This is a genomic window from Sphingomonas fucosidasi, from assembly GCF_036663855.1.
In the GTDB taxonomy this organism is placed as follows: Bacteria; Pseudomonadota; Alphaproteobacteria; order Sphingomonadales; family Sphingomonadaceae; genus Sphingomonas; species Sphingomonas faeni_B.
Genome location: NZ_JAXOJR010000015.1, coordinates 1 through 55,883 on the forward strand (window position 1 = coordinate 1; position 55,883 = coordinate 55,883).

Consider the following 55,883-nt stretch of genomic DNA (forward strand, 5'->3'; position numbering starts at 1 on the left):
CCGACAAAAATACCGACACTCGCATAACCTCCCTCGCGGAAGATTTGGAGCATCTGGTTTTCTGCGACCGCGGCAACCAGACCGTGTGGCCGTTCGCTGCGGTGACACCCCTCTAGGGCCACCTCACAAACCCGTCAAATGCTTTTTTACAGTTTGAGGTCAGTTTTTCGGTTTCCAGACCAAAAGCGCCCTCCCGGCCTCCTAGCGGGGGTGGAGGCGCGCAAGCGCAATCCCGGCAAGGTTTTGCGCTCGGCCGATATGACGAATGCGAATGGAGTCGAAGCCGTGGGCAAGTTCTGCGAACCTCGCGCGATGGGCTTCGAGTGCCGCGGTGCGGCAGCGCGCCGTGCCGTTGGCCTGGGTTACGACGAGGGTCGAATCGCCCAGCAGGACAATGTCGCGTTCGCCGTTCTGCCGGGCGACTTCGAGGGCATGAATGGCTGCGAGCCACTCTGCATCGCTGTTCGTGCCGTGGCCGTAGTTGTGCTGGTAATATGGTACGCCCTTATGGACGACGGCACACTCGATCGCGCCCGGGTTCGGGCGACAGCCACCGTCGAAGAACAGCTTGGTGCGTCGGGGGTGCGGCATTACGGCTTCGCCGATGGCCGCTTGCGAGATGCCAGCGCCGCACTGGTCACGAGCAGACCGATGCCCGTGACCGTTGCCCCGCGGCGTACGGCACGTAATCCGCCAAGTGCAAACAGCGACGCGGGGAGGTTTCCATCGGCGCCAGCTATATGCGCGAGTACCAACCGCCCTGCCCCGCCGGATGGTGGTGGGGGTGCCGGTGCAATCGGTGGGCCTTCGATGGCGACGGTATCTGCGACGGTGGCGCCGCGATCGCCCAAAGGTTGCGCTGCGCCGGTCGTCGTATCGTGCTTGGTCTGGTGCTCGAGTTCGGAATTGAGCTCGGCGCCGAGCAGGAACACATAGGCCGACAACCAGAGCCAAGTCAGCAACACGATGACGGCGCTCAGCGATCCGTAAGTCGCGCCGTAATTGCCGAAGCGAGACACATAGACGCCGAAGCCGATCGTGGCGGCCAGCCAGATCAGCGTCGCCGCGAGCGATCCCGGGGTAAGCCACGTCCATTTCGCCTTGTGGCGGTTTGGGCCGAACCGGTACAGGCACGCCGCCGCGGTCACGCCCAGGGCTGCGAGCACCGCATAGCTGACGAGCCGGATCGCGACGAGCAGGACGTGAGGCGCGTTCGGGATCAAGCCGTCGAGCAACGCGAACGCCGCAGTCGACAGCGCCGCGACCAAGGCCAGCATCACCGCGCCGCCGGTGATCGCGAAGGCGAGCAGGTTCAGCGTGATGAATCCGCGGGTTTCGCGTTGTTCATACGCGATATTCAGCGCGGTGACGATCGACGAGGCGCCCTTCGTGCCACCATATAGCGCGATGCCGAGCGCGATAACGAGACCGAAGCCCTTCTTGCCTTCGGACGTGCCGACCACGGTGGTGAGCTGATCGCCGATTACGCGTGCGGCATCGTCGGGCAGGACGTGGAACAGCGCGCGGATGTTGGCGACGACGGTCTCGGTATCGGCGACGAGACCGTAGATCAGCACGATCGACGCCAGCAAAGGCACGATCGCGGCGAACCCGTAAAACGCTGTACCTGCCGCGATGAGGCCGATATTGTCCTCGCCCGCCTCGGTCCAGGTCCGCTTCAGGACCTTCCACCATTCGCGGGCCGACATCGACCACGGGCTGGTGGCCTCATGCTCGGCTCGTAACTCACCTTTGCTCAGCGTCTTGCCCCTCGGTCCCGGTATCCTCCGACCTAACGCGGTGCGCGCGCAAACGTGCCGTCAGAGTTGCCGTAAGGCCTGTGCCGGGCGTGCGCCGAGGATCGGCCACGCGCCTATCAGCCCAATCGCCATCGTCAGCCCCGCCCCGCCAACCAGCGTCACCGCGACCGCCGCATAATCCGGCAGCCACTGGAAGCTGAACAGCTGCGTGACGACATACCACGCCCCGCCGAGCCCGAGCGCGAGCGCCAAGAGCGATAGCACAATGCTTAGGAACGCGTATTCGAGCGCCTGGACCGCGAGCACCTGGCGTCGCGTCGCGCCGAGCGTGCGCAGGATCACGCCGTCATAGGTACGCGCCTCGCGTGCGGCGGCGATCGCACCGATCAGCACGGCGATACCGGCGAGGATCGCGACCGACGCCGCCGCCGTGATCGCGGTCGCCATCTGCGAGACGATCGCGCGGACCTGCCCCAGCACGCCGCGCACCTCGATGACCGACACCGACGGGAAGCGGGGCAGCAACGCGCGCATCACCATCGATTCCTCGCCCGGCACGAGATCGATCGTCGCCGCCAGGTTGTGCGGCGCGTCCTCGACCGCGTTGGGCGAGAACACCATGACGAAGTTGAAGCCGAGCGTATCCCAGCTGATCCGCCGGAACGATGCGATCCGCGCAGTCCGCTCGACCCCGAGCAGGGTATAGGTGAGCGGATCGCCGATCTTGAGGTCGAGCGCCTTCGCCAGACGCTCGTCGATCGAGACCAACGGTGAGCCGCGATAATACCGCGGCCACCAACGGCCGGCGGTCAGCTCGCTCCCCTCGGGCAAGGTCGCGGAATAGGTCAGGCCGCGTTCGCCGCGTAACGCCCACGCCCCTTCGGGCAGCGTCTTCAGGTCGGCGACCCGCGTCGTCCCGTAGCCAGTGATCGTGCCGCGCATCGCCGGCACGGTGCGGATCACCGGGTGGATCGCGATACCCTCGATGGTGCGGCGAAAATCGGCTTCGCGATCGGGCGGGACGTCCAGCGCGAACAAGGCCGGCGCGCGCTGCGGCACGGTGCGCTCGATATTGGCGTCGATGCTCGTGCGGATCGCCGCCAGCAGGACGAACAGGGTCAGTCCCAGGCCGAGTGCGACGATCAGCGTGCCGGTCCTTGCGCCGGGCCGATGAAGACCTGCGATCGCCAAGCGGAGCAGCGGGCGGCGCGATCGGGGCAACAGTGCGGCACTCCGCCGGACGCCCCACCCGAACGCGGCCAGGAGTGCCAGCACGCCGGCCACCGCCGCGAGGAACCCGGCGCTCAGTGCGGGCTGTTCGGCGGTGAGCAACGCGAGCGCGACGATCGCGGCGCCGGCGGCGAGCACCCAAGGCAAGGTCTTGCGCAACGGCACGGGGCGCTCGCCCGGCACGCCGCGCAACAGCCCGGCGGCGGGAATGCGACCGGCCTCGATCAACGGCGGCGCGGTAAAGGCGAGCGCGATCAACATGCCGTAGGCCGCGGCAAGAGCCAAAGGAGCAACCTGGAGCATGAAGCGCGGCGCGACGGGCAGCACGTCCCCCGCCTGCCACACGATCAGCGGCACGGTGAGGACGCCCGCGACGAGGCCGGCGGCGATGCCGATCGCCGCGACGACCGCCACCTGCAGCACGTAGATCCGCCCGATGATCCCCGACGTCGCGCCGAGAACCTTCAATGCGGCGATGCTCCCGCGGCGCGCGGCGAGATAGGAGGACACGCCGTTGCCGACGCCAATCCCGGCAATGACCAGCGCCGACAGCCCGACCAGCAGCAGGAACTGCCCCATGCGGTCGACGAAGCGCTCGGCACCGGGGGCGGCACGATCGCGCGTCTTGGTTTCCCAACCGGCGGTCGCGAACGCCGCCTTGAAGCGGTCGACGGCGACTTTTGGCGAGACACCTTCGGGGAGGCGGACGCGATATTTGCTTTCGTACAGGCTGCCCGGCTGGACCAGCCCGGTCCGCGCGATGCCGGCTAGCGAGACGATCGCGACCGGCCCGAGCGTGAAGCCTTCGCCCAGCCGGTCCGGCTCGCCGGTAACGATGCCGCCGACCGTGAAGGTCGCGGTGCCGAGCTTCAATTGCGCGCCCCGCGCGATCCCGAGACGATCGGCCAGCGCCGGCACGATCAGGACGGTGTTCGCATCGAGCACCTTTGCCGCATCTCCGCGCAAGGCCAGCGTACCGTATAGCGGATAGGCGCGATCGACGCCCTTGAGTTCGATCGGGACGCTGTTGGTGCCGCGCACCGCCATCGCCTGCATGCGCACGGTTTCGGAGACTGTCCCCAGCCGCGCCATCGCAGCACGTTCGGCGGGGGTGGCGGCGCGCTGCGAGGCGGCGAACTCGACGTCGCCGCCGAGGATCGCGCTACCGCGAGACGCCAGTTCAGTGTCGATGGCGCGCGTCAAGCTGCCGATTGCGGCGAGCGCACCGACGCCAAGGAACAGGCACACCAGCAAAAGGCGCAGCCCGCGAAACCGCAGGTCGAGTTCGCGCCGCGCAAGCCGCCACGCCAGCCGCCAGTCGTTCACCGTAACCGGTCCGCGACGATTTGGCCGTCGCCAAGTTCGACGATCCTGTCGCAACGTGCCGCGAGGATGGGGTCGTGCGTGATGACGATCAACGTCGCGCCGGTGGCGGCACGGCGGTCGAACAGCAGGTCCATGATCGCGGCGCCGGTCGTCGCATCGAGGTTGCCGGTCGGTTCGTCGGCGAAGACGATGTCCGGCCTGGGCCCGAGCGCACGGGCGATCGCCACGCGCTGTTGCTCGCCGCCCGACAATTGCGTCGGATAATGGCCGATCCGGTGCGAAAGGCCGACTGCGCCCAGTTCGGCCTCGGCGCGCGCGAACGCGTCGGACATCCCCGCCAGTTCCATCGGCACCGCGACATTCTCGAGCGCGGTCATCGTCGGCAAAAGGTGGAAGGCCTGGAGTACGATCCCGATCCGCCCCCGCCGCGCCCACGACAAAGCGTCCTCGTCGAGCATGCCGAAATCGAGCCCGGCGACTTCCACACGCCCGCCGCTCGCCTGTTCGAGCCCGGACAGGATCGCCATCAGCGACGACTTGCCCGACCCCGACGGCCCGAGCAGCGCGACGCTGGTGCCGCGGGCGATATCGAGATCGATGCCCTTGAGGATCGTCGTCGCGGCGGTGGCAGCGCCGAGTGTCAGCGTGACATCGCGCGCCGAGATCACCATATCGGCGGAAGCAGGTTCGGACATGGAGACCAATATCTTGGAGAAACAGATGCGACGCTGGCCTCTTTATGGGGGCGGACTGGCGCTTCTCCAAGCCGCGCTGTTGAGCGCGTGCGACCGGGCGGCCGAGGCCCCTGCCCCGGCTCCCGCTACGAACGCGGTCACACCTGTCGTGGAAGTGCCCGCCCCGAGTGGACCCGAGCGGCTGATCCTGGCTTTCGGCGATAGTCTATACGCGGGCTATGGGCTCGACCGCGGCCAGAGCCTGCCGGACGCGGTGCAGGCGCGACTGCGGCGAGACGGCATCAACGCGACGATCGTCAACGCCGGCGTATCCGGCGACACGAGCGCGGCGGGGCGGCAACGGTTCGCGTTCGCGCTCGACAACATGGCGCGCAAGCCGGATCTGGTCCTGATCGGACTCGGTGGCAACGACGTGTTGCGGCAGATTTCGCCGGCTGAAACGCGCACGAACATGACCGCGATGCTCGACGAGGCGAAGCGCCGCGGCATCCCGGTCGTGCTGACGGGCATGATGGCACCGCCTAATCTTGGACCGGACTTTTCGTCACAGTTCAACACGATATGGCCCGATCTTGCAAAGCGCTATCATGCGACCCTGTACCCGTTCATTCTCGACGGTGTGATCGGCAATGCGCAGTTGATGCAGGCCGATCATGTCCATCCCAATCGAACCGGCGTGAATAAGATCGCGACCCGCGTCGCACCGGTCGTCGAGAGCGCGCTGAAAAAGGCCGAATGATCGGAAACACTTGGCGCACGGCTCTGGGTTCGAACCGCAGGCAACCGGCGGGCCCATCGTTGGCTCGTCCCGTTTCGCCGCATCCGGTGGCTCGCATTCCCCCTTTCGCGCGCCGCGCGGTTGGTGCAACGCCGACATGAGGGATACCGAGGGCTAGGACACACAGGGCGATGCAATGCAATTAAGCGGTTTGATCGCACGGCTTGGTCGACATCTCGACCTGACCGATGCGGAGCGCGAGGCGATCACGCGAGCCGAGCGCGGCGAGCGGCGGTTGAAGGCCGGCGACATCCTGATGGCGGAAGGCGGCGAGAGCCATGCGCTGTACGTCGTGCGCCAGGGGTGGCTGCATTCCTCGACCAAGTTGATCACCGGCGGCCGGCAGATCCTGCGGTTTCATTATGCCGGCGACCTGATCGGCACGTCGAGCATGGCCTGGTCGCAGGCGGCGGCAACGCTGACCGCGATCTCGGACTGCTGGGTCGTCGAACTGCCGAAGACCGAACTCGGGCTGCTGTTCCGCGCGCAACCGCGGATCGCCGGGCTGCTCTACGCCATCGCTGCCGCCGAGAATGTCGCGATGAGCGACCGGCTGACGACGATCGGGCGGATGGGCGCGAGCGAGCGGCTGTCGACGTTGCTGCTCGACATCATGGCGCGGCTGCGCGTGACGGCGGGGGGTATCGTCGACTCGTTCGACCTGCCGCTGACGCAGACCGACATCGGCGATGCGCTCGGGCTTACCAAGGTGCACGTCAACCGGACGATCAGGGCGCTGGAAAAGTCCGGCGTGATCGAGCGGACCGGGCGGCGGGTGCGGATCGTTGACGAGGCGGGGTTGGTCGCCGCGACCGGCTTTACCGATCGGTATGGCGAGATCGAGACAGCGTGGTTGCCGCCGGCGGCGTGAGAACGGTCGTTTCTTGATCCTCCCCCGCCAGGGGGAGGTGGCTGGCTCTTGCCAGTCGGAGGGGGAGGCAGGCGAAACTGCCGTTCCGTGTCCTCCCCCTCCGTCACCTTCGGCGACACCTCCCCCTGGCGGGGGAGGATGGTATCAAGCTCAGGTGCGGTCGACTACGAACAAGGTTACGCGGTCGTACTTGATGTCGCCGGGGTTGAAGATCGCGTCGGGGACGAACGGGCGATCGATCACCTCGATGTCCTTCAGACCAGCGAGCTTGAACGTGCCGAGCTTGATTTCCTTGGGCGGCTGACCGTCGCGCTCCAGCGTGATCGCGTCGACGAACACGTCGTCATGCTTGGTGTAGAGGATGTGCGGCGCCAGCGTGCAGACCATCCGATTATAGGTCGCGGTGATGCACTGGCGCAGCGCGATCGCCTGCAGCAGCAGCGCATTTGCGTTGGACGGGGCGGACTGGTCTGGGGTAGAGGTCATGTTGTGCATCGCAGCATAAGTTGAGGGTGAGCGGTGCCGTTAGGCCGAACGCGACACGCGCGACAAGGCTTAACTTGACCCCGTAGCCGGTTTACCTGACGGCTTCGACCTCGTCGGTATGAACGTCGAAGCCGACCAGACGCGCCGGACCGAAGCTGGTGGTGAGCGCGGTATCGGTCGCGTCGCGTCCGCGCGCCATCAGAATCCGGCCGATCCGCGGGCGATTGTGGCGCGCATCGAGCGTGTGCCACGTGCCGCTGAGATACACGTCGAACCACGCGGAAAAATCCATCGGTGCGTCGACCGGCGGGATGCCGATATCGCCGAGATAGCCGGTGCAGTAGCGCGCCGGGATGTTCATGCAGCGGCACAGCGTGATGGCGAGGTGCGCAAAGTCGCGGCACACGCCCTGGCGCTCCTGATAGACGTCCCACGCGGTCTTGGTCGACCGCGCGAAATGATAGCCGAACTCGACATGCTCGTGCGCGAAGTCGACGATCGCCTGGACGCGCTGCCAGCCGGCGGGGACGTGGCCGAACAGTGACCACGCGGTTTCGGAAAGGCGGTCGGTCTCGCAATAGCGGCTGCCGAGCAGGTAGATTAGGATCTCGTCGGGCAGATCCTCGACCGCATGCTGGACCGCGTTGGGGAAGACGGGGTCCGGCAGGCCGCTGTCCTCGATCGTGAAGTCGCACGACAGCGTCAGGCCACCCTTGGGAACGGTGAACCGCGAGCAGACATTGCCGAACGCATCGAGATAATCATAGGTCGGCACATCGGGATCGGCGGCGAGCCGATGCGGCGTCACCAGATCCTTGTTGCGCGACGGATGCAGGCTGAGCATCGCCATCATCGGCGTTGCGACGTCGGTTTCGAAACGAATGTCATAGCCGGCTCGGATCAGCATCGATGTCCCCCTTAGATGCCTGGTGTCACGCAGTTCGCGATGATTGATGGTCGTTGGCAGTGCCCTCGGCATCCTCGTCGACGGTGATGTCGACCGACACGCTCATGTCGAGGAAGCTGCCGGGAAAGCCGCTCCAGGTGCCGGAGACCGGCACCGCCTGGTAGATATCGCGCGCGACGGCGACGCGGACGAGGCCGCGATTGCCGACGATGCCGTTGGTCGGATCGAACTCGACCCAGCCCGAGCCGGGCAGATACACGCGCACCCAGGCATGCGTGTTGCCGCCGCCGGTCCGATGCTCCCGACGAGTAGGATTGTAGACATAGCCCGAGACGAACCGTGCCGCGAAACCGAGCGCGCGGACCGCCTCGATCATCAGCATTGCATAGTCGCGGCAGGTGCCCTTGCGCTTAGCGAGCGTCTCGATCGGCGTCTGCGTACCCTTTTCGGGACGCTGGACATAGGTGAACTCGCGCTTGATCGCGGCGGTCATCTCCGACAGCATCGCCAGCGTATCGGTCTTCGCGCCGACCCCGACGAAGCGGCGCGCCCAACTGTCGATCTCGCGCTGCGGATCATGATGCTGGCGCTCGATCGAGCGCAGCAGGTCGGGCATTTCCTCCGACGAGTAGGTGAAAGGATATTGCCGCGCATACCGCTCGATATCGACCCGCTGCAATTCCCCCGGCGTGTGATCGAGGTGGACGGTGCTGTCGATCACGAGGTCCTTCGCCCGCTTGGCGAAGGTGGCGATCGCTACCGAATTGCCGAACACGTCGTGCAGCCAACGCACGTCGGAAGGTTCGGGGCTGATCGTCAGCGTGGCGTCGATCAGGCGCTGGTCGTAGCTTTCGCGCGGCCGGACCATGATCCGATGCTCGCCGAACGCAACCGGTTGGCGATACGAGTATTTGGTTACATGAGAGAGCGTTAGAGATGGCATCGAGGATCCACGTCGCATGAACAGCACTGCCAGCCAAACGCTGCTTGGGACCGAAGATGCCGCACCGGTCACGGTGGTCAACCCCAAAGGCGCGTCATCGTTCCTGCTGATCGGCGATCATGCCGGAAATGCGGTGCCGAAGCGGTTGAAGTCGCTGGGATTGAGCGACGCCGACCTGTCGCGGCACATCGGCTGGGACATCGGCATCGGCGAATTGGGCGCGATGCTGGCGGAGCGGCTCGACGCGGTGTTCGTCCGCCAGACCTATTCGCGGCTGGTGATCGACTGCAACCGGAGCCCAAGCCAGCCGGATCTGATCGCCGAGGTCACCGACGGGACCGTGGTGCCGGGCAATGCCGGGCTCGGGGAGGCCGATCGTGCGGCGCGGTTCGCGGAGATTCATACCCCGTATCAAGGGACCATCGCTGCGGAGATCGCGCGGCGCGATGCGGCGGGGATGACGACGGTGCTGGTCGCGCTGCACAGCTTCACGCCTGCGATGAAAGGCGCGTTGCGCGATCAGGCGCGGCCTTGGCACATCGGCATTCTGCACGACGGCGGCGATACCGCGTTCGCCGATGCGCTACTCGACGTCTTGCGCGACGAGGCCGACCTGGTTGTCGGCGACAACGAACCCTACCGCATGGACCTGATCGACTACACCATCCCGCGCCATGCGTATCCGCAGCAGCGGCCCTATGCGGAGATCGAGGTTCGACAGGACCTGCTTGCCGACCGTGCCGGCTGCGCGGCGTGGGCGGACCGCCTTGCGCGAATATTGCCGGCGGCGGCGGCAGAGACCAGCGCGAGCCGTCGCAATACCTGAAGGCGCGACTAGGGTTCGACGGACAAACCCGCGACGATCGATAGATCGAGCCCCCTCGTACCTGACGAAGGTCAGGACCCAGAGCCAGGCAGCGCTCCGCCCGTAACTCTGGGTCCTGACTTTCGTCAGGATGACGGTCGCAACCGTGGCCATCGGAGCCGACGCCCCGCCCATCCATGTTGCATTGCGGTCACACTGCCTGCGCCATCGTCGCACATGGCAAGATTGTCACTTGATATGATGTATCATCAAATCTACCCGACGAGTCGTACAGGGACGACACCCCGACGACGATAGGGAAATTTCATGAAGACGATGCTGTTCGGCGCCACCGCCCTGGCTGCCCTCCTCGCCTCTCAGGCTCACGCCCAGACGAATGCTGCCGATCCTGCAAAACCCACTCCTGCACCTGCGCCAGTATCGGTCGGCTCGACCAACCAGCGCGACATCATCGTGACCGCACCGCTCCAGACCAGCGAGCGCGACGTGTTGCAGGGTACCACCGTCCTCACCGGCCAGGAACTCACGCGCCAGCTGCGCCCGTCGATCGGCGAGACGCTTGCGCGCCAGCCCGGCGTGTCGGCGTCGTCGTTCGGGCCGAGCGCCTCGCGTCCGATCCTTCGCGGCTTCCAGGGTGATCGCATCCGCGTGCTGACCGACGGGATCGGCTCGATCGACGTGTCTAACACCTCAGTCGACCACGCGGTCATCATCGATCCGCTGCTCGCCGAGCGCATCGAGATCCTCCGCGGACCCAGCGCGCTTCTATATGGCACGTCGGCGGTCGGCGGCGTCGTCAACGTCATCGACACGCGCATCCCGCGGTCGGTGCCCGAGAACGGCTACCGGTTGAACGGGATCGCCAATTATGGCTCGGCAGCGAACGAACGCTCGGGCGGGATGGCCGGCGACGTTGCGGTCGGCCAGCACCTCGTGTTGCATGCGGACGGCTCGTATCTGAAGTCGGGCGACCTGCGGACCGGCGGCTACATCCTGTCGCGCGACGCCCGCGCACAGGCGCTGGCGACCGCCGCACAGCCGATCGATCCGAACGAGGCCGATCCGATCGACTATGCCGCATCGGCGCAGTTGAAGGGCAAGCTCCCTAACACCCAGTCGGAGACCTGGACGGCGGGTGCAGGCGCGTCGATCATCACCGACAATGGCAGCCTCGGCGTGTCGTACAGCCATTACGACAGCCTGTACGGCGTGCCGATCCGCTACGCCACGCAAGCCGGGCAGGAGCAGGAGGCACCGCGCCTCGACGTCGTTCAGAACCGCGTCGACCTGCGCGGCGAGATCGACACCGGCGGTGACGTGCTGAGCAAGATCCGCGTCCGCGTCGGCCAGGCGAGCTATCGCCATTTCGAACTGGAGGAAGACAATTCGGTCGGCACCGCCTTCTACAACAAGGGCCTCGAAGGACGCCTCGAAGTCGTCCAGGCGAACCGCGGCGGCTGGCAGGGCGCATCGGGCGTGCAGTTCTACAACCGGATCTTCAACGTGGCTGGCGACGAGGCCTTCCTGCCGAAGAACGAAACCAACCAGACCGGCCTCTTCACGCTCCAGCAATACGAGTCGGGCAAGTTCCGTGCCGAGGGCGGCGTGCGCTACGAGATCACCGATCTCGCCGCACGCACGCCCGAGGACGATCTGCGTTTCTTCCGCGGCAGCCAGAGCTATCATTCGGTGTCGGGGTCGCTCGGTGCGTCCTACGCACTGACCGACAGCATCCGCGTCGGGTTGAACGCCTCGCGGACCGAGCGTGCGCCGTCGGCCGAGGAATTGTTCGCGAACGGCGCGCATGCCGGCACGCAGGCGTATGAACTCGGCAATCCGGACTTCAAGCTGGAGAAGTCCTGGGGGCTCGAGGGCACGCTGCACGCGCATGGCGACGGCTTCAGCTTCGACGCGTCGGCCTATTACAACTGGTTCTCGAACTATATCTCGGAAAACCAGGTTGCGTTGTCGGTCTGCCAGGCGGCGGCCGATCCCTCGGGCCGCACCGTCGACCTGCCCTGCTTCCAGTATCAGCAGGCCGATGCCCGCTATTACGGGTTCGAGGCGGACGCATCGGTGAAGGTCGCGCAGATCGGCGGCTATGCGGTCAACGCCGACGTGCTGGGCGATTACGTCCATGCCAACATCGTCGACCAGGGCCCGGTCCCGCGCATCCCGCCGATGCGCGTGCTCGGCGGGATCGAGGCGCAGGGCGACCGGCTTAACGGCCGCGTCGAGGTGGAGCACGTGTTCGACCAGAACCGCATCGCCGCGTTCGAGACGAAGACCAACGACTATACGATGGTCAACGCGTCGATCGGGTTCAGCCCGTTCGGCAAGGATTCGAAGACGACGTTGCTGCTGAGCGCGAACAACCTGTTCGACGTGAATGCGCGGCGCGCGACCAGCTTCCTCAAGGACTTCGCCCCGCTCGCCGGCCGCGACTTCCGCGCGACGCTGCGCTTCGGGCTTTGACGTGACGGGGGCCGGCGCGATGCGCTGGCCCCTAGTCGTCGATCCGTTCGAGCCCGTTTGCATAGACACGCTGCTTGGCCGCATACGCAGCAGCCGACATCTTCAGCCCGGCAATCGCTTCCGGCGACAACGCCCGTACCGCTTTCGCCGGTGAACCGACGATCAGGCTGCCGGCCGGAAACACCTTGCCCTCGGTCACCAGAGCATTCGCGCCGATCAGGCAATCGTCACCGATCACCGCGTTGTTGAGGACCGTCGCCCCCATCCCGACCAGCACGTTGCTGCCGATCGTGCAGCCATGGAGGATCGCGTGGTGGCCGATCGTGCAGCCCTCCCCGACGGTCAACGGCGCGCCGGGATCGGAATGCAGCATCGCACCCTCCTGGATATTGGTCCGCGCACCGACGAGGATCGGCGTGTTGTCCGCGCGGATCACCGCCCCGAACCAGACGCCGGCCCCCTCCCCCAGTCGTGCGTCACCGATCACGTCGGCGGACGGCGCTACCCAGACATCGTTGGCTAGCGTTGGTCGTTTACCCTCGATCGCGTAGAGCGGCATCAGGCGGCGTCCCTCTCCTTTGCCCGCGCGCGGAAAGCGTGGAGCAGCGGTTCGGTATAGCCGCTCGGCTGAGCGAGGCCATCGAACACGAGCGCGCGGGCGGCCTGGAATGCGAGGCTCTCGTCCTCATGCCCCGCCATCGGCCGATACAGCGGATCGCCCGCATTCTGCGCATCGACCTTGGCCGCCATCCGCCGCAGCGCCGCGTCCGCATCGTTGGGCGTGGCGATGCCGTGGAGCAGCCAGTTCGCCATGTGCTGCGAACTGATCCGCAGCGTCGCGCGGTCCTCCATCAGGCCGATGTCGTGGATGTCGGGCACCTTCGAACAGCCGACGCCCTGGTCTACCCAGCGCACGACATAGCCGAGAATCCCCTGCGCGTTGTTCTCCAGCTCCTCGCGAACCGCGTCCGGCTGCCAGTTGTGCCCGGTCGCGACCGGGATCGTCAGCAGCACATCGAGCGACACGATCGGCTCGGCCTTGCGCTCCGCCTGTCGCGCGAACACGTCGACGCGGTGGTAGTGCGTCGCGTGCAGCGTCGCGGCGGTCGGCGACGGCACCCACGCCGTGTTCGCCCCGGTCATCGGATGCGCGATCTTCTGCTCGAGCATGTCCGCCATCCGGTCCGGCGCGGCCCACATGCCCTTGCCGATCTGCGCCTTGCCGCTCAGCCCGCAGGCGAGCCCGATCTGCACGTTGCGATCCTCATATGCCTTGATCCACGACGAGGCCTTCATGTCGCCCTTGCGGATCATCGGGCCGGCGCGCATCGAGGTGTGCATCTCGTCGCCGGTGCGGTCGAGGAAGCCGGTGTTGATGAATACGACCCGGTCCTTCACCGCGGCAATGCAGGCGGCGAGATTGGCGGAGGTGCGGCGTTCCTCGTCCATCACGCCGACCTTGATCGTGTGGCGCGCGAGGCCGAGCAGGTCCTCGATCGCGTCGAACAGCCCGTTGGTGAAGGCGGCTTCGTCGGGGCCGTGCATCTTCGGCTTGACGATATAGATCGAACCCGCGCGGCTGTTGCGGATCGGGCCTGTGCCCTTCAGGTCGTGCAAGCCGATCAGCGAGGTGACGATGCCGTCGAGGATACCCTCCGGCGCTTGGCTGCCGTCGGCGAGCAGGATCGCGGGCGTTGTCATCAGGTGACCGACGTTGCGGACGAACATCAGGCTGCGGCCGGGGAGCGTGAACCCGCTGCCGTCGGGAGCGGTATACTGCCGGTCCGGTTCGAGTGCGCGCGTGACCGTGCGGCCACCCTTGTCGAAGCTGGCGGTCAGGTCGCCCTTCATCAGCCCGAGCCAATTGGCGTAGGCGGCGACCTTGTCCTCGGCATCGACCGCAGCGATCGAATCCTCCAGATCGGCGATCGTGCTGAGCGCGGATTCGAGCACGACATCGGCAAGGTTCGCGGGGTCGTCTCGACCAATCGGATGCTGAGGATCGATCACGAGTTCGATGTGCAGGCCGTTGTGACGCAACAGGATATTGTCGGCTGCATACCCGACAAGCTGGCCTGGATCGGCGAGTTCAGGCTTACCACCGGTCCAGTCGGTCCACGATCCGTTCGTCAACGGCACGGCATCGTCGAGGAAGGCCTTCGCGCAGGCAATTACCTGCGCGCCTCGGGCGGCGTCGTAGCCCTTGCCGGACGCCGTGCCCGGAATTGCATCGGTGCCGTAGAGCGCGTCGTACAGGCTTCCCCAGCGCGCATTCGCGGCGTTCAGCAGGAACCGGGCGTTGAGGATCGGCACCACCAACTGTGCGCCGGCGAGCGAGGCGACCTCTGCATCCACGTTGGTCGGCGCGACCGCGAACGGTGCAGGCTCGTCGACCAGATAGCCGATCTCGCGGAGGAACGCTTGGTACTCGGGCTGGTCGATTGGCTTGCCGGCGCTGGCTTCGTGCCACGCGTCGATCTTCGCCTGGAGGTCGTCGCGAACCGTCAGCAACGCGGCATTCTCAGGCGCAAACGTGGCATAGATGTCGGACACGCCTTGCCAGAACCCCACAGCATCGAGCCCCGTACCCGGCAGCGCCTGCGCCTCGATGAAGTCCACCAGCGATGCGGCGATCTTCAGACCCGCCCGATTCTGATAGGTGTCGATCATCACGGCCATGCTGCTCTCCTATGTTCTCGCAGCACAATAGACGCCGGCCACCTTCGCCACTAGACACTATAAACCGAAAGCTGTTGATCGTCTGGAGAACGAATGGATCCTGACATCGTCCTCTTCGCCGAAGTGGTCCGCACTGCCAGCCTCAGCGCGGCGGGGCGTTCGCTCGGCATATCGCCGGCGATGGTGTCGAAACGGATCGCGCGACTGGAGGCACGGCTCGGCGTGCGGTTGCTCAACCGGACGACGCGGCGGCTAGAGCTGACCGCTCGCGGCGCGGCGTATCACCGAGACATGGTGGAGATCCTCGCCGCGATCCGCGATGCCGAGGCGCGCGTGTCCGACCGCGCCGAGACGCCCGCCGGACCGCTCCGGGTCAGCGCTCCCACCTCCTTCGGCCGGCTGCACATCGCGCCGCACCTGAAGCCGTTCCTCGATGCGCACCCTGCGATCGAACTCGACCTCGATCTGTCGGATGGTTTCTCGGATGTGATCGGCGACCGGCTCGACCTCGCGATCCGGATCGCGCCTGCCGTGCCGCCGAGCCTGACCGGCTATCGTCTCGCCGACAGCCGCCGCGTTCTCTGCGCAGCGCCGAGCTACATCGCGCCAAACGACGCGGCCAACCTCACGAAACACCGTCTCCTCGCGGCGAAAGGCCAGATGCCGTGGCGACTGGCCGGGCCGAACGGCGACGTCACGATCGACCGCCCGAGCTACGTCGCGACCAATTCCAGTGAGGTCGTCCGCGAACTGACGCTGGCGGGTGTCGGCATGGCACTGCGCTCGCTTTGGGATGTGAGCGCGGACCTGGCGAGCGGTCGGCTCGTACGGGTCTTGCCGGAGTTGGCCGGGTCTGCGGACGTCGGCATTTATGCGGTGCACGCACGCGGGCCGGTGTCGTCCGGCACCGCCGCGTTGCTCGATTACCTGCGCGGCCTCTGGTCGCCGACACCGCCGTGGGACTCCTGAACGAGGTCGATCGTCACCGCGTCGATCCGTCGCAGCATCGCCACGAACTGCTCGACTTCCTTGGCTGAGAACCCGGCGAAGATCCGCCGCTCCAGATCGAGCGCTTTCGGCGCTACCGACGCGTAGAGCGTGTGCCCGTCCTCGGTCAGCTTCAGCAAATGCGAGCGACGATCCTCCGGGTTCGCGTGCCGCTGCATCAACCCGCGCTCGACCAGAGCGATCGCCGCGCGGCTGACGGTCACCTTGTCCATGCGGGTCTGCTGGCCGATCTGCTGCTGTGTGATCCCGCCCGCTTCGGCCACCACTGTGACCAGCCGCCACTCGGGGATCGTCAGTCCGAACAACGCCTCGTAGGTGTCGGCCACCGCTTCGCTGACGAGGTTCGAGGTGATCGACAGACGATACGGTATAAAATCGTCCAGGACGAGTGCGCGGTCAGTCATGGCGAGATCGTAACGATTGACACCAGTTGTTCAAGGCGCCAGATTGGTAACAACAGATACCAATTTGAGGATCGAGTCATGGACCATATGCCCCAGTCTGATCATATGGACGTAAACCCGATGGGTCTCGACGGGTTCGAGTTCGCCGAGTTCACCTCGCCCGATCCCGACCGGATGGCCGCGCAGTTCGAGCAGTTCGGCTTCGTCGCCGCCTCGACCCACCCGACCAAGGCCGTAACCCGCTACAAGCAGGGCCGCATCAATCTGCTCCTCAACCGCGAGGACGGCGGCCATGCGGCGGCGTTCCGCGCGGATCACGGCCCATCGGCGAGCGGCATGGCGTTCCGCGTTCACGACGCCAAGGAAGCGTTCGACGCGGCCCTCGCACGTGGCGCCAAAGCGGCGGATGCCAGCATGGGCGCGCTCGGCGAGGGCAGCTATGTGCTCGAAGGGATCGGCGGTTCGCTGCTGTATCTCGTCGACAAGCATGGCGCGGCGGGCAGCCTGTACGACGACTGGAACCAGGTTCCGGGGGCGGCCGAAGCCGAAGCCGAGAACAACGTCGGTCTCGACCTGCTCGATCACCTCACGCACAACGTGAAGCGTGGCCAGATGCGGACCTGGGCCGAGTTCTACGGCCAGATCTTCGGCTTCGAGGAGCAGAAGTATTTCGACATCAAGGGCAAGGCGACCGGGCTGTTCAGCCAGGCGATGATCGCGCCCGACCGCGCGATCCGCATCCCGCTCAACGAGAGCCAGGACGACAAGAGCCAGATCGAGGAATTCATCAAGGATTACAACGGCGAGGGCATCCAGCATCTCGCGCTGACGACCGACGATATCTTCGAGACGGTCGAGAAGCTGCGCGCGCGCGGCGTCAAGCTGCAAGACACGATCGAGACCTATTACGAGCTGGTCGACAAGCGCGTACCGAACCACGGCCACGACCTCGAACGCCTGCGCCGCAACCGCATCCTGATCGACGGCAATGTCGGTGAAGAGGGCCTGCTGCTGCAGATCTTCACCGAGAACATGTTCGGGCCGATCTTCTTCGAGATCATCCAGCGCAAGGGGAATGAAGGCTTCGGCAACGGCAATTTCCAGGCGTTGTATGAGTCGATCGAGCTCGACCAGATCCGCCGCGGCGTGATCACTGTCGACGCTTGAGCCAAACTGAAAAGGCGGCTGTCGAAAGCGAGTTTATCCGTCATGCCGGGCTTGGTCCGGCATCCACGGTTTCGCATAACCTGAAGCAGTTGGTTTGCGGCACGGTGGACCCCGGAACAGGTCCGGGGTGACGAAGTATTTGCGGCACCGTCGTCCACCATACGGCAGATGGTCGATGGAATTACCTCATCCTTTTGGGTGAGAATCAGAGTTTGAACGGCCGGCGGTTCGGGCGTTGATGGGAACAGGTGACGGAGAGGAAGCCATGACAATTCACCAGCCAATCGACGCCGCAGGCGAGACCGCCGGCCAGACCGAAGACCATGCGGCGTACCAGCCCGGCTTCGGCAACCACGTATCGACCGAGGCAATCCCCGGCGCGTTGCCGATCGGGCGCAATTCGCCGCAGCGCCTCGCGTTCGGGCTCTATACCGAGCAGCTGTCCGGCACCGCGTTTACCGCGCCGCGTCACGAGAACCGCCGTAGCTGGCTCTACCGCATGCGCCCGACCGCGGAGCATTCGCCGTTCGAGCGCTACACCGGCGCCGAGCGGTTCGCGCCCGGCACCACCGACGCGCCGCTCGCGCCCAACCGCCTGCGCTGGGATCCGATCGCGTCCCCCGCGTCGAATACCGACCTGATCGACGGCATGACGACGATGCTCGCCAACCGTGATCCCGCCGACCTCGAAGGCGTCGCGCTCCACGTCTATGCCGCAAACACCGACATGACCGAGCGCGTGTTTATGGATGCGGACGGCGAACTGCTGTTCGTACCGCAGTCCGGGCGACTCCGGTTGCTTACCGAGCTCGGCCGCATCGACATCGCGCCCGGCCAGATCGCGCTTGTGCCCCGCGGCGTCCGCTTCCGCGCCGAACTCCCCGATGGCGAAGCACGCGGCTATGTCGCGGAGAACCACGGCGCGCTGTTTCGGCTGCCCGATCTCGGCCCGATCGGCGCCAATGGTCTTGCCAACCCGCGCGATTTCGAGACGCCGGTCGCGTGGTTCGAGGACCGCGATGAACCGGTCGAGGTTGTCCAAAAGTTCATGGGATCGCTGTGGACTACGACGCTCGATCACTCGCCGCTCGACGTCGTGGCGTGGCACGGCAACCTCGCGCCGTGGCGATACGACCTGTCGCGCTTCAACACGATCAACACCGTTAGCTTCGATCATCCCGATCCGTCGATCTTCACGCTGCTGACCTCGCCGAGCGACGTGCCCGGCCGGGCTAATGCCGATTTCGTGATCTTCCCGCCGCGCTGGATGGTCGCCGAGGGGACGTTCCGCCCGCCCTGGTTCCACCGCAACGTCATGTCCGAGGCGATGGGGCTGATCACCGGCGCCTACGATGCGAAGGCCGAGGGGTTCGCGCCGGGCGGTATCTCACTGCACAATCTCATGTCCGGCCACGGCCCCGATTTGGCGAGCTGGCAAGGTGCGAGCGCGGCTGATCTGAAGCCGCACAAGATCGACGGGACGATGGCGTTCATGCTGGAGAGCTGCTGGCCGTACAAGCCGACCGCCTATGCGCTAGAGCATTCGCAGCTCGATTACGATGCGGTCTGGTCGGACTTCCCGAAGGCGGTCCTGCCGAAGTGAGCCTTACGCTGCACGGCTATTGGCGCTCGACCGCCGCCTACCGCGTCCGCATCGCGCTGGCGCTGAAGGGCGTCGCTTACGAACAGGTCGCGCACGATCTCCGAGCCGGCGCGCAGCGCGAGGCGGGGTATCGCGCGCTCAACCCACAAGGCTTGGTCCCCGCGTTGGAAACCGGCGATGCGGTCCTAACGCAGAGCCCGGCAATCCTCGAATGGATCGACGAGACCTATCCCGATCCCCCGCTGCTCCCCGCCGACGCGAACGGCCGGGCGAACATCCGCGCGATGGCGGCGACGATTGCCTGCGACATCCATCCGGTGAACAATCTTCGTATCCTGAACGCCCTGCGGACCGATTTCGGGGCGGACGAGGCGGCGGTGAGCCGCTGGATCGCACGCTGGATCGGCGACGGGTTCGCTGCGCTGGAGACGCTCATCGCGCAATATGGGGATGGCTTCGCGTTCGGTGCGACGCCGACGATCGCCGACTGCCATCTGGTGCCACAGGTCTATTCGGCCGAGCGATTCGCGGTCGATCTCTCGCCCTATCCGCATCTCAAGAGCGCCGCTGACAAGGCCCGCGCCCTCCCCGCTTTCGCCGCCGCGCATCCAGACCGGCAGCCGGACGCCGACCGCGCGTGAGCGACGGCGAACGGCTGACCGCAACACCGGGCGGGATCAAACTCGCACCATTCGATGCAATCGCGGACGGCAAGGCGCGAAATTTCGTGCTCCAGATGCGCGCTGGTCGCTTCCACGGCTTTGTGGTGCGTAAGGACGATGCGGTGTTCGGTTATGTCGATCGCTGCCCGCATATGGGCCTGCCGCTCGCGCAGGTGCTCGACGACTATCTCACGCCGCGCGGCGACCTGATCGCGTGCAGCTGGCACTCCGCTTTGTTCGAGATCGACAGTGGCGCGTGCGTCGGTGGGCCTTGCGGTGGAACAAGGCTGACGCCCTGGCCCGTCGCCGTGGTCGCCGGGATGATCGTCACCGCAGGCTGACGCGGAGGGCGACTTGCTCTAAGGGACTGCGCCTCACCCCAGCATGATAGACCGATGACCGAAATTCTCCCCATCCGCGTCGTGGCGCTGTACCGCTTCACGCCGTTCGCCGACATCACCGCGATCCAGCCGCCGCTTGCGCTCGTGTGCTGTTCCAACGGGGTGAAGGGGACGCTGCTGCTCGCCGCCGAGGGGATCAACGGGACGATCGCCGGCTCCGAAGAGAGCATCGACGCGGTGCTCACGCATATCCGCGCGCTGCCGGGGTGTGCCGATCTCGACGTCAAGGAGTCGCGCGCCGAGACGATGCCGTTCCACCGGATGAAGGTGCGGCTGAAGCGCGAGATCGTGACGATGGGCGAGCCTGCGATCGATCCGCTGGAAGGCGTCGGCCATTATGTCGAGCCCGAGGACTGGAACGCGCTGATCGCCGAGCCGGGGACGATCGTGATCGATACGCGCAACGATTACGAGGTTGCGGTCGGCACGTTCGCGGGCGCGGTCGATCCGCAGACGCGGACGTTTCGCGACTTTCCGGCGTGGTTTCGCGAGCATCGTGACGAACTAGTCGGGGACGGCCCGCCGCCGAAGATCGCGATGTTCTGCACCGGGGGGATACGGTGCGAGAAGTCGACCGCGTTCCTGAAGGCCGAGGGGCTGGACGAGGTGTATCACCTCAAGGGCGGCATTTTGAAGTATCTGGAGACCGTGCCCGCGGCGGAGAGCCTATGGGAGGGAGAATGTTTCGTGTTCGATCAGCGGGTTGCGGTTCGACATGGGCTGGCGTTGGGAAGTCATGTCCTATGCCATGCGTGCCGGATGCCGGTTAGCGTCGCGGATCGGTCGTCGCCGCTGTATGTCGAGGGGGTGAGTTGTCCGGCATGTCATGATGCGCGGGACGAGGTTCAGCGGGCTGGGTATGCGGAGCGTGAGCGGCAGGTTCGGTTAGCTGAAGCGCGAGGTGAGGCGCATGTCGGAGCGGTGTTGCCGAAGACGCATGGGGCGGATGACCGCGACGGCACCTCCTTCTCGACGTCATCCTGACGAAAGTCAGGACCCAGAATTACGAGCAGTTGCCCTTGCGGCCCTGGGTCCTGACTTTCGTCAGGATGACGGTGGGTTAGGTTGCGGATCCGTCCAGCGATTTGGCAAAACGTGCCGCCAACGCCGTGTTCCATTGCGACACTGCCAGCGAATGCACGCTGTTCCCGGCCGCATCGACGATCGCCGGGTCCGCGCCGTGCTCCAGCAACAGGTCGATGATCGCGGTCTTGTTCACCAGCGCGGCCATCATCAACGCCGTTTGTCCGACGCCGTTGCGCCGGTTCACGTCGGCGCCCGCGTCGAGCAGGATCTGCGCGATCTCGGTATAGCCTTTGAAGCAGACGCCCATCAGCGCGGTGTTGCCGCGTGCGTCCGCGGCGCCGTCGACCTGGGCGCCGGCGGCGAGCAGAGCCGCGGTGGCTTCGGCCTGGCCGTTGTAGCTGGCGATCACGAGCGGCGTGTAGCCCTTGGCATCCGTCACCTCGATATCGACGCCTGCCTGCACCAGCGCGGGGATCATCTCGTCGCGCCCCGTCCGTGCGGCGTCGAAGATCAGTTCGATCAGCCGCTCCATCGGCGGCAGCGGGGGTAGCTCTCGCGCTTCAGTCATCATTCGCCTCGATGATATGCGGCACGAACCGCGCGAGATTGCGCGTCACGACCGTTTCATCTTCCCGAACGCCGATCCCCGCGGCTTCGTTGCCGACCATCCACGCACCGATCACCGGATGACGGCCGTCGAACACGGGTGGCGGCGCATAGGCCTGGCGGATCGCGCCCTCGGCACCATAGCCCTGGTCGAGCACCGCGTGGCCGCTCTCGCCGATCACCTCGACGTTCGCACCCTCGCGCGAGAACAGCGGTTTGCGCACATATTTCGGCCCGAGGATCTTCGCCGCAGGATCGTCGTCGAAGAACGCGGGGAGCAGGTTCGGATGCTCGGGATGCCGCTCCCACAGCAGCGGCAGGATGCCCTTGTTCGACAGGATCGACTTCCACGCCGGCTCGATCCAGCGCACGTCGGCGCGCGACAGGTTGGGCGCATAAGGCTCGCGGAGCATGAACTCCCACGGGTACAGCTTGAACGCCGCCTGCACCTCGAAACCATCGGTGTCGATAAAGCGGCCGTCGGCGGCGAGGCCGATGTCCTTCATCTCGACGAACTTCGGCTCGATCCCGACCTGCGAGGCGAGATCCTCGAAGAACCGCACCGTCTGCCGGTCCTCTATCGCCGACGCATCCGCCGCGAAATGGACGAAACCGCCGCTCGGGAACAGCGCGCGGAAGCGTTCGCGCAGCTTGTCGAACAGGCTGTTGAACTGATCCGTCCCCGCCGGCAAAGCACCGCTGGCGAGCAGATCCTCCAGCCACATCCACTGGAACGTCGCGCATTCGAACACCGATGTCGGCGTGTCGGCATTATACTCGTAGAGCTTGGCCGGGCCGGTGCCGTCATAGGCGAAATCGAACCGGCCGTAGAGCGATGGCTGGCGCGTCCGCCACGTCTCGGCGACGTAGTTCCACTGCTCGCGCGGGATCGCGAGGCGTTCCATCAACTGCTGGTCGCGAACCACCTCGTCGACCAGATCGAGGCACATCGCATGGAGTTGTTCCGCCGCGGGCTCGAGGTCGTCCTCGATCTCCGCCAGCGTGAAGGCGTAGGCCGCGCCTTCGTCCCAATACGGCTCGCCGTCCGTGTCGTGATAGACGAATCCGATCGCGTCGGCCCGTTCGCGCCAGTCGCCGCGCGGGTCGACCGCGATCCGGCGCATCAGGAGTCCGACGTCTTGTCGTCGCGCTGCTCGATCTGCAGCGTCTGGCCGACTTGCGGCGTCTTGGGCGCCGTCAGGCGCGCGAGGACATCGTCGGCGGACGACTGGCCGGGGCCGATCCCCGCCAGCCGCAGCTTCTCGTCGAGATCGGCACCGGTGCGACGATCTTCCAACTCACCCGCCGCCTTGATCCGCTCGCCACGGATCGCCTGTCGCTCGCGAATGCGCGCGAGACTGTCCGCCGCCGACCCGAGCTTGTTGCCCGCGCCCATGCTGCCCGACGCGACCGAAGCCTGCGCCTTCTGTACCGACTCGTTGACCTTCACGACCTCGACCTCGCGGCGGAGCTGTTCGATCTTGCGGTCGGTCTGCGCGACGGCGGTGTGGATCTGCTCCTCGGCGGCGCGCATGTCCTCGACCTGCGGGGTCTTCAGCGCGATGTCCTGTTCGAGATCGGCGATCCTCTGCGCGACCTGACGCGCGAGATCCATGTTGCCCTTCTCGACCGCGATCCGCGCTGAGGCCTCATACTTCGCAGCCTGAGCGCGGAAGCTCTCGACTTCGGTTTCGAGAATGCGGCGGCGCGCGACCAACCCCGCGAGATCGTCGCGCGCCTTGCCCTGCGCCTTATCGGCATCGCGAATTTCCTGGTCGAGGATGCGCAGGGCGTTCGCGTCGACGACCGCCGACCCCGCTTCGTGCGCGCCGGCACGACCGAGGGTGAAAAGCTTGCTCCAGATGGCCATGCCAGTCTCTCCGTTTGTATCAGTTCAGGCGGCAGGAACCTGCGCGTGGCGCAGGTCGGTGGCCGCATCGATCGCGTTCTCGGCAAGCGTGCGCAGTTCGATGATCACGGTATCGAGCCGGCTCGACGTCGCGAGTTCGCCGAACAGCTCGTAATAGTCGCGGCCGTCGACCGTGCCGATCCCGAAGTTCGACAGCGGCACCAGCTTCTGCGATTTCAGCAGGAAGGTGTTGAACGCCAGCTGATCCTCCTGCTCGTCGCAAGGCCATAGCAGCGTCGAGCACGCGATCTGCGCCTCGCTGACGTTGACGAACAGTTCGAGGTCGCCGTGGTGGTGCATCGTTACCAGCAGGACGGGGTCGGCGCCTTCCAGGATCCGCGCGGAAAATTCGCCGGCTTTCGCAGGCTCGGACGTGTCGAGCGCCGCCTTCAGGCTGCGGACGGTCCAGATATCGGTCAATGCAAGAACTCCCGTACTTGTCGCTCGACCGCACACATAGGCGTTTCGCAAGCGCCTGCCACCCTCCCCACTTCCGTCATTCTGCTCTTCCTTCCGTCATCCTGACGAAATTCAGGACCCAGGGTAACCAACCGCAGCGTTTATGCCTCTGGGTCCTGACTTTCGTCAGGATGACGGTGTTGCGCTTTGCGAGCCTGCGCGCTTTCGCCTAAGAGGCACGCAACCACAGAGACGCGAGGATTGCATGTTCGATCGCCTGTTCGGCCGCAAGCCAGCGCTTGACGGCAACGCCCTACCCGTCGTCCGGAACGTGACGCTGGGGCGCACGGTGACGGTCGATCCGCTGGCCTGGCGCCGGTTCGGGTCGGAGCTCCTGTTCCCGTTCGATCGCGATACGCTGGTGATCGTCGCGCAGGGGCTGATCGACCTCAACGAGGGCGGCTTCGTCCACCGGTTCTACACCGACGACGACATCATGTTCCAGGCGGTGTCGAACGATCGCGCCGGGCAGGACGTCACGGATGTCACGCTGTTCGCGCCATGGGACAGCGCCTATCCATCCTCGGCGGCCGAGCGTCCCGCTTGGAATAGCCGCCTGAAGGCGCGCACTTTCACTGCCGAAGGACTGCCAGACTACAGCCGTTCGTGGTTCGGCCCCGAAGCGAGCGAACAGGATCCCGTGACGTTCTGGGAAGAACTGCACGACGACCGCGACGGGATCGTCGACCGCCGCATCTTCCAGACTTGCATGCTGTTCAGCCGCGACCTGCCTGGCGACGATGGCCGCGAACTGTTGCTCGCGATCGACATGGAGAACGAGGCCGGCGAGGTCTCGTTCGAGATCATGCTGGGCGTGGCACTGGAACTCGGCGAGTTCAGGGCCTAGCGTCACGCGCAGACGGCTCCGGGGGAAATACGATGATCGACCAATATAGCTTCGGCGCCAGCGCGCTCGCCTTCCTGATCGCGTTCGTGGCCGCGGGGGCGTTCACGATCGTGTTCAAGATCATCTTCCAGGCGACGACGCCGTATCACGAAAAATCGCTGATCCGCGAAGGCAATACCGCCGCTGCGATCACGCTGGGTGCGGCGCTGCTCGGCTATGTCCTGCCATTGGCGTCGGCGCTCACGCATACCGTCACGCTGCTCGAATTCGCGATCTGGGCCCTGCTGGCGGGCGTGATCCAGATCGTCGCCGCGCTCGTCGTGCGGCGGCTGGTGATGCGCGACATCCACGACCGGATCGTCCGTGGCGACATCGCCGCGGCGACCTATATGGGGAGCATCTCGCTGTGCGTCGGCATCCTCAACGCCGCCTGCATGACGAATTGAGGAAGCATCGATGAAGCGTTCCAGAACGATCGTCCTGACCAGTCTGATCGCAGGCTCTGGTGTCTCGCTGACCGCGTGCGATGGCGACGTCGGCGGCAAACCGGTCGAAGCGCAGAGCTATGCGTCGGTGCAGGAATGCCGTGCGGCGGGTGCCTTGTCGGCGGTGCAATGCGACACCGCGTTCGAGCAGGCCAAGGCCGATGCCGCAAAGACCGCGCCGCGGTTCGAAGACAAGCAGACCTGCGAGGAGCAATATGGCGCCGCACAGTGCGAGCCGCGCAACAACGGTAGCGGTGGAAGTTTCTTCACGCCGCTGCTGACCGGGTTCCTGGTCGGGCAGGCGCTCAACGGCGGCTTCGGCAACCGCGGCGCGCCGATGTACCGGGATCGTGACGGCAATTATTACGGCGGCGCAGGCGGCCGGATCAACCGGGACTATGTCACCGGACGCACCCGCGTGGGCTCCGACGCCTTCACGCCGACGACGGCGAGAGCCCCTGCCCGCGTCCAGTCGCGCAGTTCGGTGATCTCGCGTGGCGGCTTCGGTGGCGGCTTCGGCGGCCGCAGCTTCGGCGGCTAGCTTCTGATCCTCCCCCGCAAGGGGGAGGTGGCTGGCCCTTGCCAGACGGAGTGGGCGGACACGGAACAGCGGTTTACGCCGTCCTCCCCCTCCGTCGCCTTCGGCGCCACCTCCCCCTGGCGGGGGAGGATTGAAATTGGCTTCAGGCGTTCCGCTCCACCCGCAGCATCGCCAGTGCCGCAACCCCCATCACGCCCGCAGCGATCAACATCGCCCAGACCGCGTCGCCGGGGAAGAACGTCCGCACGACCTGCCCCATCACCGACGACACGATCAGCTGCGGCAGGACGATGAAGATGTTGAACAGGCCCATATACACGCCGAGCTTCGCCTGGGGCAGCGCGTTGGACAGGATCGCATAGGGCATCGTCAGGATCGACGACCAGGCGATCCCGATCAGCACCATCGATCCGATCAGCAGATACTGGTCGCGCACCACGAGGAACGAGGCGAACCCCACCGCGCCGCAGAGCAGCCCGAGGATGTGCGCGTCGCGTCGCCCGATCCGAGCGGCCAGCGTCGGCATCACGAACGCCCACAGCGTCGCCACCCCGTTGTACACCGCGAACAGCACGCCGACCCAGTTCGCGCCCTCGTTATACGCGGCACTCGTCGTGTCGGTCGTGCCGAACACGTGCTGCGTGACGATCGGCGTGGTGTAGATCCACATGATGAACAGCGCCGACCAGGTGAAAAACTGGACGAGTGCTAGCTGCTTCATCGTTTGCGGCATGGTGCCAAGATCGCCGACGATCTGGCTGAGAACGTTGGACTCCCTGCCCGACCGGACCAGCGCCGCGCTGACCAGCAATGCCACCCCGAATGCGATCAGCCCACCGCCGAGCAGGTATACCGGCTTGTCGAGCCCGAACCGCGCCACCGCGGCGATGACGATGGCTCCGAGCGCGATCCACACCGGCGCGAGCTTTGCGCTCGACCGTACGACCGTGTCGCGGGGCGCAACCTCACCCTCGTCCTCGAACGCTGCCATCTCCGCCGGCGAATATTCGCTGGTCGTCAGCACGGTCCACAGCACCGCGAAGAACAGGGCTAATGCACCGATGTAGAAACCGTATTGCACCGAGGGCGGAATGCCGCCCGCCGGCGCGGTGTTGGCGACCTGGAACACGTCGGTGAGGATGATCGGCGCAAGGCTCCCGATCACCGCGCCAGCACCGATGAACCCGGTCTGGAACGCGAACCCTGCGGTCCGCTGGCGGCTGCCGAGCATGTCGCCGACGAACGCGCGGAACGGCTCCATCGCGACGTTGAGCGACCCGTCGAGCATCCACAGCAGCACCGCGGCGACCCACAACACCGGCGCGTTGGGCATTGCCAGCAGCGCGATCGTGGCCAGCATCGCGCCGGCGAGGAAATACGGCCGCCGGCGCCCGAGCTTGCCCCAGGTCCGGTCGCTGTAATGCCCGATCACCGGCTGGACGAGCAGCCCGGTCAGCGGCGCCGCGATCCACAGGAACGCAAGATCGTCGACGCTCGTCCCCAGCGACTGGAAGATCCGGCTGACGTTCGCGTTCTGCAGCGCGAATCCGATCTGTATCCCGAAAAATCCGAACGAAATATTCCACAGCCCCCAGAACCCCTGGCGCGGCTTTTCCCTACGTGACAGCATTCAGCGTCCTTCGCCCGACGAGCGCCGGATCACGAGTTGGGTGGGGAGCATCATGCTCTCGACCGGGCGATTGCCGATCCGCGCGAGCAGCATCTCGACGAGCCGCCGCCCGGCGAGACCGCTATCCTGCGCGATCGTCGTAAGTGGTGGGTTGGCGAGGCTGGCCGCGGGGATGTCGTCGAACCCGACGATCGCGACATCATACGGCACGGCGATCCCCGCGCCCGCCAGCACGCGCATCGCCGCGAGTGCGATCAGATCGCTGGCCGCGACGATCGCGTCGAACTGGACGCCGCGCTGGAGCAGCTCGTGCGTGGCCCTGGTCGCGTCCTCCTCGGTCGAGATCGATTCGACCTGAAGTCGCGGATCGACCGTCTGGCCGTGCTCGCCGAGCGCCGCGACATAGCCGCGATACCGGTCGTGGAACTCGGGATAATGATCGGTCGCACTACCGAGAAACGCGATCCGCTTACGCCCCCGTTCGAGCAGATGCCGCGCCGCCGCCGTCCCACCTGCGATATTGTCGCAACCGATCGTCAGACCGGGCTGGCCCGGCTGGACCGAGCCCCAGCGAATGAAGTGCGTCCCCTGCGCGACCAGCATCTCGAGCCGCGCGCGATAATCGGCATAGTCGCCATAACCGAGCAGGATCAGCCCGTCGGCGCGGTGGCTGTCCTCGTAATCGGTGTGCCAGTCGCTGGAGAATTGCTGGAACGACACGAGCAGGTCGTAACCGTGCGACGCGCACGCCGCCATCATCGCGCCGAGCATGCCGAGGAAGAACGGATTGACCACGGTCTCGTCGGGCGTCGGATCGCGGAACAGCAGCAGCGCGATCGTCTTTGTCGTGCCGTTGCGGAGGTTGGAGGCGCTACGATCGACGGTGTAGTTGAGCTGTCGCGCGATCGCCTCGATCCGTTGCCGCGTCGCAAGATTGACCGTCGGGCTGCCGCGCAACGCTCGCGAAACCGTCGGTTGCGACACACCCGCAAGTTGCGCGATGTCGAACGAAGTCGGCTTTCCCGTGAGCTTGCCCATGGGCTTGGCGGCGGCAGTCACGACGATCGGGTCCTCCAGCATCCTCACGGTTCCACACGCGCCTTGCCGGCGAGGTGACCGTGATCGAGCATCACTCCAGAATGCGGGGCGCGTCAACGAACGGCACGGCGCCACCGTGACAATCGTGCCACAGAATCAAGCCGCTACCGCTACCATGCCACTGAATACGTATGCGCAGGCCATGCGGGGCCCGCCACCCCGGTCAAACGTCGGGATGGCGGTCATACGGTCAGCGACGCGGCGCCATCAACGGTCCGCCGATCTCGGTGGCGGCGATGAACGCCGGGCGCGCGCGGAGCCGGTCGAGATAGGCGGCGACCTCGGTGTGCTCCTTCAGCAAGCCTGTGCTTTCGGCGATCGCCAGCATGTAGCACATCTGGATATCGGCCAGCATGAGCTGGTCGCCCATCAGGTACGGGCCATCGCCGACGCCTGCAGCGATATAGTCGAGCGTCTTGGTCACCTCGGGGCCGGTGAACTTGGTCAGGCCTTCGGGGAGCCCGCCCATTCGCTTGCCGAACATCGTCATCATGATCGGCAGCGCGGCCGAGCTTTCGACATATTGCAGCCACTCGTCATGGATCGCGGCGGCGGCGCTGTCGATCGGTGGCGAGAAGCGGCGGTCGCCGTACCGCGCATCGATATAGGACAGGATCGGCGCGCTTTCGGCGAGCGTCAGGTCGCCGTCGACCAGCACCGGCGCCTTGCCGAGTGGATGGATCGCCTTCAGCGTGGACGGGGCGCGGAAATTCGCGTCGCGCTCGTATTTGACGAGGTCGTATTCGATGCCGAGCTCCTCGAGCAGCCACAGCACACGGATCGAGCGCGAATAGTTCAGGTGGTGGAGAGTTAACATAAACGTCCTTCGTCAGGGAATGTGCTGCACCGCGGAACGGCTGGGCGGCATCGAAGGTTTCGTCGACCGTGGCTCCGGAATTCTCCGGCGACGGAGAGACGTATGACGAAGCTGACCTGCGACGTGGCTATCATCGGCGCGGGTACCGCGGGCCTTGCCGCCGAGCGCAGCGCGCGTCGCAACGGGGCGAAGACGCTGCTGATCGACGAAGGCTTTGGCGGCACGACCTGCGCGAGCGTAGGGTGTATGCCCTCCAAGCTGCTGATCGCCGCGGGAAACGCAATGCATGCCGTGAAGCACGCTGGGGTCTTCGGCGTCGAGGCGTCGGGCAAGGTCGACGGCGTCGCGGTGATGACGCGGGTTCGCAAGGAACGCGACGCGTTCGTCGCCGGCGTCGAGGCCTCGATCGACAAACTGCCCGACGACGTGAAGATCGGGGCACGGGCGAAATTCGCCCGCGCGACGGTCCTTTCGCTCGGCGATGGTCGCGAGGTTCATGCCAAGGCGGTGGTGATCGCGACGGGATCGAGCCCGATGATCCCCGCAATGTTCGACCCGGTGCGCGACCGGGTTCTGACCAACGAGAGCATCTTCGAGCTCAAGGATCTGCCCAAGTCGCTCGGTGTGGTCGGCGCGGGCGCGCTGGGGCTCGAACTGGCGCAGGCGATGGCACGGCTCGGCGTCGATACGATGGTGTTCGATACGGGCGAGACGATCGGCGGCTTAAAGGATCTCCACGTGGCCGAGGCGTATCACGCGATCCTGGCGCGTGAAATGCCGATCCTGCTGGGTGTCGAACTCGAGGTGAAGCCCGAGGGTGATGGCGTCATGCTGTCGTGGAGCGGGGCCGCGTCGGGTGAACGTACCTTCGACTATCTGCTCGTCGCGACCGGGCGGCCGCCGCGGATCAAGGATATCGCGTTGGAGACGACCGGGCTTGCGCTCGATGAGCACGGGATGCCTGACTATGACTGCGAGACGATGCAGTGCGGCACCGCGCCGATCTTCATCGCGGGCGACGCGGATCATGATCGTGCGGTGCTGCACGAGGCGTCATCGGAGGGGACGATTGCCGGGCGCAATGCGGCGAGCTATCCCGAGGTCACGCCGGGCAAGCGGACGGTGCCGTTCGCGATCACCTTCACGCATCCCAACGTCGCGGTGATCGGCAAGATCGCCAAGGACGACGACGCGGACAGCGTGATCGGCACGGCCTCGTATGACGATCAGGGCCGCGCGAAGGTCGAGGCGTGTAATGCCGGGCTGGTGCGGTTCTATGCGGATCGGCGTGATGGGCGGCTGACCGGCGCGACGATGGCGGGACCTGCGGTCGAGCACAGCGCGCATCTGATCGCGTGGGCGATCCAGAGCGGCTGGACCGCGACCGAGGTTTTGGACCTGCCCTTCTATCATCCGACGTTCGAGGAGGGGATGAAGGGTGCGTTGCGCTCGATCTGCAGCGAAGTGCACGCACCGACGCCGCCGGACCGCGACGACGGGTTTACGCCGGGGACTTGAGTTTCAATTCTGATCCTCCCCCGCCAGGGGGAGGTGGCTGGCGCTTGCCAGACGGAGGGGGCGGAAAAGGGAAACCGCTGCTCCGTATCCTCCCCCTCCGTCACCTTCGGTGCCACCTCTCCCTTGCGGGGGAGGATCGAGGGGGTGGCGCTATTCCTCCAGATCGAGATACGCGACGACGTCGTTCTCGGTGGTCAGATACAGCCCCGCCTGGACATCCTCCTCCTGCTGCGCGGCGATCACCAGCGCCTCCTCCAACGAGCCGTAGAACAGCGTCGTTGCCGCCCCGCCCTCGCCGCTATCGTCGAGGTGGTAGAGCCGAGCCGACACGCTGGAAGAGATCGTACGCATTCCAATACCTTGCTCAAAAATTTCGCGGAACAAAACCGACACGGCCCGGCGCAACTTTGCCGAGCTTCGTCCGTTCGGGTAACAGATACAGGGGTTTATATGCATCACGATGAAACTTTTCCGGTGTCGCGCCGTGGCGTGATCGCCGGCGGCGTCGCGTCGGCCACCTTGGCGGCCGCACCCGTCGCGCAGGCCCAGACGCAGAACCAAGCACAGGGGACGACGCAACCGGCCCCGCCGACCATGCCGGTCACGCTCAAGGTCAACGGCCGTACGACGAAGCTGAACGTCGACACCCGCACGACGTTGCTCGACGCGCTGCGCGAGAATTTGAAGCTCACCGGCACGAAGAAGGGCTGCGACCACGGCCAGTGCGGTGCGTGCACGGTGATCGTCGAGGGTCGCCGGATCAACAGCTGCCTGACGCTCGCGGTCATGCATGAAGGCGAAGAGATCACCACGATCGAAGGCCTCGGCACGCCCGAGAAGCTGCACGCGATGCAGGCGGCGTTCGTCAAGCATGACGGCTATCAGTGCGGATACTGCACCCCCGGCCAGATCTGTTCGGCCGTCGCCACGCTCGGCGAGATCAAGGCGGGCATCCCCAGCCACGTCACCGGCGATATCGCTGCTCAGCCGACCGTCAGCACCGACGAGCTTCGCGAGCGGATGAGCGGCAATATCTGCCGCTGCGGCGCCTATTCGAACATCATCGACGCGATCCACGACGTCGCCGGTACGGAGCGCACGGCATGAAGGCCTTCACCTACGAGCGGGCGACGTCGACGAAGGAAGCCGCCAGCGCCGCGGTCCGCACGCCGGGCGCAAAGTTTATCGCGGGCGGGACCAACCTGCTCGACCTGATGAAGCTTCAGATCGAAACGCCGCAGCATCTGATCGACGTCAACGGCCTCGGCCTCGACAAGATCACGCCCACCTCTGAGGGCGGTCTCCGTGTCGGCGCGCTGGTCCGCAACACCGATCTCGCCGCCGATGCGCGCGTCCGGAAGGATTACGGCGTGCTCAGCCGCGCGCTGGTCTCCGGCGCATCGGGCCAGCTTCGCAACAAGGCGACGACGGCGGGCAATTTGCTCCAGCGTACACGGTGCCCGTATTTCTACGACACCACCAAGCCCTGCAACAAGCGCCAGCCCGGCAGCGGCTGCGCGGCGATTGGCGGTTTTAATCGCAATCTCGCGATCATGGGCACGAGCGAGGCGTGCATCGCCACGCATCCGAGCGACATGGCGGTTGCCATGCGCGTGCTCGACGCGACGGTTGAGACGGTGAACGCGGCGGGCGAAACGCGTGCGATCCCGATCGCCGACTTCCACCGCCTCCCCGGCGCGACGCCGAACATCGAGACGTCGCTGGCCCCCGGCGAACTGATCACCGCCGTCACGTTGCCGAAGCCGATCGGTGGCACGCACATCTATCAGAAGGTACGTGACCGGGCCTCCTATGCGTTCGCGCTGATCTCGGTTGCCGCGGTGATACAACCTGGCGGTCGCGGCCGTCTCGCCTTCGGCGGCCTCGCGCACAAGCCGTGGCGCGTCGAAGCGGCCGAGGCGCAAATGCCCAATGGCGCCAAGGCGACCGCGTCGGCCGTCCTCGCCGGCGCCCGCACCACACCACAGAACGCGTTCAAGCTGCCGTTGGTCGAACGCACCATCGGCGCCGTGTTCGAAGAAGCGAAGGCCTGACGCCCATGAAGTTCGATACCCCCGCCACGGCGAACCCGACCGACCGCATGAAGGTCCTCGGCCAGCCGATCGACCGCGTCGACGGCAAGCTGAAGACCACCGGCACCGCGCACTATGCCTATGAGCGCAGCGACGTCGCGCCCGATGCGGCCTATGGCTATATCCTGGGTTCGGCGATCGCCAAGGGCCGGATCGAGAGCATCGACGACGCCGACGCGAAGGCCGCACCCGGCGTGCTCGCTATCGTCACCTACAAGAATGCCGGCACGGTCGCGAAGGCCAAGGCGCATACCGCACGGATGCTCGCCGGCCCCGACGTCCAGCATTACGATCAGGCGGTAGCCGTCGTCGTCGCCGAGACGTTCGAACAGGCCCGCGCCGCCGCCAAGCTGTTGCGCGTGACCTACGCTCGGACCGCTGGCAGCTTCGATCTGGAAGCGGTCAAGGCATCGGCCACGAAGCCCAAGGACGGTACTCCCGACACCGCCGTCGGCAATTTTGCAGGGGCCTTCGCCAAGGCAGCCGTCAAGGTCGACGAGCGCTATACCACGCCCGACCAGAGCCATCAGATGATGGAGCCGCATTCGACCACGGCCGCCTGGAAGGGCGACAAGCTGACGCTGTGGACGTCGAACCAGATGATCAACTGGGCGGTCCGCGACATGAGCGAGACTCTGGGCGTGGCGAAAGAGAATATCCACATCATGTCGCCTTATGTCGGCGGCGGCTTCGGCTCGAAGCTGTGGATCCGCAGCGATGCGGTGATGGCGGCGCTCGGGTCGCGGGCGATCGGCGGTCGTCCGGTGAAGCTCGCGCTCGCGCGTCCGCAGGTGATGAACAACACCACGCATCGCCCTGCGACGATCCAGCGCCTCCGCATCGGTGCGCAGAAGGACGGCAAGATCACCGCGATCGCGCATGAGAGCTGGTCGGGCGATCTGCCCGGCGGTGGTCCCGAGACCGCGCCGAACGCGACGCGGCTCCTGTACGCGGGCGCTAACCGGATGACCGCGACTCGCCTTGCGGTGCTCGATCTCCCCGAGGGCAACGCGATGCGTGCGCCAGGCGAGGCCGTCGGCCTGCTCGCGCTCGAAGCGGCGATGGACGAGCTGGCCGAGAAGCTGAAGATGGACCCGGTCCAGCTGCGCATCATCAACGATACGCAGGTCGATCCGGAAAAGCCGTCGCGCCAGTTCTCGCAGCGCGATCTGGTCGGCTGTCTGAAGACGGGCGCCGAACGCTTCGGCTGGAACAAGCGCAATCCCGTCCCCGGCCAGATCCGCGACGGGCGTTGGCTGGTCGGCATGGGCATGGCGTCCGCGTTCCGCGACAACGTGACGATGAAGTCGGGCGCACGCGTCGGGATCGACAAGAAGGGCGTTGTGACCGTCGCCACCGACATGACCGACATCGGCACCGGCAGCTACACGATCATCGCGCAGACCGCCGCGGAGCTGATGGGAGTCCCCGTCGACAAGGTCATCGTCCTGCTCGGCGACAGCAGCTTCCCGGCATCGTCGGGCTCCGGCGGCCAGTGGGGCGGCAACAGCTCGACGGCAGGCGTCTATGCAGCGTGCATGGCGCTACGGGATTCTGTCGCGCGGAAACTCGGGTTCAACTCGACCGACGTCGTGTTCGAGGACGGCAAGGTGAAGTCGGGCAACCGCAGCGTCTCGCTGTCGGAAGCCGCCGGCGATGCCGGCCTGTCCGCGGAGGACTCGATCGAGTTCGGCGACCTGACCAAGACCTACGCGCAGGCCACGTTCGGCGCACACTTCGTCGAGGTCGGCGTCGACTCGGCGACCGGTGAAATCCGCGTCCGCCGGATGAGCGGCGCGTTCGCCGCGGGTCGTATCCTCAACCCGAAATCGGCGCGCAGCCAGGTGATCGGTGCGATGACGATGGGCGTCGGCGCGGCGTTGATGGAGGACGCGATCGTCGACAAGCGCTTCGGCTATTTCGTCAACCACGATCTCGCCGAATATCACGTCCCCGCCCATGCCGATATTCCGGTGCAGGACGTGTTCTTCATGGATGAACTCGACGAGAAATCCTCGCCGATGAAGGCCAAGGGCATCGGCGAACTCGGTTTGTGCGGGGTCGGCGCGGCGATCGCCAACGCGGTCTACAACGCGTGCGGCGTCCGCATCCGCGAATACCCGCTGACGCTCGACAAGGTGATCGGCAAGATGGCTTGATACCCTGCCCTCCATCCCGCCGCATCAGCGGTCGGGGTGGAGGGCAAAACCGGCTCTGGCGCGCGCGAATAGGTTGCGCTAGAAAACCCACATGACCGTACCCGCAATTCTAAAAAACCTGCGCCTGCCCGTCATAGGCTCGCCGCTGTTCATCATTTCCGGACCCGATCTGGTGATCGCGCAGTGCAAGGCCGGCATCGTCGGCTCGTTCCCCGCACTCAACGCGCGGCCGCAGGCGATGCTCGACGAGTGGCTTCACCGGATCACCGAGGAGTTGAGCGCGCACAACCGCGCAAACCCCGATCGCCCGGCGGCGCCGTTCGCGGTCAACCAGATCGTCCACAAATCGAACGACCGGCTCGAAAGCGATCTGGAGACCTGCGCCAAGTGGCAGGTGCCGATCGTCATCACCTCGCTCGGCGCACGCGAGGATCTGAACACCGCGGTACACGGCTGGGGCGGCATCACGCTGCACGACGTGATCGACGACCGGTTCGCGCGCAAGGCGATCGAAAAGGGTGCGGACGGCCTGATCGCGGTCGCGGCGGGTGCCGGCGGCCATGCCGGCCGGCTGTCGCCGTTCGCGATCATCCAGGAAATCCGCCAATGGTTCGACGGTCCGCTCGCACTGTCGGGCTCGATCGCGACCGGTGATGCGGTGCTGGCGGCGCAGGCGATGGGCGCGGACTTCGGCTATATCGGCTCGCCGTTCATCGCCACGACCGAGGCGAACGCGGACCAGGCGTACAAGGACGGCATCGTCGCCGGCAAAGCCGCCGATATCGTCTATTCCAACCTGTTCACCGGCGTGCACGGCAATTATCTGCGCTCGTCGATCGCGGCGGCGGGCATGGACCCCGACAATCTGCCCGAGGGCGACCTGAAGACGATGGACTTCGGCGGCGGCAACGGATCGAAGCCCAAGGCGTGGAAGGACATCTGGGGCTCGGGCCAAGGCATCGGCGCGGTCGGCAAGGTCCAAAGCGTTGCCGACCGGGTCGACCGACTGGAACGCGAATACCGCGCGGCACGGGCACGATTGGCGCTTTGATCGTCTACGCCTGACGGAAGCCCGCCTGATCGGCGACGACAGGGCTTGGTGAAATACCATCATCCCGCCCGGTAAAGATGCGCCGCGTGGTGAAGGTCTCTGCCGCTCAGAACGCGCGCGCGAGCATGCGTTGCATCGACAGCGCAGGACTGCCGGTCTCGACGTCGTCCAAGCCCATGTCCAGCCGCCCGACGCGCCGATGAAGGTCGGTGCTGGCGTCGATCAGGGTCCGCGCACGAGTCGGCAAGACATCGAGCAAACTCTGGTCGGTGGTCGGGGCATCGCCGAGGCGTCGTGACGGATCGAGCGCATCGCGTGGCAGCAATTCGCCCGCCTGCACGGCGCGCTGCGTCAATAGCCAGGCGATTACGTGCATCAACCGCGTCGTCACTTTCAGCGATTCACAACTGAAGCTGACGCGGATCAACGGATCGAGTGCCTCACGTTCGGCCCGTCCAGCCTCGTCGAAATAGGTCCGTGCTTCGCCGGCGAGCGCCATGGCTTCGCTATACAACGCATCGACCAATCGACGATGCAAAGGCAATTCGGGCAGACTGCTCATCCAATCGCGTTGCCATAGCGAGCGTGTGCCGCCCAGCCCGATGGCACATCCAACGCGGTCTAACGGGCGATAAGCGTCTCAAAATGAAGCATGTTGCTTCGCAAACGATGGCGGCTCACGCGATGATGTCCGGAATCAGCATATCCTCGCACGCGGCGATCTCGTCGCGCAGCCGCAACTTGCGCTTTTTGAGACGCGCAATCTGCAACTGATCCGGGACCGGTAACGACAATAGCGCACCAATCGCGTCGTCGAGATCGCGATGCTCGGTTCGCATGCCATCGAGCCGAGTCCGGATCTGAGCCTCGTCCACGCTTTCTCTCAGATACATGCCGATCCTCCGTCGCCGTGTCCTTAGCAAATGCAGAGACGCTGGCGAGCGCAAAAGCATCGCGGCATGGCACCTGCTGCCGATCGCAGCCAGCTGCCGGAAAATAGCGACAGCGACAGCGCCGGAAAGACGCAGTCGTGCTCAAGCGGTTCGCGTCTTCCGCCTTGAGGGTGGCGGGATCAACGGGTCGTCTTGGCAAATCGTTCGCCTAAACGATTTGATCCATTTCCGATGAAGACATTTTCGTGACGGAGTGGTTTACTCACTCCCCAACCCGAATGCAGGAGGTACTTCATCGTGCAGACGACGCATCAGACAGCCCTGGAAACCAAGCACGCGGTGCTCGATCAGCGGATCGCGGTCGAAGCCCATCGTCCGTTGCCGGACGCGGCGGTTCTGGCGAGCCTCAAGAAGCAGAAACTGCGCCTGAAGGAAGAGATCGTCAGCCTTTGACGATGTAGACGCCGGCGATCACTCCCCGCTATCGTTGGGGGGTGATCGGGTCACCGGGCTATCGATAATCGACGGCCAGAGATCATCGATAGCCGGCCATCATCGATAGACGGCGTCAGGCCGCCTCGGACTTGGTCGATCGCGTGCTCGGTTTGCGCACCTTTTTCGGGTCGATCGGCGTCTCCAGCGCTATCCCCATCCGCCCCGCGGCGCACCACGCGACTCGCCCGACGATTTCGCCGATCCCGCGCAGGTTTAACCAGACACGGGTTCCCACCTCCGCAGGCCTGTCCAGTTCGATCATTAGACCGCCCTCGGACAGGTTGCGCACGCGTACTTCATGCACGTTGCGCTCGACGCCCAATTGGCATTGCGCCATCAGCAACAGGCTGTCGCGGGTCTTCGCACGCTTGCCCGTACCCGAGGCAATCTCGCCGGTCTGGCTGATCTCCGCGGACGAGCCCTCGGCGGTCGCGCGATCGAAGTTGTCCATCATCATCCAGCAGAATCCAGAGCCATGAAATTCGGGCTACAACGACGTATAGTCCGACCATGCCCCAAATACCTTAACACCCGCATAAGTTAACACCCAAATCACCCGACTAGGGCGTGATCCGGCACTAACCCCACGGTGGCGGGCGCCTTGAGCAAGTGATTTCAATCCTCGCGCGAGACCTTCTCGTTACGCTCATGACGCTCCTGCGCCTCCACGGTCATCGTCGCGATCGGACGCGCCTCGAGCCGAGCCAGGCTGATCGGTTCGCCCGTAACTTCGCAATACCCGTATTCGCCCTCGTCGATCCGGCGGATCGCAGCCTCGATCTTCGACACCAGCTTGCGCTGGCGATCACGCGTTCGCAGCTCGATCGACCAATCCGTCTCGCTCGACGCACGATCGGTAAGATCGGCCTCGCGGAGTGAATCCACCTGCAACTGCGACAAAGTCTCCTGCGACTCCCGGAGGATTGCCTCTTTCCAAGCCTGCAGCTTACGGCGGAAATAAGCCTGTTGCCCAAGGCTCATGAACGGCTCGTCCGCTTCGGGCCGATACCCCTCGTCGCCGCTGTCATTGGCGGCGTCTCGACTGGAATTCTCGTTCGTACGATTCATAACGGTCGCCATACCACTCTCCCTCTCGCCCTGTCGGATCAACCGCGCTGATCTCCGAGAGGCGCCCCCAAATGGTAAAGGCGCCTATAGTCGCGCACGCAGGCGACCACAAGCGATGCGACTTGCGCAGATTTGTCGAAATCCGACATTTTATAACGCGGCGACGATAATCCGTTTCGCCGCGTCGTATACGATCCGGGGATCGACGATCGCGCCGGCCCGAACGAATACAGGTCTCGACGTGTCCCAACCCGGCACGTTAAGCCTGTGCATCTGCAAAGACCCGAACGAACGGTCCTTTTAACTGCACCCGGATTGCTTAATGCTATTGCGCTTAACGGTTTCTTTTGCAGTTAGTCGGATAGCAGTCACGGAAACCTGCGCACGGGGAACCGGCAACACGAGGGTGCCGGCAACGAAAGAGTGACGATATGTCGGTTAGGATGGCTTTGGCCAAATTGTGCGCCTGCGCATGTGGTGGTGCCCTGATCGGCGGCGGCGCCGTGCATGTCGCGGAAAGCTCCAATCGAACCGCCAACACCAAGCGGGTGCTCGTCAAGCGAGTCGCGCGACCACAGGTCGCCGCCGTGCATCGCCCGCGCGCGCGGCGCGTTGTCACGACGACGCGAACGACCTGTGCACCGACAGTCGTGACGGTCGCCAACGCAGCGCCGGTGCCGATTCCCGCCCCGGTCGGTGACGGATACGTCGGCGGTGGTGGTGGCGCCGTTCCGGTCGTGGTCGGCGGAAGCGGCGGCTTTTTCGGTGGCGGTCTGGGCGGCGGATTCGGGGGTGGCTTCGGCGGCGGGCTCGGCGGAAGCGGCGGTTCGAGCGGCAGCATCGTCATCTCGTCGACGTCGAGCGGTGGGTCGACGTCGACCGGCGGCTCGTCGAGCAGCACCGGCGGCGCCAACGTGTCCAGCACCTCCTCCACCGGCGGCTCGAGCGGCAACGTGTCCTCAGCCTCGGGCGGATCGAGTGGGGACGTATCGTCATCCTCCAGCGGCAACGTGTCGACCTCGGCGAGCAGCGCTTCGTCGGCCTCGTCCGCATCCTCGGCCAGCAGCGCCAGTTCGTCCGGCTATGGCTCGAGCAGCAAGGGCTGGGGATCGAGCCACGGGTGGAACTCGACCGGTGGCTGGAGTTCCAACGGATCATCGGCCAGCTCGGCCTCGTCCGCCAGTTCGGCATCGTCGGCCAGCAGCGCATCGTCGGCATCGAGCGCCAGCAGCGCGAGTTCGAGCGGCAGCACCGGATCGAGCGGCGGACCGCCGGCGCCGGTACCTGCGCCGCCGATGGTGCTGTTGTTCGGCGCTGCGGCGGCTGCATTGGTCGCCCGCAAGCGATTTGCCAAGACCGCATCCAAGCCTTCGGCAGTCAGCGCATAACCCGTTTGCAGACTGCATGAAAAAGGCCCCGCCGGATGATCCGACGAGGCCTTTTTTTGTCTGGCGTTGGATCAGGCGTTCTTGAGCGCCTTCTCGATATCCGCGATCGGATGCCCCGTCAGGTCCTTGTCGAGCTCCCCCTTCAACCGGCTGCTGACCTCCTTGTGGTAATGCTTGCGCATCTCCCCAAGCGTTTTCGGCGGCGCGACGATGATCAACGACTCGTAATCGTTGTTCAGTGCGCGCACCTTGAGGAAATCCGCGGCTTCGGCGGCGAAGCGATCCTCTTCAAGCTGATGGAAGTCGGTCGGCTCGACTGAACTCTGCACGCCGCCACGGGGCGACGACGCGCGCCCGGCGGCATCCGTCGCCTGGTCGCGCGTCGCAGGATTGATCTGCTCGTGCGCCTTCTCGACGACCAGATTGGGGGCAACATTGTCGCCCTCGTTGCGCAGGAACAGCATTTTCCGGCCGTCTGCCACCAGGACGACGGACTTGTGGGGAAGCTGCATGCGGTATCTCCTTTTCGCTATGCGTATGGCAGAAGAACGCGCCGCGAACGCGAGAGGTTGCGGACGCCTTTTGATCCTTCTACCCCGCCGGGCTCTTCTGGTCCTCCCCCGCAAGGGGGAGGTGGCTGGCACTTGCCAGACGGAGGGGGAGGCAGGCGCTCACCTAGGCTCCGTGTCCGCCCCCTCCGTCAGCTCAAGAGAGCTGCCACCTCCCCCTGGCGGGGGAGGATCGTGAGGGTGACACTGCCTTGCGCGCACGCACCCGTCTCGGCATAGCCTCGGCCATGCACGACATCCGCCTGATCCGAGACGATCCCGCCGCCTTCGACGCCGCCCTCGCCAAGCGGAGCGTAGCGCCGCACGCCGCCTCGCTGGTGTCGCTCGACGAGCAGCGCCGCGCGACCATCGCGGAGTCGCAAAGCGCGCAGACGCGGCGCAACGAATTGTCGAAGACGATCGGCCAGGCCAAGGCGCAGAAGGACGAGGCCAAGGCGTCGGGGCTGATGGCCGAAGTCGCGAGCCTGAAGGAAGCGCTTCCCGAACTCGAAGCGACCGTCACCCGGCTCGATGGCGAGCTGGAATCCGCGATCGCGGCGATTCCCAACCTTCCGGCGACAGACGTGCCTCAGGGCGGCGGCGAGGATGACAACGTGCTCGTCCACACCCGCGGAACGCCGACGAGCTTTGCCTTCGCGGCGCGTGAGCACGACACGATCGGCCCTGCCCTCGGTCTGGATTTCGAAACCGGCGCGGCAATGTCCGGGGCGCGCTTCACGCTGGTCCGCGGGCCTGCTGCCAAGCTGCAACGTGCACTCGGCCAGTTCATGCTCGATCACGTCGCCGAGGCGGGCTTCGAGCAGGTATCGCCCCCCTTGCTGGTCCGCGACGAGGCCGTGTTCGGCACCGGCCAGCTGCCGAAATTCGCGGAAGACCTGTTCCGTACCACCGATGGCCGCTGGCTCATCCCGACCGCCGAGGTGAGCCTCACCAACATCGTCCGCGAGCAGATCCTGAGCGAGGCCGAACTGCCGCTGCGCTTCACCGCGCTGACTCCGTGCTTCCGCTCCGAGGCGGGCGCCGCGGGGCGCGATACGCGCGGCTATATCCGCCAGCATCAGTTCGACAAGGTCGAGATGGTCTCGATCGTCACCCCCGACATGTCCGAGGCCGAGCACGAGCGCATGACGGCGTGCGCCGAGGGCGTGCTCGATGCGTTGCAGCTACCGTTCAGGCGAATGCTCCTATGCACCGGGGATATGGGCTTCACCGCGGCACGCACCTACGATCTCGAAGTCTGGCTGCCGGGCCAGGCGCGTTATCGTGAGATCAGCAGCGTCTCGACCTGCACCGACTTCCAGGCGCGCCGGATGAACGCGCGCTATCGGCCCGAGGGCGAGAAGGGAACGCGGTTCGTCCACACGCTCAACGGCTCGGCGCTCGCGGTCGGCCGGACGCTCGTCGCGGTGCTGGAGAACTATCAGCAGGAAGACGGCTCGGTCGCGGTGCCAGCGGTGCTCCAGCCGTATCTCGGCGGGCTGACCGTGTTGGAGCCAAAGCGCTGATGCGTATCCTGCTGACCAACGACGACGGTTATCATGCGCCCGGCCTGAAGGTGCTGGAGACGATCGCGCGGACGCTGTCCGACGATATCTGGGTAGTCGCGCCTGCGGAAGAACAGTCGGGCGCGGGGCACTCGCTGACCCTGTCGCGGCCGATCCGCGTAAGGAAGCATGGCGAGAAACGCTATGCGGTGGCGGGCACCCCGACCGACGCCGTCATGATGGCGCTTGCCAAGATCATGAAGGATTGCCCGCCCGACCTGATCCTGTCGGGCGTCAACCGCGGCGCCAACCTCGCCGAGGACGTGACCTATTCGGGCACGGTATCGGCGGCGATGGAGGGCGCGCTGGGCGGTATCCGGTCGATCGCGCTGAGCCAGATCTACAGCCGCGAGGGCATGGGCGACAGCGTGCCGTTCGAGGCTGCGGCGGCGTGGGGCGAGCGCGTGCTGCGGCCGCTGGTCGACGCACCGCTGGCACCCCGAACGCTGGTCAACGTCAACTTCCCCGCCGGTCCCGCCGACGCGGTGAAGGGCGTCCGCGTCGTCAGCCAGGGCCTGCGCGATTACGGGCGATTGCAGATCGTCAGCAACACCGACCCGCGCGGCTATGAATATCACTGGTTCGCGCTTGGCCGGACCGTCGAGACACCCGCAAACGCGACCGATCTCGAGGCGACCGCGGACGGATTCGTGTCGGTGACGCCGCTTCATCTCGACCTGACACATACCGAATCGCTGGACATGCTCGCCCGGGCCTATCGGTGATGGGGCGTGTGCGGGTCCTGGCGGCGGTAGCGGTGCTGCCGTTGCTCGGGCTTGCCGCGTGCATTCCGCAGGTCGAACGCCCCGCCGGCTACGGACAGCCTGCTCCGGAGAGTCGTCCTCAGCGCCCGTACCGAAACCCGCCTGCCCAGCGCGATACTCAGCCGCTGCGACGGGATGAGCCGATACCGCAGGACAGGTCCTATGATCGCCCCGCCCGCGATACCGGCGAAGTGACCACCCTGCCCGCGCCGCGTCCCGCATGGGAGGCACGCCAGGTCCGCGCGGATGCCAAGACGATCCCCGATGCGACCTATGTCGTCCAGTCCGGCGATACGCTGAGCCGGGTCGCCGATCGCAGCGGCGCGAGCCTCGAAGCCATCGCGCGCGCCAACGATCTCGAATCACCCTACACGATCGAGACCGGCGAGCGGCTGCGGATCCCGGGCGGTCGCTATCACCAGGTCCGGCGCGGCGAGACCGGCATCGCGATCGCCCGCGCCTACGGCGTCGAATGGTCGCGGATCGTCACGGCGAACGCGTTGGTCGAGCCCTATGTGCTGCGCGCCGACCAGCGTGTCCTGATCCCCGATGCGCCCGGCGGCGGCAGGCCCAGCGCCTCGGAGCGCGCGCAAGCCTTCACGCTCGACATCGACGACATCCTCACCGGCGGCGAGCCCGCACTGGCGAGCAACCAGGCGCCGGCCAAGCCGATCGCGACGCCGCGCCGCGTGCTGCCGTCGAACGCCGTCGTCACCGGGCCGGCACGGTTGGCGAGTGGCGGGTTTCTATGGCCGGTCGACGGCAAGGTCGTGAAGCGGTTCGGCCCCGGCGCGAGCGGCGAACGCAACGACGGCATCAAGATCGCGGTGGCGATGTCGACGCCGATCCACGCCGCGGCGGACGGCGTCGTCGCCTATGTCGGCGACGGCATCGCCGCGCTCGGCGGACTGGTGATCATCAAGCACGGCGGCGGCTGGACCAGCGTCTACGGCCACGCGTCGAAACTGCTCGTCCAGCGCGGCCAGAGCGTGAAGCGCGGCCAGACGGTCGCGTTGTCGGGCGACACCGGGTTCGCGGATCGCCCGGAACTGCACTTCGAACTGCGCAAGGGACGCACCCCCGTCGACCCGACGTCGCAACTGCCACGAAGCTGATTCCCCCCAGCACCGTACCCAAGCCCCTCATCGTCATCCCAGCGAAAGCTGGGATATCCCCGTTCGAGCCCCGGCACTCGCCCCACAAAGATCCCAGCTTTCGCTGGGATGACGGTTGTGGCCGGGATGACGGACGTCGGACCGCATGCTAGTCGCGCTCGCATGACCTACCAGTCCGACCTGCTCACCACGCTGACCTCGCGCGGCTATGTCCACCAGATGACCGACGCCGCCGCGCTCGATGCGCTCGCCGGCAAGCAGGTCGTGCCCGGCTATATCGGCTTCGATCCGACCGCGCCGTCGCTCCACGTCGGCAGCTTGGTCCAGATCATGCTGCTCCGCCGGCTCCAGCAGACCGGGCACAAGCCGATCGTCCTGATGGGCGGCGGCACCGGCAAGATCGGCGACCCGAGCTTCAAGGACGAAGCGCGCAAACTGCTCGGCGAGGACGGCATCAAGGCCAACGTCGCCTCGATCCGCCGTATCTTCGAACGCTTCCTGACGTTCGGGGACGGCCCAACCGACGCGGTGATGCTCGACAATGCCGAATGGCTCGACGCGCTCGAATACATCCCGTTCCTGCGCGACGTCGGCCAGCATTTCTCGGTCAACCGGATGCTCGCGTTCGATTCGGTCAAGCTCCGCCTCGACCGCGAACAGTCGCTGAGCTTCCTCGAATTCAACTACATGATCCTCCAGGCCTACGACTTCCTCGAACTGTCGCGCCGCGCCGAATGCCGCCTGCAGATGGGCGGCTCGGATCAATGGGGCAACATCGTCAACGGCATCGAGCTGTCGCGCCGGATGGACGGTACCGAGGTGTACGGCGTCACCACGCCGCTGATCACCACGGCCGACGGCGGCAAGATGGGCAAGACCATGTCGGGTGCGGTCTGGCTGCACGAGGATCAATTGCCGACCTTCGATTACTGGCAGTTCTGGCGCAACACCGACGACCGCGACGTCGGCCGCTTCCTGCGGTTGTTCACCGACCTGCCGCTCGACGAAATCGCGCGGCTCGAGGCGCTCGAAGGTGCGGAGATCAACGCCGCCAAGATCGTTCTTGCCAACGAAGCGACGGCGATGTGCCGCGGCCGCGCCGCCGCCGAACAGGCCGCGGAAACGGCGCGCAAAACCTTCGACGAAGGCGCTTCGGGCGACTCGCTACCGAGCTACCGGGTCGCGAGCGGCTGGATCGGCATCGTCGAAGCATTGGTCGGGCTGGGGTTCGTTGCCTCCAACGGAGAAGCGCGACGGAAAATCGCCGAGGGTGCGGTGCGGGTCGATGGTGCCGTCGAGAAGGAGCCGACCGCCACGATCGACGTCGCGGCACCTGTACGCCTGAGCCTCGGGAAAAAGCGGCACGGAATGCTAACCCCCTCGTAACGGGCGCATTGTGGTTATGGCAAACACGCTGTTAGGGATTTCCGTTCGCCCGGGGTTCACTGCGAAGCCGTTAAGCCCTTAGCCCTAGAACACCCTAGAAGACCGGGGAACATCCGATGCGAAACTATGCCACGGCTGTTCGAGACCATCGCGGTGAGCCGCGCGACGAAGTGATGCACCGTACGCATGCGATCGACGGCGACGGTCGGAGCATGAAACTGGTGCTGGTCAACATGTCCGCAAACGGCCTGATGGCGCGATGCGAGGGTTCGCCCGAGGCTGGCGATCGGCTGCGGATTACCTTGCCAATTCTGGGCGGCGTCGATGCGATCGTACGCTGGTCGCTCGGTGGACGGATCGGCTGCGAACTCGAACAGACGATTCCGCTGTCGGACTATTATGGCATGCTGACGGTGATGGTCCGCAACATCTGACGTCAGCCGGAGCGGAGCAAGGCAACGCCTGCGTCGCGATCGAACAGATACAGGGCCGTGCGCGCCGCCTGCCCCCTCGGCCCTTCAAGCCCGCCGTCGCGGTCGATCAGCAGGCGCGCGTCGTCGTGCGCGCATTGCAGCAGGTCGGCCATCATGTCCGGCGTCGCCAGCCGGAATGCCATCTCACCCGATTGTTTGGTGCCGAGCAGTTCACCGGCACCGCGGAGCCGGAGATCCTCCTCGGCGATGCGGAACCCGTCGTTGGTCTCGCGCATCAATGCGAGCCGTGCACGCGACGTCTCGCTGAGCGACGCCCCGCGCATCAACAAGCAGATCGACCGGCCGGTGCCGCGCCCTACCCGTCCGCGGAGCTGGTGAAGCTGGGCTAGGCCGAAGCGGTCGGCGTGCTCGATCACGATCAGCGTCGCGTTGGGAACATCGACGCCAACCTCGATCACGGTAGTGGCGACGAGGACGGACGTGCGCGCGGCGGAGAACTCGGCCATCACCGCGTCCTTTTCCGCGGGTTTCATCCGGCCGTGGACGAGCGCGACCTTCTCGCCGAAGCGGGCACGAAGCGTTTCCGCGCGCATTTCGGCGGCGGCGAGGTCGCTCTTCTCGCTCTCCTCGACGAGCGGGCATACCCAATAGGCCTGCCCGCCATCGGCCAGATGCCGGCCCAGCGCGTTGACGACGTCGTCGAGCCGGTCTTCGGAGATCACGCGTGTCTCGATCGGCTGGCGGCCGGGCGGCATCTCGTCGAGGCGGCTGACGTCCATTTCACCATACTGGGCCAGCGTCAGCGTGCGCGGGATCGGCGTGGCGGTCATCGCAAGCAAATGCGGCGGCGCGACGCCCTTGGCCTGCAACGTCATCCGTTGCGCGACGCCGAAGCGGTGTTGTTCGTCGACCACCACCAGCGCCAGGTCCTTGTAGCCGACCGCATCCTGGAAGATCGCGTGCGTGCCGACGAGGATGTCGATCTCGCCACTCGCCAGCGCCATCAGCGTGGCTTCCCGCACGCGACCCTTGTCTCGGCCGGTGAGCACGCCGACGTTGATCGGCAGGCCGGCGAGCGTTTTCCGCAGCGTCTCGTAATGCTGGCGCGCGAGGATTTCGGTCGGTGCGAGCATCGCTGCCTGCGCGCCAGCCTCGACCGCGATCAGCATCGCCATCGCCGCGACCAAAGTCTTGCCCGAGCCGACATCGCCTTGCAGCAGCCGCAACATCGGTGCGGTCTGCGCCAGATCGCCCTCGATCTCGCCGACCGTCCGCGATTGCGCGCCGGTCAGCGTGTAGGGGAGCTTGAGCAGGTCGCGCAGCCGCCCGTCGCCGTGCAGCGCCCGCCCCCTCCGTTTCCGCGTGTCGGCGCGGACCAGCGTCATCGCGAGCTGGTTCGCGAAGACCTCGTCATACGCCAGCCGCTCGCGCGCCTTCGCGTCCGACGGGTCAGCGTGAATGCGTTCCAGCGACTCGTGCCAGCCCGGCCATTCGCGTTTCGCCTTCAAGCCCGGCTCGATCCACTCAGGCAGGTCCGGCGCGCGCGCGACCGCCTGCGTGGTCAGTGCCGCCAGCCGGCGCGACGTGAGGCCTTCCGACAGCGGATAGATCGGCTCCCGCTCGCGCAACTCCTCGTCCGGTTCGACGATGTCGGGATGCACGATCTGCAATTCCTGGCCGTATTCGTCGAGCCGGCCGGAGATCCGCTTGGCCTCCCCGATCGGGAGGAGCTTCTTCGCCCAGCCCGAGCTTCCGCCGAAGAAGACGAGGCTGACGTAGTTGCCGTGCTCGTCGGTCGCCTGCACGCGCGTTGGCCCTCGCCCCGCGCTGATCCTGTAGTCGCGTGGGGTCAGCGTGATCGTGATGATCCGGCCCGCATCGCTCGACATCAGCTCGGTGCGCGGCAGGCGATCGACGTAGCCGGTCGGCAGATGGAAGGCGACGTCGACGACGCGCGCGAGCCCGAGCCGGTCGAGCGGCTTGGCGAGCGCAGGCCCCACCCCCTTCAGGACGAGGGTTTCGGCGAACAGCGGATTGAGGATTTCGGGTCGCATGACTATCTGCCTCATATAGCCAAGCCGACGGCCGCTGCCAGAGCGGTCGCCGGCTGTTCGTGTTTGGAGATACGATGGACCACGAGACTCGCCTCAAGCGCCTGGGCTTCCGCAGCTCGCACCGCGGCACGCGCGAAGCCGACATGATGATCGGCGGCTTCTTCGAAACCTATGGCCGGACATGGACGCCCGAACAGCTCGACTGGTTCGAGGCGCTGCTGGAGGAACAGGACGTCGACATCATGGGCTGGGCGATCGGCTCGATTCCGTGCCCGCCCGAGTGGGACGGCCCGATGATGCAGGCGATGCGCGACATCGATTACGTGACGGTCGTGAAGTAATTTTCGGAACTGTTCCCCGGCGAAGGCCGGGGCCCAGGTGGGGGACGTCGGTGATTGACGTTCGAGCCTAATTACCATTGCCTTCCCAACTGGGCCCCGGCCTCCGCCGGGGAACGAGAAGCGAATATGCCAGACCTCAAGACGATCCTCTCCGCGACCACCCCGCTGACGCTGTCGGGCGTGCCGTCCGGCTTCCAGCCGTCGCTGCTCGCCGACCTCGCGCGCGCTGCGAAGACCCGCGCGGTGTTCATCGCGCCGGACGATGCGGCGATGCGCGCGATCGCCTCGACCGCTGCGTATTTCGCACCCGATCTCGAAGTGCTGAGCTTCCCCGCTTGGGACTGCCTCCCCTACGACCGCGCCTCGCCGACGCTGCGTATCATGGCCGAGCGCGTCGCCGCGCTCCAACGCCTGCAAGGCAAGCCGAAGGGCCCGCAGCTCCTCCTCACCACCGCGAACGCCGCGACCCAGCGCGTCCTCACCCCGTTCCGCATCCGCCAACTCGTCGCGCGCCTGGCCCCCGGCGAACGGATCGGCCGCGACAAGCTCGCCATGCTGCTCCAGGCGAACGGCTATGTCCGCACCGACACCGTCCACGATCAGGGCGAATACGCGGTGCGCGGCGGCATCGTCGACCTCTACCCATCGGGCGAAGACCACGCACTCCGCCTCGATTTCTTCGGCGACGAGATCGAGAGCGTCCGCACCTTCGACGCGGCGGACCAGCGCACCACCGGGCGGATCGACGGCTTCGTCCTGCTCCCCGCCTCCGAAGCGCTGCTCGACGAGGATTCGATCAAGCGTTTCCGCACGCGCTACCGCGACGCGTTCGGCGCGACCGCGACCGGCGATCCGATGTACCAGGCGATCTCCGAAGGCCGCCGCATCGCCGGCATGGAGCATTGGCTGCCGCTGTTCGAGGAGAAGATGGCGACGTTGTTCGACCATCTCGGCGCCGACGACGTCGTGGTGCGCGACAACGGGGTCGCTGCGGCGGTGGAGAGCCGGCTCGAATCGATCGCCGACTATTACGAGAACCGCAAGCGCGCCGAGGCCGCCCAGCCCGGTAGCTATCGCCCGATGCCTGCCAAGGCGCTGTACCTCGATGCGCAGGAATGGTCCGGCGGCGTCGAGGCGTTCGCCGCGCATATCACCTCGCCGTTCCACGAACCGCCGAGCGACACCGTGCTCGACTTCGACGTCGACGGCCCCCGCGATTTCGGCCCCGAGCGTGCGGCGCAAGCGAACATCTACGAAGCCGTCGCCGATCACGTCGAAAAGCTCAGGAAGCAGGGGCGGAAGCCGATCCTCGCCAGCTACTCGATCGGCGCGCGCGAACGCCTGGGGAGCCTGCTCGCCGACCACGGGATGAAGGGCGGCAAGCACGCCGAGACCTGGCAGGAGGCGCTCGGCATCGCCGACACCGCGCGCAGCTTCGGCGTCGCGCTGATCGTCCTGCCGCTCGATCACGGCTTCACCGCGCCGGGGATCGCCGTCCTCACCGAGCAGGATATGCTCGGCGACCGCCTCGTCCACCGCAAGAAGCGCAAGAAATCCGCCGACGCGTTCCTCGCCGAACTCGCGACGCTGACGCCCGGCGATCTGGTCGTCCATACCGAGCACGGCATCGGGCGCTACGAGGGCCTGACCTCGATTCCCGTGGGCCAGAGCCCGCATGATTGCGTCGCGCTGAGCTACGCCGGCGGCGACAAGCTCTACGTGCCGGTCGAGAATATCGACGTCCTCTCGCGCTACGGGTCGTCCGAGGAAGGCGCGACTCTCGATCGCCTCGGCGGCGAAGGCTGGCAGCGCCGCAAGTCGAAGATGAAGGAGCGGATCCGCGAGATCGCCGGCGAGCTCATCGCGACCGCCGCCGAACGCGCGCTGCATCCCGGCGACGTGCTCGAACCCGACGCCAGCGGTTACCCCAGCTTCGTCGATCGCTTCCCCTATGAGGAAACCGAGGACCAGGACCGCGCGATCGAGGAGGTTCTCGCCGATCTGTCCGCGGGCAAGCCGATGGACCGGCTCGTCGTCGGCGATGTCGGCTTTGGCAAGACCGAGGTCGCGCTGCGCGCCGCGTTCGTCGCGGCGATGGGCGGCAAGCAGGTCGCGATCGTCTGCCCGACGACATTGCTCGCGCGCCAGCACTACAACAACTTCGTCAGCCGATTCGAAGGCTTCCCGATGAACATGGGCCGCCTCTCGCGGCTCGTCACCGCGAGCGAGGCAAAGGCGACTAAGGAGGGGCTGGCGAACGGCACGATCGACGTCGTCATCGGCACGCACGCGCTGCTGGCGAAGAATATCGACTTCAAGCGGCTCGGCCTCGTCGTGGTCGACGAGGAACAGCGGTTCGGGGTGACGCACAAGGAGCGGCTGAAGGCGCTCCGTGCCGACGTCCACATGCTGACGCTGACCGCGACGCCGATCCCGCGCACGCTGCAGATGGCGATGTCGGGCATCCGCGAGCTGTCGGTGATCCAGACCCCGCCGGTCGATCGCCTCGCCGTGCGGACGTACATCATGCCGTTCGACCCCGTCGTCCTGCGCGAGGCGCTGCTGCGCGAACATTATCGCGGCGGGCAGAGCTTCGTCGTAACGCCGCGGGTTGCCGACCTGCCCGAGATCGAAGATTTCCTGCGCGAACAGGTGCCTGAGATCCGCTTCGTCGTCGCGCACGGCCAGATGTCGCCGACCGAGGTCGAGGAGCGCATGTCGGCGTTCTACGACAAGAAGTTCGAGGTGCTCGTCTCGACCACGATCATCGAGAGCGGGATCGACATCGCGTCCGCCAACACGATGATCGTCCACCGCGCCGACCGCTTCGGACTTGCCCAGCTATATCAGCTGCGCGGGCGTGTCGGCCGGTCGAAGACGCGCGCGTACGCGTATCTGGTGACGCCGCCGGAGCGACAGATGACGGTGACGGCGGAAAAGCGCCTGAAGGTGCTGTCCGATCTCGACTCGCTCGGCGCCGGGTTCCAGCTCGCGAGTCACGATCTCGATATCCGCGGTGCCGGCAACATGCTTGGCGACGAGCAGACCGGGCATATCAAGGAGGTCGGGTTCGAACTCTACCAGGCGATGCTGGAGGAAGCGATCATGGACGCCAAGGCCGGCGGCATGACGTCGTCGCGGCCCCGCGATTTCAGCCCGCAGATCACGGTCGACGCGCCGATCCTCATCCCCGAGGATTACGTGCCCGATCTCGACCTGCGGATGGGGCTGTATCGCCGCCTCAACGACCTCGACGAGAGCCAGGAGATCGAGGCGTTCGCGGCCGAGATGATCGACCGGTTCGGCCCGCTGCCGGATGCGACCGAGAACCTCATCAAGGTTATCGAGATCAAGCTGAACGCGAAGCGCGCGTGCGTTTCGAAGATCGATGTCGGTCCGAAGGGTGTCTTGGTGTCGTTCCACGACGACAAGCCGCCGAACATCGACAAACTGCTGGCGTATGTCGAACGGCTCAACGGCGTCGCGCGGTTGCGGCCGGACAGCAAGCTGGTGCTGCAGCGCGCCTGGGGCGACCCGAAGGCGCGGCTCCATGGCGCGCTGCAGCTGTCGAAGGGGCTGGCCAAGGCGGCGGGGTAAGCGCCTGGTTCAAGGGTGTGCGGTTCTCCTGCGAAAGCAGGAGCCCAGGGTTACGAGCACCACCGTCTGCAATCCTGGATTCCTGCGTTCGCAGAAAAACGGCACATAAAAAAGGCCGGGCCATCCGCGAGAATAGCCCGGCCTCTTTACCGTCTCGAAAGCCGCAGCTTACTTCGGCAGCACGACGCTCGGCCCAATGCTGTCCACGACCTTCCGCGCATCGAAAGCGCGGATATTGTCGCGCGGGATCGGGCCCTTGCGCATCACGATCTCCGCGGTCGCTTCGTAGCGATCGATCGTGCGGACGTCGAAGTCGTTGCCCCATGGCCCGCCGCCGAAGCCGCCGCCAAAGCCACCGAACCCGCCGCCGAAGCCCGGGCTCCAGTTCCGCCAGCCGAAACCGCGCCCATAATAGCGCCACGAAGGCCCCCAATAGCCGCCGAAGCCGCCATACCCGAAGCCGCCGCCGAGACCCGGCGTCGAGTAGGTGCGCGACTGGAGGTTGGTGTCGCGGTCGGCCATCAGGTAATAGTCATAGCCGTTCTGCAACGTCAGTTCGGCGGCACGGAAGAACAGATAGCGTTCGACCGTGTCGCGCGACGTGACGCTGTTGCCGGCGAAGCTGACGAGGAAGCGGCCTGGCTCGACCATCCGGTCGCTATAGCCGGTGCGGCTGAACCCCTGCCCCGTCGCGGGTCGATAGGTGGTCTCGGTCGCGCATCCGGCCAGCAGCAGCGCGCCCGTTGCGAGCGCTGCGAGTGCGACCTTGCGACCCGGTGTCTTGAACATGGTGTCGTCTCCGTTCGCGGCGAATGCGGCGAAACGCCGCTTATTAGCCGTCAGTGGTGGAACGGTTGATGAACGGGATCGCTCCAAAGCGCCATCCAGCGATCGTTTTTTTCGCAGTTCGCCTATAATCCGATCACGTGCAGCGCCAACTGCCGACGATGCGGCCGGCGGCGATGTTCGAACAGGTAGATGCCCTGCCACGTCCCCAGCGCAAGTTGCCCGTCCATCACCGGAATCGAAAGTTGGACCTGGGTCAGCGCGGTTCGGAGATGCGCAGGCATGTCGTCCGGTCCCTCGTCGTCGTGCGCGTATTCCCGCGACTCCGGTGCGATCCGCGCGAAATACGCTTCCAGGTCGCTACGCACTTCGGGCGCCGCATTTTCCTGGATCAACAACGACGCGGACGTGTGCCGACAGAACACCGTGAGCAGCCCTTCGCCGAGTCGCAGGTCTTCCAACCATGACCGTATTTCGTCGGTGACATCGACAAGCCCCTGACGGCGGGTGTCGATCGTAAGCAATGTCGTGGCTTGGTGCATATCGATCGAACGATCGAATCGGGAGGTTGCTCCGGCACGTCGTACCGATGGCTCCGGCATCGCTTCGTCGTCGCAACCGGGATCGCGGCGAGCGAGACCCCCTAAATTCGGGTCAGCGCATGCGCATGAAAATGGCGAGGGCGTCGCGGGCGCCATCCGCGAAATAGTCGTAAATTGCCCGGGACACCGCGGCGATGACCGGCTGGCGGTCCCGCCCCCCGCGTGCGAACACCGCGACGGCCACGCGGCGCCCATCCGGCATGGTGATGAATCCGACATCATTTGTGATACCGTCCAGCGTGCCGGTCTTGTCCTCGACCCGAGTCCCCGCGGGAAGCAGCGCGCGGATACGCCGGGTACCCGTCTGGCATCGGCTCATCAGTTCCAGCAAAAAGGTGCGGCTTTGGGTCGTCAGAACGGTCCCGTCATCGAGCTTATTCAGCAGGGTGACCATGGCGATCGGCGTCGCGACATCCTTGCTGTCGGCGAGGTGGCCGCGCTCCCGAAGCAGCTGGGCGATGGTACGGTCTATCCGCATGCCGGTTATCTTGTGCGACCACAGCCATGCCTGGATGGCGACCGGCCCGCCCAGCGCGGCAAGCAGCTGATCGGTTGCCTGGTTGTCGCTGCGGACCAGCATCAGCTCCATGACCCTGGCGGCGGGACGGCCAGCGATCATGTCGCAAAGGCTGCGTCGACCTTGATCGACCTCCGCGAGATAGGCGGCTGCGATGGCAACCTTGACCGTGCTCGCCATCGGAAACGGTACGTCGCCCCTGAGCGAGACGATCGAGCCGTCGCGAAGGTCGATTGCAGCAATGCCATAGTCACCGGTGCGTTCCGCGACGAGCGAACTCAGCACGCGCTCGAGGTCGGTGGATCCGGGGGAGCGCGCGGTTGCCGGTGCCGGGACGAGGAGGCTTGCAGCGATACTGGAGAGAAGCAGGCGGGAAAGCCGGTTTACGCGCATCGATCGTCCTTGCCCTGTTGTCCTTCGGCGGTTTGCGCATGCTACGCCGAAAAATCTGAACATCTGGTGTTGCATGCCGGTGAAGCGCGGACAACGGCTGATCGCGGACGATGCGTGGCGAACCGCCGCGGACACGCAACGGACGGTCCTGCGAGAGGGACGATCGGCGCCCATCGCGCAGGACCGTCCGGATCATTCGGCCGGGTTCTTGCGGTAATCCAGCGGCGGTTTGCGGTCGCCCAGCATCGCCGTGTACGCAAAGTTCGGGCCCCGACGCTTCTCGAACTCGGCCTTGGCAGCGGCGATCTCGGCCGGGTTGCGGAACAGCTCGGCAGCCGTCAGCGCCAGCGCCTTGGTGGCGACGATCGCGCCCTTTACGCCGATGCTGGAGCCGGCCGCGGCGACGTTCTGCCAGCTATGCCCCGCGGATCCCGGTACGAACGTGGCGGTCGACAGCCCCACGGTCGGCGTTACCCAGCTGACGTCGGACACGTCGGTCGATCCGCCCATCGCCTTGGTCTCGAGGCGCGCGAGCTCGATCTCGGCGACGCTGGTCAGCGCGGGCGCGCCCGCCGGCATCGACTTTTGCAACTGCGTAGCGAACGCGGTTTCCTGCGGCGTCCAGGTGATCCCGCCAGCGGCGCGGAGACCGCGGTCCATCGCCTTCATCAGCACTTCGTTCGACAACAGGCTGTAGACGCCCCCGGTCTGTTCGAAATCGACCGTCGTCTCGGTCCCCATCGCAGCGCCCTGCGCGGCCTTCTTGACGCGCTCCATCACCGACTTGACGATCTCGGGGTCCTGGTCGCGGACATAATAATAGACCTCCGCCTCGTCGGGGACGACATTGGGTGCCTTGCCACCGTTGGTGATGACGTAGTGGATCCGCGTATGGTCGGGAACGTGCTCGCGCATCATGTTGACCATGGCGTCCATCGCCTCGACCCCGTCGAGCGCGGACCGTCCCTTGTCCGGGGCGCCCGCTGCGTGCGACGATCGGCCGTGGAAGCGGAACTTGCCGGAAATATTGGCGAGCGACGGTGCCTGCGACGCCGAGTTGGCGTTGCCGGGATGCCAGTGCAGCACGGTGTCGACGTCGTTGAACAGGCCGTCGCGGACCATGTAGACCTTGCCCGACCCGCCTTCCTCGGCCGGCGTGCCATAGACGCGGATCTCGCCCTGCACCTTGTTCTTTACCATCCAGTCCTTGACCGCGATCGCGGCATAGGTCGACGCGGTACCGAACAGATTATGTCCGCAGCCATGGCCGGCATCCCCGCCCAGCGGGGTCCGCACCGGCAAGGCGGCCTGCGACAGCCCGGGGAGCGCGTCATATTCGGCCAGCACGCCGATGACTGGCCCTGCCCCGGTCTTGAAGCTCGCGACGAAGGCGGTCGGCTCGCCCGCCACCCCCGCCTTCACGGTGAAACCCGCGGTCTTCAACCGGGTTTGCAGCAGCGCCGAGCTCTTCGTCTCG

55 protein-coding genes (1 of these 55 running past the window's edge) are annotated in these 55,883 nt (G+C 65.9%); 27 read left to right on the top strand and 28 right to left on the bottom strand.

The window, feature by feature from the left end; genetic code table 11:
- Positions 1 to 201 precede the first annotated feature (201 nt).
- From U1737_RS19495 to U1737_RS19510, 4 genes are all read right to left on the bottom strand, one after another.
- Entirely contained in the window at positions 202 to 591 is a 390-nt protein-coding gene (locus U1737_RS19495) for a reverse transcriptase-like protein (protein ID WP_332797954.1), read from the bottom strand.
- Positions 591 to 1,709, bottom strand: a complete 1,119-nt coding sequence (locus tag U1737_RS19500) for a YihY/virulence factor BrkB family protein (protein ID WP_332797955.1) — start codon at positions 1,707 to 1,709, stop codon at positions 591 to 593. Before U1737_RS19500 ends, U1737_RS19495 begins: the two co-directional genes overlap by 1 nt.
- A gap of 111 nt (positions 1,710 to 1,820) precedes the next feature.
- Positions 1,821 to 4,316: an ABC transporter permease gene (locus tag U1737_RS19505; RefSeq protein WP_332797956.1), complete on the bottom strand. Its 2,496-nt coding sequence runs from the start codon at positions 4,314 to 4,316 to the stop codon at positions 1,821 to 1,823.
- The gene (locus U1737_RS19510) at positions 4,313 to 5,011 is read right to left on the bottom strand and encodes an ABC transporter ATP-binding protein (protein WP_332797957.1); all 699 of its coding nucleotides are present in this window, start codon (positions 5,009 to 5,011) and stop codon (positions 4,313 to 4,315) included. The genes U1737_RS19505 and U1737_RS19510 overlap by 4 nt, the downstream gene beginning before the upstream one ends.
- Positions 5,012 to 5,036: 25 nt before the next feature.
- Between U1737_RS19510 and U1737_RS19515 the strand changes: the two genes are divergently transcribed.
- Entirely contained in the window at positions 5,037 to 5,750 is a 714-nt protein-coding gene (locus U1737_RS19515; protein WP_332797958.1) for an arylesterase, read from the top strand.
- A 175-nt stretch (positions 5,751 to 5,925) separates the two neighbouring features.
- Entirely contained in the window at positions 5,926 to 6,660 is a 735-nt protein-coding gene (locus tag U1737_RS19520; RefSeq protein WP_248521525.1) for a Crp/Fnr family transcriptional regulator, read from the top strand.
- Between the two features lie 150 nt (positions 6,661 to 6,810).
- Here the strand turns inward: U1737_RS19520 and U1737_RS19525 are convergent, their stop codons facing one another.
- The 3 genes from U1737_RS19525 to U1737_RS19535 all read right to left on the bottom strand — a co-directional run bounded on the left by U1737_RS19525 (position 6,811) and on the right by U1737_RS19535 (position 8,996).
- Complete coding sequence (locus U1737_RS19525; protein ID WP_128454646.1) at positions 6,811 to 7,146, bottom strand: hypothetical protein; 336 nt, start codon at positions 7,144 to 7,146, stop codon at positions 6,811 to 6,813.
- A 91-nt stretch (positions 7,147 to 7,237) separates the two neighbouring features.
- Positions 7,238 to 8,053: a transglutaminase-like domain-containing protein gene (locus U1737_RS19530; RefSeq protein WP_248521526.1), complete on the bottom strand. Its 816-nt coding sequence runs from the start codon at positions 8,051 to 8,053 to the stop codon at positions 7,238 to 7,240.
- A 25-nt stretch (positions 8,054 to 8,078) separates the two neighbouring features.
- Positions 8,079 to 8,996: a transglutaminase family protein gene (locus U1737_RS19535; RefSeq protein ID WP_248521527.1), complete on the bottom strand. Its 918-nt coding sequence runs from the start codon at positions 8,994 to 8,996 to the stop codon at positions 8,079 to 8,081.
- A 16-nt stretch (positions 8,997 to 9,012) separates the two neighbouring features.
- Here U1737_RS19535 and U1737_RS19540 point away from each other — a divergent pair, with 16 nt between their 5' ends.
- Positions 9,013 to 9,822 (top strand): N-formylglutamate amidohydrolase, encoded by an 810-nt coding sequence (locus U1737_RS19540; protein WP_248521528.1) that lies wholly within the window; start codon positions 9,013 to 9,015, stop codon positions 9,820 to 9,822.
- Positions 9,823 to 10,128: 306 nt separating this feature from the next.
- Positions 10,129 to 12,297 (top strand): TonB-dependent receptor, encoded by a 2,169-nt coding sequence (locus U1737_RS19545; protein ID WP_332797959.1) that lies wholly within the window; start codon positions 10,129 to 10,131, stop codon positions 12,295 to 12,297.
- Positions 12,298 to 12,328: 31 nt separating this feature from the next.
- Here the strand turns inward: U1737_RS19545 and U1737_RS19550 are convergent, their stop codons facing one another.
- Complete coding sequence (locus U1737_RS19550) at positions 12,329 to 12,856, bottom strand: gamma carbonic anhydrase family protein (RefSeq protein WP_332797960.1); 528 nt, start codon at positions 12,854 to 12,856, stop codon at positions 12,329 to 12,331.
- The gene (locus U1737_RS19555; protein ID WP_332797961.1) at positions 12,856 to 14,976 is read right to left on the bottom strand and encodes a malate synthase G; all 2,121 of its coding nucleotides are present in this window, start codon (positions 14,974 to 14,976) and stop codon (positions 12,856 to 12,858) included. Before U1737_RS19555 ends, U1737_RS19550 begins: the two co-directional genes overlap by 1 nt.
- A gap of 93 nt (positions 14,977 to 15,069) precedes the next feature.
- On the opposite strand from U1737_RS19555, the gene U1737_RS19560 reads away from it, so the two are divergent.
- Positions 15,070 to 15,945 carry a LysR family transcriptional regulator gene (locus tag U1737_RS19560; RefSeq protein WP_332797962.1) on the top strand — a complete coding sequence of 292 codons (876 nt, stop codon included), beginning with the start codon at positions 15,070 to 15,072 and terminating at the stop codon, positions 15,943 to 15,945.
- On the opposite strand, the gene U1737_RS19565 is transcribed toward U1737_RS19560, so the two are convergent.
- Complete coding sequence (locus U1737_RS19565; protein WP_248521533.1) at positions 15,900 to 16,388, bottom strand: MarR family winged helix-turn-helix transcriptional regulator; 489 nt, start codon at positions 16,386 to 16,388, stop codon at positions 15,900 to 15,902. The genes U1737_RS19560 and U1737_RS19565 overlap by 46 nt on opposite strands.
- Before the next feature lie 78 nt (positions 16,389 to 16,466).
- Between U1737_RS19565 and hppD the strand changes: the two genes are divergently transcribed.
- The 5 genes from hppD (at position 16,467) to trhO (ending at position 21,205) form a co-directional block, all read left to right on the top strand.
- Positions 16,467 to 17,555, top strand: coding sequence for a 4-hydroxyphenylpyruvate dioxygenase (gene hppD / locus U1737_RS19570; protein ID WP_443027163.1), 1,089 nt, complete (start codon positions 16,467 to 16,469; stop codon positions 17,553 to 17,555).
- 265 nt (positions 17,556 to 17,820) lie between these two features.
- Positions 17,821 to 19,158 carry a homogentisate 1,2-dioxygenase gene (gene hmgA / locus U1737_RS19575; RefSeq protein WP_332797963.1) on the top strand — a complete coding sequence of 446 codons (1,338 nt, stop codon included), beginning with the start codon at positions 17,821 to 17,823 and terminating at the stop codon, positions 19,156 to 19,158.
- A complete protein-coding gene (maiA, locus tag U1737_RS19580) occupies positions 19,155 to 19,799 on the top strand; it encodes a maleylacetoacetate isomerase (protein ID WP_332797964.1) in 645 nt (214 codons plus the stop codon). The genes hmgA and maiA overlap by 4 nt, the downstream gene beginning before the upstream one ends.
- Positions 19,796 to 20,161 (top strand): Rieske (2Fe-2S) protein, encoded by a 366-nt coding sequence (locus U1737_RS19585; protein ID WP_332797965.1) that lies wholly within the window; start codon positions 19,796 to 19,798, stop codon positions 20,159 to 20,161. The genes maiA and U1737_RS19585 overlap by 4 nt, the downstream gene beginning before the upstream one ends.
- A gap of 54 nt (positions 20,162 to 20,215) precedes the next feature.
- Complete coding sequence (gene trhO / locus U1737_RS19590; RefSeq protein ID WP_332797966.1) at positions 20,216 to 21,205, top strand: oxygen-dependent tRNA uridine(34) hydroxylase TrhO; 990 nt, start codon at positions 20,216 to 20,218, stop codon at positions 21,203 to 21,205.
- 76 nt (positions 21,206 to 21,281) lie between these two features.
- On the opposite strand, the gene U1737_RS19595 is transcribed toward trhO, so the two are convergent.
- The 4 genes from U1737_RS19595 to U1737_RS19610 are packed head-to-tail and all read right to left on the bottom strand — an operon-like array spanning position 21,282 to position 24,182.
- Complete coding sequence (locus U1737_RS19595; RefSeq protein ID WP_332797967.1) at positions 21,282 to 21,815, bottom strand: ankyrin repeat domain-containing protein; 534 nt, start codon at positions 21,813 to 21,815, stop codon at positions 21,282 to 21,284.
- A complete protein-coding gene (locus U1737_RS19600) occupies positions 21,808 to 22,977 on the bottom strand; it encodes a glutathionylspermidine synthase family protein (RefSeq protein WP_248521540.1) in 1,170 nt (389 codons plus the stop codon). Before U1737_RS19600 ends, U1737_RS19595 begins: the two co-directional genes overlap by 8 nt.
- Complete coding sequence (locus U1737_RS19605) at positions 22,977 to 23,723, bottom strand: PspA/IM30 family protein (protein ID WP_187502087.1); 747 nt, start codon at positions 23,721 to 23,723, stop codon at positions 22,977 to 22,979. Before U1737_RS19605 ends, U1737_RS19600 begins: the two co-directional genes overlap by 1 nt.
- A 24-nt stretch (positions 23,724 to 23,747) precedes the next feature.
- Positions 23,748 to 24,182 (bottom strand): YjfI family protein, encoded by a 435-nt coding sequence (locus U1737_RS19610; protein ID WP_133031098.1) that lies wholly within the window; start codon positions 24,180 to 24,182, stop codon positions 23,748 to 23,750.
- Positions 24,183 to 24,426: 244 nt separating this feature from the next.
- On the opposite strand from U1737_RS19610, the gene U1737_RS19615 reads away from it, so the two are divergent.
- Genes U1737_RS19615 through U1737_RS19625 form a run of 3 tightly spaced genes read left to right on the top strand, consistent with a single transcriptional unit; the run spans position 24,427 to position 26,094 of the window.
- Positions 24,427 to 25,068 (top strand): DUF2491 family protein, encoded by a 642-nt coding sequence (locus U1737_RS19615; protein ID WP_332797968.1) that lies wholly within the window; start codon positions 24,427 to 24,429, stop codon positions 25,066 to 25,068.
- A 32-nt stretch (positions 25,069 to 25,100) separates the two neighbouring features.
- On the top strand, positions 25,101 to 25,514 hold the full coding sequence (locus U1737_RS19620; RefSeq protein ID WP_128452645.1) for a DUF350 domain-containing protein: 414 nt from the start codon (positions 25,101 to 25,103) through the stop codon (positions 25,512 to 25,514).
- A 10-nt stretch (positions 25,515 to 25,524) separates the two neighbouring features.
- Positions 25,525 to 26,094, top strand: a complete 570-nt coding sequence (locus U1737_RS19625; protein WP_248521547.1) for a DUF1190 domain-containing protein — start codon at positions 25,525 to 25,527, stop codon at positions 26,092 to 26,094.
- A 142-nt stretch (positions 26,095 to 26,236) separates the two neighbouring features.
- Here the strand turns inward: U1737_RS19625 and U1737_RS19630 are convergent, their stop codons facing one another.
- From U1737_RS19630 to U1737_RS19640, 3 genes are all read right to left on the bottom strand, one after another.
- A complete protein-coding gene (locus U1737_RS19630; protein WP_332797969.1) occupies positions 26,237 to 27,724 on the bottom strand; it encodes an MFS transporter in 1,488 nt (495 codons plus the stop codon).
- Positions 27,725 to 28,804, bottom strand: coding sequence for a LacI family DNA-binding transcriptional regulator (locus tag U1737_RS19635; protein WP_432715051.1), 1,080 nt, complete (start codon positions 28,802 to 28,804; stop codon positions 27,725 to 27,727).
- A 208-nt stretch (positions 28,805 to 29,012) separates the two neighbouring features.
- Complete coding sequence (locus U1737_RS19640) at positions 29,013 to 29,639, bottom strand: glutathione S-transferase family protein (protein WP_248521550.1); 627 nt, start codon at positions 29,637 to 29,639, stop codon at positions 29,013 to 29,015.
- Positions 29,640 to 29,741: 102 nt separating this feature from the next.
- On the opposite strand from U1737_RS19640, the gene U1737_RS19645 reads away from it, so the two are divergent.
- Positions 29,742 to 31,157 (top strand): dihydrolipoyl dehydrogenase, encoded by a 1,416-nt coding sequence (locus U1737_RS19645; RefSeq protein ID WP_332797970.1) that lies wholly within the window; start codon positions 29,742 to 29,744, stop codon positions 31,155 to 31,157.
- A 150-nt stretch (positions 31,158 to 31,307) separates the two neighbouring features.
- On the opposite strand, the gene U1737_RS19650 is transcribed toward U1737_RS19645, so the two are convergent.
- Positions 31,308 to 31,508, bottom strand: a complete 201-nt coding sequence (locus U1737_RS19650; protein WP_332797971.1) for a hypothetical protein — start codon at positions 31,506 to 31,508, stop codon at positions 31,308 to 31,310.
- Positions 31,509 to 31,607: 99 nt separating this feature from the next.
- Here U1737_RS19650 and paoA point away from each other — a divergent pair, with 99 nt between their 5' ends.
- The 4 genes from paoA (at position 31,608) to U1737_RS19670 (ending at position 36,460) form a co-directional block, all read left to right on the top strand.
- Entirely contained in the window at positions 31,608 to 32,264 is a 657-nt protein-coding gene (gene paoA, locus U1737_RS19655) for an aldehyde dehydrogenase iron-sulfur subunit PaoA (RefSeq protein ID WP_332797972.1), read from the top strand.
- The gene (locus U1737_RS19660; protein ID WP_332797973.1) at positions 32,261 to 33,211 is read left to right on the top strand and encodes an FAD binding domain-containing protein; all 951 of its coding nucleotides are present in this window, start codon (positions 32,261 to 32,263) and stop codon (positions 33,209 to 33,211) included. The genes paoA and U1737_RS19660 overlap by 4 nt, the downstream gene beginning before the upstream one ends.
- Positions 33,212 to 33,216: 5 nt before the next feature.
- The gene (gene paoC / locus U1737_RS19665; RefSeq protein WP_332797974.1) at positions 33,217 to 35,409 is read left to right on the top strand and encodes an aldehyde oxidoreductase molybdenum-binding subunit PaoC; all 2,193 of its coding nucleotides are present in this window, start codon (positions 33,217 to 33,219) and stop codon (positions 35,407 to 35,409) included.
- A gap of 91 nt (positions 35,410 to 35,500) precedes the next feature.
- The gene (locus U1737_RS19670; protein WP_332797975.1) at positions 35,501 to 36,460 is read left to right on the top strand and encodes an NAD(P)H-dependent flavin oxidoreductase; all 960 of its coding nucleotides are present in this window, start codon (positions 35,501 to 35,503) and stop codon (positions 36,458 to 36,460) included.
- A 106-nt stretch (positions 36,461 to 36,566) separates the two neighbouring features.
- Here U1737_RS19670 and U1737_RS19675 read toward each other — a convergent pair whose 3' ends face one another.
- The gene (locus tag U1737_RS19675; RefSeq protein ID WP_248521564.1) at positions 36,567 to 37,022 is read right to left on the bottom strand and encodes a DUF1465 family protein; all 456 of its coding nucleotides are present in this window, start codon (positions 37,020 to 37,022) and stop codon (positions 36,567 to 36,569) included.
- Between the two features lie 115 nt (positions 37,023 to 37,137).
- Positions 37,138 to 37,353, bottom strand: coding sequence for a YdcH family protein (locus tag U1737_RS19680; protein ID WP_443027164.1), 216 nt, complete (start codon positions 37,351 to 37,353; stop codon positions 37,138 to 37,140).
- A gap of 297 nt (positions 37,354 to 37,650) precedes the next feature.
- Here U1737_RS19680 and U1737_RS19685 point away from each other — a divergent pair, with 297 nt between their 5' ends.
- Positions 37,651 to 37,806 (top strand): YdcH family protein, encoded by a 156-nt coding sequence (locus U1737_RS19685; RefSeq protein ID WP_248521567.1) that lies wholly within the window; start codon positions 37,651 to 37,653, stop codon positions 37,804 to 37,806.
- A gap of 115 nt (positions 37,807 to 37,921) precedes the next feature.
- Here the strand turns inward: U1737_RS19685 and U1737_RS19690 are convergent, their stop codons facing one another.
- Positions 37,922 to 38,305 (bottom strand): PilZ domain-containing protein, encoded by a 384-nt coding sequence (locus tag U1737_RS19690; protein WP_332797976.1) that lies wholly within the window; start codon positions 38,303 to 38,305, stop codon positions 37,922 to 37,924.
- Positions 38,306 to 38,463: 158 nt separating this feature from the next.
- Positions 38,464 to 38,928, bottom strand: coding sequence for an RNA polymerase-binding protein DksA (dksA, locus tag U1737_RS19695; RefSeq protein ID WP_248521569.1), 465 nt, complete (start codon positions 38,926 to 38,928; stop codon positions 38,464 to 38,466).
- A 419-nt stretch (positions 38,929 to 39,347) separates the two neighbouring features.
- On the opposite strand from dksA, the gene U1737_RS19700 reads away from it, so the two are divergent.
- Complete coding sequence (locus U1737_RS19700) at positions 39,348 to 40,304, top strand: hypothetical protein (RefSeq protein WP_332797977.1); 957 nt, start codon at positions 39,348 to 39,350, stop codon at positions 40,302 to 40,304.
- A 71-nt stretch (positions 40,305 to 40,375) separates the two neighbouring features.
- Here the strand turns inward: U1737_RS19700 and U1737_RS19705 are convergent, their stop codons facing one another.
- Positions 40,376 to 40,816, bottom strand: coding sequence for a host attachment family protein (locus tag U1737_RS19705; RefSeq protein ID WP_332797978.1), 441 nt, complete (start codon positions 40,814 to 40,816; stop codon positions 40,376 to 40,378).
- Between the two features lie 284 nt (positions 40,817 to 41,100).
- Here U1737_RS19705 and serS point away from each other — a divergent pair, with 284 nt between their 5' ends.
- The 5 genes from serS to U1737_RS19730 all read left to right on the top strand — a co-directional run bounded on the left by serS (position 41,101) and on the right by U1737_RS19730 (position 46,116).
- Positions 41,101 to 42,378 carry a serine--tRNA ligase gene (gene serS, locus U1737_RS19710; RefSeq protein WP_332797991.1) on the top strand — a complete coding sequence of 426 codons (1,278 nt, stop codon included), beginning with the start codon at positions 41,101 to 41,103 and terminating at the stop codon, positions 42,376 to 42,378.
- Positions 42,378 to 43,142 carry a 5'/3'-nucleotidase SurE gene (surE, locus tag U1737_RS19715; RefSeq protein WP_248521577.1) on the top strand — a complete coding sequence of 255 codons (765 nt, stop codon included), beginning with the start codon at positions 42,378 to 42,380 and terminating at the stop codon, positions 43,140 to 43,142. The genes serS and surE overlap by 1 nt, the downstream gene beginning before the upstream one ends.
- Positions 43,142 to 44,296: a peptidoglycan DD-metalloendopeptidase family protein gene (locus U1737_RS19720; protein WP_332797979.1), complete on the top strand. Its 1,155-nt coding sequence runs from the start codon at positions 43,142 to 43,144 to the stop codon at positions 44,294 to 44,296. Before surE ends, U1737_RS19720 begins: the two co-directional genes overlap by 1 nt.
- 162 nt (positions 44,297 to 44,458) lie before the next feature.
- The gene (gene tyrS / locus U1737_RS19725) at positions 44,459 to 45,682 is read left to right on the top strand and encodes a tyrosine--tRNA ligase (protein WP_332797980.1); all 1,224 of its coding nucleotides are present in this window, start codon (positions 44,459 to 44,461) and stop codon (positions 45,680 to 45,682) included.
- Between the two features lie 116 nt (positions 45,683 to 45,798).
- Entirely contained in the window at positions 45,799 to 46,116 is a 318-nt protein-coding gene (locus U1737_RS19730; protein ID WP_132738446.1) for a PilZ domain-containing protein, read from the top strand.
- 2 nt (positions 46,117 to 46,118) lie between these two features.
- Here the strand turns inward: U1737_RS19730 and recG are convergent, their stop codons facing one another.
- Positions 46,119 to 48,170, bottom strand: a complete 2,052-nt coding sequence (gene recG / locus U1737_RS19735; protein WP_332797981.1) for an ATP-dependent DNA helicase RecG — start codon at positions 48,168 to 48,170, stop codon at positions 46,119 to 46,121.
- Positions 48,171 to 48,244: 74 nt separating this feature from the next.
- Here recG and U1737_RS19740 point away from each other — a divergent pair, with 74 nt between their 5' ends.
- Together U1737_RS19740 and mfd are read left to right on the top strand one after the other, a co-directional pair.
- Positions 48,245 to 48,511, top strand: a complete 267-nt coding sequence (locus tag U1737_RS19740) for an FAD assembly factor SdhE (RefSeq protein ID WP_332797982.1) — start codon at positions 48,245 to 48,247, stop codon at positions 48,509 to 48,511.
- Positions 48,512 to 48,637: 126 nt separating this feature from the next.
- Positions 48,638 to 52,108 (top strand): transcription-repair coupling factor, encoded by a 3,471-nt coding sequence (mfd, locus tag U1737_RS19745; protein WP_332797983.1) that lies wholly within the window; start codon positions 48,638 to 48,640, stop codon positions 52,106 to 52,108.
- Positions 52,109 to 52,276: 168 nt separating this feature from the next.
- On the opposite strand, the gene U1737_RS19750 is transcribed toward mfd, so the two are convergent.
- The 4 genes from U1737_RS19750 to U1737_RS19765 form a co-directional block, all read right to left on the bottom strand.
- On the bottom strand, positions 52,277 to 52,897 hold the full coding sequence (locus U1737_RS19750) for a CC0125/CC1285 family lipoprotein (protein WP_248521589.1): 621 nt from the start codon (positions 52,895 to 52,897) through the stop codon (positions 52,277 to 52,279).
- Positions 52,898 to 53,019: 122 nt separating this feature from the next.
- Positions 53,020 to 53,436, bottom strand: a complete 417-nt coding sequence (locus U1737_RS19755) for a secondary thiamine-phosphate synthase enzyme YjbQ (protein WP_248521591.1) — start codon at positions 53,434 to 53,436, stop codon at positions 53,020 to 53,022.
- Between the two features lie 112 nt (positions 53,437 to 53,548).
- A complete protein-coding gene (locus tag U1737_RS19760; protein WP_332797984.1) occupies positions 53,549 to 54,406 on the bottom strand; it encodes a serine hydrolase in 858 nt (285 codons plus the stop codon).
- Between the two features lie 192 nt (positions 54,407 to 54,598).
- Positions 54,599 to 55,883 carry the 3' portion of an amidohydrolase gene (locus U1737_RS19765; RefSeq protein WP_332797985.1) on the bottom strand. The gene runs 173 nt beyond the window's last position, so the window shows 1,285 of its 1,458 coding nt (coding positions 174-1,458); its start codon lies off the right edge, out of view — the gene reads right to left on this strand; its stop codon occupies positions 54,599 to 54,601.

Coding starts and splice junctions, on each gene's coding strand:
- U1737_RS19495 (WP_332797954.1), bottom strand. CDS start 591: ATGCCGCACCCCCGACGCACCAAGCTGTTCTTCGACGGTGGCTGTCGC.
- U1737_RS19500 (WP_332797955.1), bottom strand. CDS start 1,709: ATGTCGGCCCGCGAATGGTGGAAGGTCCTGAAGCGGACCTGGACCGAG.
- U1737_RS19510 (WP_332797957.1), bottom strand. CDS start 5,011: ATGTCCGAACCTGCTTCCGCCGATATGGTGATCTCGGCGCGCGATGTC.
- U1737_RS19515 (WP_332797958.1), top strand. CDS start 5,037: ATGCGACGCTGGCCTCTTTATGGGGGCGGACTGGCGCTTCTCCAAGCC.
- U1737_RS19520 (WP_248521525.1), top strand. CDS start 5,926: ATGCAATTAAGCGGTTTGATCGCACGGCTTGGTCGACATCTCGACCTG.
- U1737_RS19525 (WP_128454646.1), bottom strand. CDS start 7,146: ATGACCTCTACCCCAGACCAGTCCGCCCCGTCCAACGCAAATGCGCTG.
- U1737_RS19530 (WP_248521526.1), bottom strand. CDS start 8,053: ATGCTGATCCGAGCCGGCTATGACATTCGTTTCGAAACCGACGTCGCA.
- U1737_RS19535 (WP_248521527.1), bottom strand. CDS start 8,996: ATGCCATCTCTAACGCTCTCTCATGTAACCAAATACTCGTATCGCCAA.
- U1737_RS19540 (WP_248521528.1), top strand. CDS start 9,013: ATGAACAGCACTGCCAGCCAAACGCTGCTTGGGACCGAAGATGCCGCA.
- U1737_RS19545 (WP_332797959.1), top strand. CDS start 10,129: ATGAAGACGATGCTGTTCGGCGCCACCGCCCTGGCTGCCCTCCTCGCC.
- U1737_RS19550 (WP_332797960.1), bottom strand. CDS start 12,856: ATGCCGCTCTACGCGATCGAGGGTAAACGACCAACGCTAGCCAACGAT.
- U1737_RS19555 (WP_332797961.1), bottom strand. CDS start 14,976: ATGGCCGTGATGATCGACACCTATCAGAATCGGGCGGGTCTGAAGATC.
- U1737_RS19560 (WP_332797962.1), top strand. CDS start 15,070: ATGGATCCTGACATCGTCCTCTTCGCCGAAGTGGTCCGCACTGCCAGC.
- U1737_RS19565 (WP_248521533.1), bottom strand. CDS start 16,388: ATGACTGACCGCGCACTCGTCCTGGACGATTTTATACCGTATCGTCTG.
- hppD (WP_443027163.1), top strand. CDS start 16,467: ATGGACCATATGCCCCAGTCTGATCATATGGACGTAAACCCGATGGGT.
- hmgA (WP_332797963.1), top strand. CDS start 17,821: ATGACAATTCACCAGCCAATCGACGCCGCAGGCGAGACCGCCGGCCAG.
- trhO (WP_332797966.1), top strand. CDS start 20,216: ATGACCGAAATTCTCCCCATCCGCGTCGTGGCGCTGTACCGCTTCACG.
- U1737_RS19595 (WP_332797967.1), bottom strand. CDS start 21,815: ATGACTGAAGCGCGAGAGCTACCCCCGCTGCCGCCGATGGAGCGGCTG.
- U1737_RS19600 (WP_248521540.1), bottom strand. CDS start 22,977: ATGCGCCGGATCGCGGTCGACCCGCGCGGCGACTGGCGCGAACGGGCC.
- U1737_RS19605 (WP_187502087.1), bottom strand. CDS start 23,723: ATGGCCATCTGGAGCAAGCTTTTCACCCTCGGTCGTGCCGGCGCGCAC.
- U1737_RS19615 (WP_332797968.1), top strand. CDS start 24,427: ATGTTCGATCGCCTGTTCGGCCGCAAGCCAGCGCTTGACGGCAACGCC.
- U1737_RS19620 (WP_128452645.1), top strand. CDS start 25,101: ATGATCGACCAATATAGCTTCGGCGCCAGCGCGCTCGCCTTCCTGATC.
- U1737_RS19625 (WP_248521547.1), top strand. CDS start 25,525: ATGAAGCGTTCCAGAACGATCGTCCTGACCAGTCTGATCGCAGGCTCT.
- U1737_RS19630 (WP_332797969.1), bottom strand. CDS start 27,724: ATGCTGTCACGTAGGGAAAAGCCGCGCCAGGGGTTCTGGGGGCTGTGG.
- U1737_RS19635 (WP_432715051.1), bottom strand. CDS start 28,804: ATGCTGGAGGACCCGATCGTCGTGACTGCCGCCGCCAAGCCCATGGGC.
- U1737_RS19640 (WP_248521550.1), bottom strand. CDS start 29,639: ATGTTAACTCTCCACCACCTGAACTATTCGCGCTCGATCCGTGTGCTG.
- U1737_RS19645 (WP_332797970.1), top strand. CDS start 29,742: ATGACGAAGCTGACCTGCGACGTGGCTATCATCGGCGCGGGTACCGCG.
- U1737_RS19650 (WP_332797971.1), bottom strand. CDS start 31,508: ATGCGTACGATCTCTTCCAGCGTGTCGGCTCGGCTCTACCACCTCGAC.
- paoA (WP_332797972.1), top strand. CDS start 31,608: ATGCATCACGATGAAACTTTTCCGGTGTCGCGCCGTGGCGTGATCGCC.
- U1737_RS19660 (WP_332797973.1), top strand. CDS start 32,261: ATGAAGGCCTTCACCTACGAGCGGGCGACGTCGACGAAGGAAGCCGCC.
- paoC (WP_332797974.1), top strand. CDS start 33,217: ATGAAGTTCGATACCCCCGCCACGGCGAACCCGACCGACCGCATGAAG.
- U1737_RS19670 (WP_332797975.1), top strand. CDS start 35,501: ATGACCGTACCCGCAATTCTAAAAAACCTGCGCCTGCCCGTCATAGGC.
- U1737_RS19675 (WP_248521564.1), bottom strand. CDS start 37,022: ATGAGCAGTCTGCCCGAATTGCCTTTGCATCGTCGATTGGTCGATGCG.
- U1737_RS19680 (WP_443027164.1), bottom strand. CDS start 37,353: ATGTATCTGAGAGAAAGCGTGGACGAGGCTCAGATCCGGACTCGGCTC.
- U1737_RS19690 (WP_332797976.1), bottom strand. CDS start 38,305: ATGATGATGGACAACTTCGATCGCGCGACCGCCGAGGGCTCGTCCGCG.
- dksA (WP_248521569.1), bottom strand. CDS start 38,928: ATGGCGACCGTTATGAATCGTACGAACGAGAATTCCAGTCGAGACGCC.
- U1737_RS19700 (WP_332797977.1), top strand. CDS start 39,348: ATGTCGGTTAGGATGGCTTTGGCCAAATTGTGCGCCTGCGCATGTGGT.
- U1737_RS19705 (WP_332797978.1), bottom strand. CDS start 40,816: ATGCAGCTTCCCCACAAGTCCGTCGTCCTGGTGGCAGACGGCCGGAAA.
- serS (WP_332797991.1), top strand. CDS start 41,101: ATGCACGACATCCGCCTGATCCGAGACGATCCCGCCGCCTTCGACGCC.
- surE (WP_248521577.1), top strand. CDS start 42,378: ATGCGTATCCTGCTGACCAACGACGACGGTTATCATGCGCCCGGCCTG.
- U1737_RS19720 (WP_332797979.1), top strand. CDS start 43,142: ATGGGGCGTGTGCGGGTCCTGGCGGCGGTAGCGGTGCTGCCGTTGCTC.
- tyrS (WP_332797980.1), top strand. CDS start 44,459: ATGACCTACCAGTCCGACCTGCTCACCACGCTGACCTCGCGCGGCTAT.
- U1737_RS19730 (WP_132738446.1), top strand. CDS start 45,799: ATGCGAAACTATGCCACGGCTGTTCGAGACCATCGCGGTGAGCCGCGC.
- recG (WP_332797981.1), bottom strand. CDS start 48,170: ATGCGACCCGAAATCCTCAATCCGCTGTTCGCCGAAACCCTCGTCCTG.
- U1737_RS19740 (WP_332797982.1), top strand. CDS start 48,245: ATGGACCACGAGACTCGCCTCAAGCGCCTGGGCTTCCGCAGCTCGCAC.
- mfd (WP_332797983.1), top strand. CDS start 48,638: ATGCCAGACCTCAAGACGATCCTCTCCGCGACCACCCCGCTGACGCTG.
- U1737_RS19750 (WP_248521589.1), bottom strand. CDS start 52,897: ATGTTCAAGACACCGGGTCGCAAGGTCGCACTCGCAGCGCTCGCAACG.
- U1737_RS19755 (WP_248521591.1), bottom strand. CDS start 53,436: ATGCACCAAGCCACGACATTGCTTACGATCGACACCCGCCGTCAGGGG.
- U1737_RS19760 (WP_332797984.1), bottom strand. CDS start 54,406: ATGCGCGTAAACCGGCTTTCCCGCCTGCTTCTCTCCAGTATCGCTGCA.